This is a genomic window from Corynebacterium sp. HMSC068G04 (assembly GCF_001814885.1).
GTDB classification, from domain to species: Bacteria; Actinomycetota; Actinomycetes; order Mycobacteriales; family Mycobacteriaceae; genus Corynebacterium; species Corynebacterium hiratae.
In genome coordinates this window covers 74,361-130,954 of the sequence record NZ_KV818328.1, presented here as the reverse complement: position 1 = coordinate 130,954, position 56,594 = coordinate 74,361, and the positions used below count along the sequence as shown (strand labels likewise).

The 56,594-nt window shown below is 61.0% G+C and carries 53 protein-coding genes and 1 tRNA gene (1 of these 54 only partly in view); 27 read left to right on the top strand and 27 right to left on the bottom strand.

The window, feature by feature from the left end; genetic code table 11:
• Window positions 1–819 carry the 5' portion of a serine hydroxymethyltransferase gene (gene glyA / locus HMPREF2993_RS06795; RefSeq protein WP_049155515.1) on the bottom strand. 483 nt of this gene lie to the left of the window's left edge, so only the first 819 of its 1,302 coding nucleotides appear in the window; it begins with the start codon at window positions 817–819; the stop codon falls past the left edge of the window.
• Window positions 820–1,015: 196 nt separating this feature from the next.
• On the opposite strand from glyA, the gene coaA reads away from it, so the two are divergent.
• Window positions 1,016–1,942, top strand: a complete 927-nt coding sequence (gene coaA, locus HMPREF2993_RS06790; RefSeq protein ID WP_046648333.1) for a type I pantothenate kinase — start codon at window positions 1,016–1,018, stop codon at window positions 1,940–1,942.
• 14 nt (window positions 1,943–1,956) lie between these two features.
• On the opposite strand, the gene HMPREF2993_RS06785 is transcribed toward coaA, so the two are convergent.
• The 3 genes from HMPREF2993_RS06785 to mca are packed head-to-tail and all read right to left on the bottom strand — an operon-like array spanning window position 1,957 to window position 3,936.
• On the bottom strand, window positions 1,957–2,727 hold the full coding sequence (locus tag HMPREF2993_RS06785; protein ID WP_046648332.1) for an isoprenyl transferase: 771 nt from the start codon (window positions 2,725–2,727) through the stop codon (window positions 1,957–1,959).
• A gap of 21 nt (window positions 2,728–2,748) precedes the next feature.
• Window positions 2,749–3,042, bottom strand: a complete 294-nt coding sequence (locus tag HMPREF2993_RS06780; RefSeq protein WP_046648331.1) for a hypothetical protein — start codon at window positions 3,040–3,042, stop codon at window positions 2,749–2,751.
• A gap of 3 nt (window positions 3,043–3,045) precedes the next feature.
• Window positions 3,046–3,936, bottom strand: a complete 891-nt coding sequence (gene mca / locus HMPREF2993_RS06775; RefSeq protein ID WP_070701683.1) for a mycothiol conjugate amidase Mca — start codon at window positions 3,934–3,936, stop codon at window positions 3,046–3,048.
• Window positions 3,937–4,028: 92 nt separating this feature from the next.
• Here mca and HMPREF2993_RS06770 point away from each other — a divergent pair, with 92 nt between their 5' ends.
• The 3 genes from HMPREF2993_RS06770 (at window position 4,029) to HMPREF2993_RS06760 (ending at window position 5,450) form a co-directional block, all read left to right on the top strand.
• Window positions 4,029–4,520, top strand: a complete 492-nt coding sequence (locus HMPREF2993_RS06770) for a DUF4307 domain-containing protein (RefSeq protein WP_070701632.1) — start codon at window positions 4,029–4,031, stop codon at window positions 4,518–4,520.
• Window positions 4,521–4,637: 117 nt separating this feature from the next.
• Window positions 4,638–5,159, top strand: a complete 522-nt coding sequence (gene greA, locus HMPREF2993_RS06765) for a transcription elongation factor GreA (protein ID WP_046648329.1) — start codon at window positions 4,638–4,640, stop codon at window positions 5,157–5,159.
• A 48-nt stretch (window positions 5,160–5,207) separates the two neighbouring features.
• Entirely contained in the window at window positions 5,208–5,450 is a 243-nt protein-coding gene (locus HMPREF2993_RS06760) for a hypothetical protein (protein WP_070517584.1), read from the top strand.
• A 95-nt stretch (window positions 5,451–5,545) separates the two neighbouring features.
• On the opposite strand, the gene HMPREF2993_RS06755 is transcribed toward HMPREF2993_RS06760, so the two are convergent.
• The 3 genes from HMPREF2993_RS06755 to HMPREF2993_RS06750 all read right to left on the bottom strand — a co-directional run bounded on the left by HMPREF2993_RS06755 (window position 5,546) and on the right by HMPREF2993_RS06750 (window position 9,758).
• Window positions 5,546–7,420 carry a hypothetical protein gene (locus HMPREF2993_RS06755; RefSeq protein ID WP_246822386.1) on the bottom strand — a complete coding sequence of 625 codons (1,875 nt, stop codon included), beginning with the start codon at window positions 7,418–7,420 and terminating at the stop codon, window positions 5,546–5,548.
• A 14-nt stretch (window positions 7,421–7,434) separates the two neighbouring features.
• Entirely contained in the window at window positions 7,435–7,971 is a 537-nt protein-coding gene (locus HMPREF2993_RS14035) for a DUF3558 family protein (RefSeq protein ID WP_210401554.1), read from the bottom strand.
• 986 nt (window positions 7,972–8,957) lie between these two features.
• Entirely contained in the window at window positions 8,958–9,758 is an 801-nt protein-coding gene (locus HMPREF2993_RS06750; protein ID WP_046648326.1) for a Bax inhibitor-1/YccA family protein, read from the bottom strand.
• Between the two features lie 490 nt (window positions 9,759–10,248).
• On the opposite strand from HMPREF2993_RS06750, the gene HMPREF2993_RS13465 reads away from it, so the two are divergent.
• Window positions 10,249–10,656 carry a hypothetical protein gene (locus tag HMPREF2993_RS13465; protein ID WP_141756271.1) on the top strand — a complete coding sequence of 136 codons (408 nt, stop codon included), beginning with the start codon at window positions 10,249–10,251 and terminating at the stop codon, window positions 10,654–10,656.
• Window positions 10,657–10,843: 187 nt separating this feature from the next.
• Here HMPREF2993_RS13465 and HMPREF2993_RS06745 read toward each other — a convergent pair.
• From HMPREF2993_RS06745 to HMPREF2993_RS06720, 6 genes are all read right to left on the bottom strand, one after another.
• Window positions 10,844–10,920: transfer RNA gene (locus HMPREF2993_RS06745), tRNA-Leu, on the bottom strand.
• 105 nt (window positions 10,921–11,025) lie between these two features.
• On the bottom strand, window positions 11,026–11,979 hold the full coding sequence (locus tag HMPREF2993_RS06740) for a Ppx/GppA phosphatase family protein (protein WP_046648325.1): 954 nt from the start codon (window positions 11,977–11,979) through the stop codon (window positions 11,026–11,028).
• Window positions 11,980–11,995: 16 nt separating this feature from the next.
• Window positions 11,996–12,544, bottom strand: coding sequence for a DUF501 domain-containing protein (locus tag HMPREF2993_RS06735; RefSeq protein WP_046648324.1), 549 nt, complete (start codon window positions 12,542–12,544; stop codon window positions 11,996–11,998).
• A 34-nt stretch (window positions 12,545–12,578) separates the two neighbouring features.
• Window positions 12,579–13,130, bottom strand: coding sequence for a septum formation initiator family protein (locus HMPREF2993_RS06730; RefSeq protein ID WP_070701630.1), 552 nt, complete (start codon window positions 13,128–13,130; stop codon window positions 12,579–12,581).
• A gap of 182 nt (window positions 13,131–13,312) precedes the next feature.
• On the bottom strand, window positions 13,313–14,590 hold the full coding sequence (gene eno / locus HMPREF2993_RS06725; protein ID WP_049155525.1) for a phosphopyruvate hydratase: 1,278 nt from the start codon (window positions 14,588–14,590) through the stop codon (window positions 13,313–13,315).
• Between the two features lie 143 nt (window positions 14,591–14,733).
• Window positions 14,734–15,525: a lytic transglycosylase domain-containing protein gene (locus HMPREF2993_RS06720; protein ID WP_049155526.1), complete on the bottom strand. Its 792-nt coding sequence runs from the start codon at window positions 15,523–15,525 to the stop codon at window positions 14,734–14,736.
• 223 nt (window positions 15,526–15,748) lie between these two features.
• On the opposite strand from HMPREF2993_RS06720, the gene HMPREF2993_RS06715 reads away from it, so the two are divergent.
• On the top strand, window positions 15,749–16,171 hold the full coding sequence (locus HMPREF2993_RS06715; protein ID WP_070701628.1) for a hypothetical protein: 423 nt from the start codon (window positions 15,749–15,751) through the stop codon (window positions 16,169–16,171).
• Here HMPREF2993_RS06715 and HMPREF2993_RS06710 read toward each other — a convergent pair.
• Window positions 16,168–16,782 (bottom strand): MazG nucleotide pyrophosphohydrolase domain-containing protein, encoded by a 615-nt coding sequence (locus tag HMPREF2993_RS06710; RefSeq protein ID WP_046648321.1) that lies wholly within the window; start codon window positions 16,780–16,782, stop codon window positions 16,168–16,170. The genes HMPREF2993_RS06715 and HMPREF2993_RS06710 overlap by 4 nt on opposite strands.
• 81 nt (window positions 16,783–16,863) lie before the next feature.
• Between HMPREF2993_RS06710 and HMPREF2993_RS06705 the strand changes: the two genes are divergently transcribed.
• A complete protein-coding gene (locus HMPREF2993_RS06705) occupies window positions 16,864–18,351 on the top strand; it encodes an amino acid permease (protein WP_049155530.1) in 1,488 nt (495 codons plus the stop codon).
• On the opposite strand, the gene HMPREF2993_RS06700 is transcribed toward HMPREF2993_RS06705, so the two are convergent.
• The 4 genes from HMPREF2993_RS06700 to HMPREF2993_RS06685 all read right to left on the bottom strand — a co-directional run bounded on the left by HMPREF2993_RS06700 (window position 18,348) and on the right by HMPREF2993_RS06685 (window position 25,161).
• Window positions 18,348–18,830, bottom strand: coding sequence for a hypothetical protein (locus HMPREF2993_RS06700; protein WP_070701626.1), 483 nt, complete (start codon window positions 18,828–18,830; stop codon window positions 18,348–18,350). The two genes, HMPREF2993_RS06705 and HMPREF2993_RS06700, sit on opposite strands and share 4 nt — an antisense overlap.
• Window positions 18,830–22,468 (bottom strand): transcription-repair coupling factor, encoded by a 3,639-nt coding sequence (gene mfd / locus HMPREF2993_RS06695; protein ID WP_070701624.1) that lies wholly within the window; start codon window positions 22,466–22,468, stop codon window positions 18,830–18,832. The genes HMPREF2993_RS06700 and mfd overlap by 1 nt, the downstream gene beginning before the upstream one ends.
• 12 nt (window positions 22,469–22,480) lie before the next feature.
• Window positions 22,481–23,089 (bottom strand): TetR/AcrR family transcriptional regulator, encoded by a 609-nt coding sequence (locus HMPREF2993_RS06690; RefSeq protein WP_046648318.1) that lies wholly within the window; start codon window positions 23,087–23,089, stop codon window positions 22,481–22,483.
• A gap of 1,349 nt (window positions 23,090–24,438) precedes the next feature.
• Entirely contained in the window at window positions 24,439–25,161 is a 723-nt protein-coding gene (locus tag HMPREF2993_RS06685; protein WP_246822397.1) for a trimeric intracellular cation channel family protein, read from the bottom strand.
• A 329-nt stretch (window positions 25,162–25,490) separates the two neighbouring features.
• Between HMPREF2993_RS06685 and HMPREF2993_RS06680 the strand changes: the two genes are divergently transcribed.
• Window positions 25,491–26,255 (top strand): DUF4352 domain-containing protein, encoded by a 765-nt coding sequence (locus tag HMPREF2993_RS06680; RefSeq protein ID WP_141758268.1) that lies wholly within the window; start codon window positions 25,491–25,493, stop codon window positions 26,253–26,255.
• 91 nt (window positions 26,256–26,346) lie between these two features.
• Here HMPREF2993_RS06680 and HMPREF2993_RS06675 read toward each other — a convergent pair whose 3' ends face one another.
• Window positions 26,347–27,981 carry a multicopper oxidase family protein gene (locus tag HMPREF2993_RS06675; RefSeq protein ID WP_070701679.1) on the bottom strand — a complete coding sequence of 545 codons (1,635 nt, stop codon included), beginning with the start codon at window positions 27,979–27,981 and terminating at the stop codon, window positions 26,347–26,349.
• A gap of 70 nt (window positions 27,982–28,051) precedes the next feature.
• On the opposite strand from HMPREF2993_RS06675, the gene HMPREF2993_RS06670 reads away from it, so the two are divergent.
• The 8 genes from HMPREF2993_RS06670 (at window position 28,052) to ppk2 (ending at window position 35,813) form a co-directional block, all read left to right on the top strand.
• Window positions 28,052–29,311, top strand: a complete 1,260-nt coding sequence (locus tag HMPREF2993_RS06670) for an MFS transporter (RefSeq protein ID WP_070701618.1) — start codon at window positions 28,052–28,054, stop codon at window positions 29,309–29,311.
• Between the two features lie 65 nt (window positions 29,312–29,376).
• Window positions 29,377–30,840: a bifunctional UDP-N-acetylglucosamine diphosphorylase/glucosamine-1-phosphate N-acetyltransferase GlmU gene (glmU, locus tag HMPREF2993_RS06665; protein ID WP_049154281.1), complete on the top strand. Its 1,464-nt coding sequence runs from the start codon at window positions 29,377–29,379 to the stop codon at window positions 30,838–30,840.
• 24 nt (window positions 30,841–30,864) lie between these two features.
• The gene (locus HMPREF2993_RS06660; protein ID WP_049154279.1) at window positions 30,865–31,839 is read left to right on the top strand and encodes a ribose-phosphate diphosphokinase; all 975 of its coding nucleotides are present in this window, start codon (window positions 30,865–30,867) and stop codon (window positions 31,837–31,839) included.
• A 209-nt stretch (window positions 31,840–32,048) separates the two neighbouring features.
• Window positions 32,049–32,705, top strand: a complete 657-nt coding sequence (locus HMPREF2993_RS06655; protein ID WP_049154276.1) for a 50S ribosomal protein L25/general stress protein Ctc — start codon at window positions 32,049–32,051, stop codon at window positions 32,703–32,705.
• Between the two features lie 144 nt (window positions 32,706–32,849).
• Window positions 32,850–33,389 (top strand): aminoacyl-tRNA hydrolase, encoded by a 540-nt coding sequence (gene pth, locus HMPREF2993_RS06650; RefSeq protein WP_070515886.1) that lies wholly within the window; start codon window positions 32,850–32,852, stop codon window positions 33,387–33,389.
• A 5-nt stretch (window positions 33,390–33,394) separates the two neighbouring features.
• The gene (locus tag HMPREF2993_RS06645; RefSeq protein WP_049154273.1) at window positions 33,395–34,273 is read left to right on the top strand and encodes a fumarylacetoacetate hydrolase family protein; all 879 of its coding nucleotides are present in this window, start codon (window positions 33,395–33,397) and stop codon (window positions 34,271–34,273) included.
• Between the two features lie 96 nt (window positions 34,274–34,369).
• A complete protein-coding gene (locus HMPREF2993_RS06640; protein ID WP_232745225.1) occupies window positions 34,370–34,825 on the top strand; it encodes a PepSY domain-containing protein in 456 nt (151 codons plus the stop codon).
• 88 nt (window positions 34,826–34,913) lie between these two features.
• On the top strand, window positions 34,914–35,813 hold the full coding sequence (gene ppk2, locus HMPREF2993_RS06635; protein WP_070701616.1) for a polyphosphate kinase 2: 900 nt from the start codon (window positions 34,914–34,916) through the stop codon (window positions 35,811–35,813).
• Between the two features lie 234 nt (window positions 35,814–36,047).
• Here ppk2 and HMPREF2993_RS06630 read toward each other — a convergent pair whose 3' ends face one another.
• Together HMPREF2993_RS06630 and HMPREF2993_RS06625 are read right to left on the bottom strand one after the other, a co-directional pair.
• A complete protein-coding gene (locus HMPREF2993_RS06630) occupies window positions 36,048–37,502 on the bottom strand; it encodes a glyceraldehyde-3-phosphate dehydrogenase (RefSeq protein WP_070701614.1) in 1,455 nt (484 codons plus the stop codon).
• A 64-nt stretch (window positions 37,503–37,566) separates the two neighbouring features.
• On the bottom strand, window positions 37,567–38,550 hold the full coding sequence (locus HMPREF2993_RS06625; protein WP_070510343.1) for a nitronate monooxygenase: 984 nt from the start codon (window positions 38,548–38,550) through the stop codon (window positions 37,567–37,569).
• 38 nt (window positions 38,551–38,588) lie between these two features.
• On the opposite strand from HMPREF2993_RS06625, the gene pth (HMPREF2993_RS06620) reads away from it, so the two are divergent.
• Genes pth (HMPREF2993_RS06620) through HMPREF2993_RS06610 form a run of 3 tightly spaced genes read left to right on the top strand, consistent with a single transcriptional unit; the run spans window position 38,589 to window position 41,824 of the window.
• Window positions 38,589–39,269, top strand: coding sequence for an aminoacyl-tRNA hydrolase (gene pth / locus HMPREF2993_RS06620; RefSeq protein WP_049154256.1), 681 nt, complete (start codon window positions 38,589–38,591; stop codon window positions 39,267–39,269).
• Between the two features lie 41 nt (window positions 39,270–39,310).
• A complete protein-coding gene (locus HMPREF2993_RS06615) occupies window positions 39,311–40,168 on the top strand; it encodes an SDR family NAD(P)-dependent oxidoreductase (protein WP_070701612.1) in 858 nt (285 codons plus the stop codon).
• Between the two features lie 24 nt (window positions 40,169–40,192).
• Window positions 40,193–41,824, top strand: a complete 1,632-nt coding sequence (locus tag HMPREF2993_RS06610; RefSeq protein ID WP_070701610.1) for a peptide chain release factor 3 — start codon at window positions 40,193–40,195, stop codon at window positions 41,822–41,824.
• Window positions 41,825–41,838: 14 nt separating this feature from the next.
• On the opposite strand, the gene HMPREF2993_RS06605 is transcribed toward HMPREF2993_RS06610, so the two are convergent.
• Entirely contained in the window at window positions 41,839–42,708 is an 870-nt protein-coding gene (locus HMPREF2993_RS06605) for a patatin-like phospholipase family protein (protein WP_070701608.1), read from the bottom strand.
• Between the two features lie 35 nt (window positions 42,709–42,743).
• Between HMPREF2993_RS06605 and HMPREF2993_RS06600 the strand changes: the two genes are divergently transcribed.
• Together HMPREF2993_RS06600 and HMPREF2993_RS06595 are read left to right on the top strand one after the other, a co-directional pair.
• Complete coding sequence (locus HMPREF2993_RS06600; RefSeq protein ID WP_046646927.1) at window positions 42,744–43,142, top strand: hypothetical protein; 399 nt, start codon at window positions 42,744–42,746, stop codon at window positions 43,140–43,142.
• Window positions 43,143–43,158: 16 nt separating this feature from the next.
• Entirely contained in the window at window positions 43,159–43,704 is a 546-nt protein-coding gene (locus tag HMPREF2993_RS06595) for a gamma carbonic anhydrase family protein (RefSeq protein WP_070701606.1), read from the top strand.
• A gap of 109 nt (window positions 43,705–43,813) precedes the next feature.
• Here the strand turns inward: HMPREF2993_RS06595 and HMPREF2993_RS06590 are convergent, their stop codons facing one another.
• Window positions 43,814–44,470: a sulfite exporter TauE/SafE family protein gene (locus HMPREF2993_RS06590; protein WP_070701604.1), complete on the bottom strand. Its 657-nt coding sequence runs from the start codon at window positions 44,468–44,470 to the stop codon at window positions 43,814–43,816.
• Between the two features lie 195 nt (window positions 44,471–44,665).
• Between HMPREF2993_RS06590 and HMPREF2993_RS06585 the strand changes: the two genes are divergently transcribed.
• From HMPREF2993_RS06585 to HMPREF2993_RS06575, 3 genes are read left to right on the top strand one after another with little or no spacing between them, the layout of a single operon-like run.
• Complete coding sequence (locus tag HMPREF2993_RS06585) at window positions 44,666–45,886, top strand: NAD-dependent epimerase/dehydratase family protein (RefSeq protein WP_070701602.1); 1,221 nt, start codon at window positions 44,666–44,668, stop codon at window positions 45,884–45,886.
• Between the two features lie 6 nt (window positions 45,887–45,892).
• Entirely contained in the window at window positions 45,893–47,041 is a 1,149-nt protein-coding gene (locus HMPREF2993_RS06580) for a glycosyltransferase family 4 protein (protein WP_070701600.1), read from the top strand.
• A gap of 12 nt (window positions 47,042–47,053) precedes the next feature.
• Entirely contained in the window at window positions 47,054–48,214 is a 1,161-nt protein-coding gene (locus HMPREF2993_RS06575; protein WP_070546186.1) for a DUF6882 domain-containing protein, read from the top strand.
• A gap of 39 nt (window positions 48,215–48,253) precedes the next feature.
• Here HMPREF2993_RS06575 and HMPREF2993_RS06570 read toward each other — a convergent pair whose 3' ends face one another.
• A complete protein-coding gene (locus tag HMPREF2993_RS06570) occupies window positions 48,254–49,288 on the bottom strand; it encodes an enoyl-CoA hydratase/isomerase family protein (protein WP_070510383.1) in 1,035 nt (344 codons plus the stop codon).
• Window positions 49,289–49,385: 97 nt separating this feature from the next.
• Here HMPREF2993_RS06570 and HMPREF2993_RS06565 point away from each other — a divergent pair, with 97 nt between their 5' ends.
• Window positions 49,386–50,183 (top strand): HAD-IIB family hydrolase, encoded by a 798-nt coding sequence (locus HMPREF2993_RS06565; RefSeq protein WP_256380871.1) that lies wholly within the window; start codon window positions 49,386–49,388, stop codon window positions 50,181–50,183.
• A 563-nt stretch (window positions 50,184–50,746) separates the two neighbouring features.
• On the top strand, window positions 50,747–52,633 hold the full coding sequence (locus HMPREF2993_RS06560; RefSeq protein WP_070546199.1) for an acyltransferase family protein: 1,887 nt from the start codon (window positions 50,747–50,749) through the stop codon (window positions 52,631–52,633).
• 260 nt (window positions 52,634–52,893) lie between these two features.
• On the opposite strand, the gene HMPREF2993_RS06555 is transcribed toward HMPREF2993_RS06560, so the two are convergent.
• Window positions 52,894–53,214, bottom strand: a complete 321-nt coding sequence (locus tag HMPREF2993_RS06555) for a putative quinol monooxygenase (protein ID WP_070701598.1) — start codon at window positions 53,212–53,214, stop codon at window positions 52,894–52,896.
• A gap of 107 nt (window positions 53,215–53,321) precedes the next feature.
• Complete coding sequence (locus tag HMPREF2993_RS06550) at window positions 53,322–53,912, bottom strand: hypothetical protein (protein WP_070510387.1); 591 nt, start codon at window positions 53,910–53,912, stop codon at window positions 53,322–53,324.
• Between the two features lie 170 nt (window positions 53,913–54,082).
• On the opposite strand from HMPREF2993_RS06550, the gene HMPREF2993_RS06545 reads away from it, so the two are divergent.
• On the top strand, window positions 54,083–54,997 hold the full coding sequence (locus HMPREF2993_RS06545; RefSeq protein WP_046646938.1) for an AEC family transporter: 915 nt from the start codon (window positions 54,083–54,085) through the stop codon (window positions 54,995–54,997).
• Window positions 54,998–55,005: 8 nt separating this feature from the next.
• Here the strand turns inward: HMPREF2993_RS06545 and HMPREF2993_RS06540 are convergent.
• Window positions 55,006–56,594, bottom strand: a 1,589-nt coding sequence (locus HMPREF2993_RS06540) for an ABC-F family ATP-binding cassette domain-containing protein (RefSeq protein WP_070701596.1), incomplete at its 5' end; no start/stop codon positions are given.

The window sequence follows — 56,594 nt, the reverse complement described above, 5'->3', positions numbered from 1 at the left end:
GATGACGTGCATGAGCGGACCACCCTGCTGGCCCGGGAAGACGTTGGAATTGATCTTCTTGGCAAAGTCCTGCTTGGCCAAGATAATTCCGGAGCGCGGGCCACCAAGCGTCTTGTGCACGGTGGAAGACACAACATCGGAGTGCGGCACCGGGGAGGGGTGCAGACCGGCGGCCACGAGGCCCGCGAAGTGCGCCATATCCGTCCACAGGTAGGCGCCGACCTCATCGGCGATGGAGCGGAAGGCCTCAAAGTCGATGGTCCGCGGGTAGGCGGACCAACCAGCAATGATCACCTGCGGCTTCTCAGCCAGAGCCTGCTCGCGGACCTTGTCCATGTCGAGGCGCATGGTCTCCGGGTCAACCTCATACGCGGCAACGTCGTAAAGCTTGCCGGAGAAGTTCAGCTTCATACCGTGGGTCAGGTGGCCGCCATGCGCCAAGGACAGGCCCATGATCTTGTCACCCGGCTGGATCAACGACGCCAGCACCGCAGCGTTGGCCTGGGCACCGGAGTGCGGCTGGACGTTGGCAAATTCGGCGTCGAAAAGCGCCTTGGCACGATCGCGAGCCAGGTCCTCCACGACATCAACGTGCTCGCAGCCGCCGTAGTAGCGGCGCCCCGGGTAGCCCTCTGCGTACTTGTTGGTGAGAACAGAACCCTGCGCCTGCAGAACGGCGCGGGGGACGAAGTTCTCCGAAGCAATCATCTCGAGGGTATCGCGCTGACGAGCGATCTCACCAGAAATAGCATCGAAGACCTCGGGGTCAAGATCTCGCATCTCCTGGTAGCGCACGTCTGAATTGTTCGTAGTCGTCATGAAAGCGTGGTGTCCCTTCCTACAGATGGTCAAAATAGCCAGCAGCGCCCGCTCGCAGCACAACACCACCGGCTTTAGAAATCGCCGAAGCTAGTTCTACATCCTAACGCCCCTATCCCCCGCGCGGGGGCCTCTAAGAATCTTTTCATTCGGGGCAATTGCACGAGGCGCCGGATGCAGTGCGACAATAGTCGGCATGGCGCGAATGACCGATGCGAGCCCGTACCTCGATTTTGACCGCGATACGTGGCGTGCCCTGCGTAAATCCATGCCACAGGTGTTGACGGCCACCGAGGTGGAAAAACTCCGTGGTATTGGTGACCGCATCGATCTCACCGAGGTGGCGGAAGTCTATCTGCCGCTATCCCGTCTCATTCACATGCAGGTGGAGGCCCGCCAGAAACTCACCGCCGCCACCGAGGCCTTTTTGGGTAACCCACCGACGCACGTGCCTTTCGTCATCGGCGTCGCCGGCTCCGTCGCCGTGGGCAAATCGACGACGGCGCGCTTGCTCCAAGTGCTCTTGGAACGCTGGGATTCCCACCCGAAGGTCGACCTCGTCACCACCGATGGTTTCCTCTACCCCACCGCCTACCTCAAAGAGCACGGGCTAATGCAGCGCAAGGGCTATCCGGAGTCTTATGACCGCCGCGCGCTCATGCGATTTGTTACCGACGTTAAATCCGGCAAACCACTGGTTACCGCACCGCTGTATTCGCACGTCTCCTATGACATCGTCCCCGATGAATTCCAAGAGGTCCGGCAACCGGACATCCTCATCTTGGAAGGCCTCAACGTCCTGCAGACCGGGCCAACCCTCATGGTGTCAGATCTCTTTGACTTCTCTGTCTACGTCGATGCCCGCGTGGACGACATTGAGAAGTGGTACATCGACCGCTTCCTCAAGCTCCGGCACACTGCCTTCCGCGAGCCGGGCGCGCACTTCGCTTCCTTCGCGGACATGACGGATGAGGAAGCCTACGCGCAGGCACGTGAGATCTGGCAGTCCATCAACCTGCCCAACCTCATTGAGAATATTTTGCCCACCCGGGTGCGCGCTTCCCTGGTCCTGCGCAAAGGTTCACACCATTTGGTGGAACAGGTCAGGATGCGCAAGCTCTAGGCGGCGTAACCCGGCTAGCGCCCAAAGCGGCGCGAGCGCTGAGAATAGTCGCGCAAGGCACGCAGGAAATCCACCCGGCGAAATGCTGGCCAGTAGGTATCCGTGAACCAAATCTCGGAATAGGCTGCCTGCCACAGAAGGAACCCGGACAGCCGCTGCTCACCGGAAGTGCGGATGACGAGGTCGGGGTCCGGCAACCCTTTGGTGTACAGGTTGCCCGTGATGGCCTCCGCCGTCACGTTCTCCGCGATTTCTTCAGCGCTCAGTCCCTTGCGTGCTTCACTGCGGATCAGGTTCTGCACGGCATCCACAATTTCTTGGCGCCCGCCGTAGCCCACCGCGATATTGACGATGACACCTTGGTGATCCTCGGTAGCCTCAGCCGCACTCTGCATCTTGGCTGTGACCTGTTCGGGGAGCAGATCTAAGTGACCGACGAGGCGGATCTGACAATCCAAGTCACCCTGGGAGAGGTGCGTGACGACATCCGAGATGATGTCGAAGAGCAACTGCACTTCCTGCTCGCTGCGTTTCAAGTTTTCCGTCGACAGCAAGTAGATAGTGACGACTTCAATGTCGGTGCCCTGGCACCACGAAATCATCTCACTGATCTTCCGCGCGCCTTGCCGGTGGCCGTGGCTGATATCCGTAAAGCCCGCCTCGCGCGCCCAGCGGCGATTGCCATCCGCCATGATTGCCACGTGGCGTGGTTGCGGTTTGTTTTTAATCTCACGCGTTAGGCGCGCCTCATACAGGGGGTATAGGAGCTGGCTTAGGAACTTCACGGTGGGGAAACGTCCTCTGCGTTAAAAGATGGACTTCTTGCTGTTATCGAGGATGCCGGCTTCCTTCATTGCCGCATCGACCGCCTCATCATCAAAAGGATCGATGCCATGATCCTGCGCGAACATGGTGCGGCGGCGGAAGCGCGAATAGCGGCGGTGAAAGTTCCAGCCTGCAAAAAGGACGGCCACTCCCATGAGAACGAGGATCAGCAAACCAATGGGCGAGGCCTTACCGAACTCCGGTCCCACCGGGCCGCTTTGGCTCCCTTGGGCGAGCAGGGCGACGTCATGCGCCGCAAAGTACAAAGCGTTCATACTTTAAGATTCCCCTACTTCCGGGATTCCCGCAAATAGGTCGTCCTCTGGCAGTGAGGACGAGACACGGGTCTTGGCCAACTCGAACTCCTCCGTTGGCCAATGCTCCTGCTGCACGGCGACGGGCGTAGCGAGGAAAGCACCAGCCGGATCGATTTGGGTGGCGTGCGCGCGCAGGGCGTCCTCCCGGTTTTGGAAGTAATCCGCGCACTCTACCTGCGTGGTCACGCGCGCCATGATGTCACCAAAAGCGGTGTCCCAGCGCGCCAGCATTGGCTCATAGGGGCTAATCTTTCCCTCTTCTACAAGGAGGTCGTGAAAGATCTTCATTCTCTGGTACACGAAACCGTGCGTGTAGTAGAGCTTCTGCGGCTCCCACGACTCTCCCAATTCTGGGTGGTAGGCGGCATCGCCCGCCTTCTCCCACGCCAACATAGAAGCACGGTAGACCATGAGGTGATCCGGGTGCGGGTAGCCGCCGTTTTCGTCATAAGTAATGATGACCTGGGGGCGGAACTCCCGAATGATCTCCACGAGTTCTTGGGCCACATCATCATCTTCTTTGAGAGCAAAGCAGCCCTCAGGCAGCAGGTCCTTGATATTGGGGGCCAGCGGATCACCCGGAAGGCCTGAGTCCACGTGCCCGAGCCACCGGTGCTGTACTCCCAAGGCGGCGGCGGCCTTCGCCATTTCTTCACGACGAATACTGCCCATGTTCTCGAGGACGCCGGGGCGGTCCATGGCTGGGTTAATAATGTCGCCCCGCTCACCGCCGGTGCAGGTCACGACGAGGACTTCCGCTCCCTCCGCGGCATACTTCGCGGTCGTCGCAGCACCCTTCGAGGATTCATCGTCAGGGTGCGCGTGAATAGCCAAAAGGCGCTTTGTGCTCACTGGGTGATACATCTCCCTACATCGCTTCTTTAAACAGAGGCCCAGTCTAGTGGATAGTAACTTCGTAGCGACCGTTGGATAGAATCAGACTCATGTCTGACGCCCATCCTGCTTCTCGCTCCGCACGCGCACGGTCTCGCTACGGTTCCTCGTCCTCCTCTGCTCGCACGGGGAAATCCTGGACCAATCGGGCCCTAGTCCTGATTTTCCTGGGCATGCTGGTGGCGGCCGTCGTCTTTGGCGTGCAGTACGTGCGCAGCCAACAGAAAATTAACGCGGACATCTCCTATGTCACCCACGAGATTCTTTCCGACGATACCGCCCGCGTGTGGGTAGACATCACCCGCAACCGCGTGGAAGAGCCTGCCTATTGCATCGTGCAGGCTTTTGACTATTCCAAGGCAGAGGTGGGCCGCCGCGAAATTGCCGTGCCGGCTGGCGGCGAGGCCGCCCAGCGCGTCGCCGTGGACATCCCTACCAATCACCCTGCCGTCGCCGGTGGCGTCTACGGCTGCTCCGGAAATATCCCCTCCTACCTCGATACCAGCACCATGGATTCTGCGGGTGAGGCAAACGCCGAGTAAAAGCCCAGCTATGCTAGTATGTTGAGCGTTCTGAATGGGCCCCGCCACCTGCGCTTTTAGGCCCAGTCTTTAAGAAATAAAACCGTTCATCAGGAACCGTCAACGGAAGGTTGCACTATGGCTGAGCAGCAGAAGCAGTACATCACCCCGGAAACCAAGGCCAAGCTCGAGGCCGAGCTGCAGGCCCTCATCGACCACCGCCCGGTCGTCGCCGCGGAGATTAATGAGCGCCGCGAGGAGGGTGACCTAAAGGAGAACGCGGGTTACGACGCCGCCCGCGAAATGCAGGACCAGGAAGAGGCCCGCATCAAGCAGATCTCCGAGGTTCTGGCTAACTCCACCACCGAGCGCACCGCCGTCCAGGAAGGCGTCGCCCACATCGGTTCCGTCGTCCACGTCTACTACAACGGTGACAAGGAAGACCGCGAGACCTTCCTTATCGGTACCCGCGCTGCGGCATCGGATAACAAGGATCTGGAGACCTACTCCGAGCAGTCCCCGTTGGGTGCTGCCCTCCTGGGTGCTGCTGAGGGCGAAACCCGCGAGTACACCGCGCCGAACGGCAAGACCTTGTCGGTGACCGTGGTCTCCGCGGCGCCTTATGATTCCGCAAAGGCCGCAACTCCGCGCAAGTCCTAATTTATACTGCTCTTAGGTCATCGTTTTTCTGAGAAAGAGTTTTATCACATGAAGAAGTTCACTCGTTTCGCTGCCGCTGGTCTGGTTGTCTCCGCTGGACTCACCCTGGCCGCTTGCCACCCGCCGAGCGAGCAGGATTCCACTAAGAAGGTCGACACTGGCGCCACCTTCACCGGTGAGGCCCCGGGAGCTGGTGCATCCGAGTCCACCGCAGCAACGGCTGAGACTGAAGCCACGGCTGAGACCGAGGTTGCTCCGGCCGAGTACACCACCGCTCCGGTTCAGCAGTAGACTCACCGTCAGCTTAGAGCGAAAGCGGCGTCCCGATATTCGGGCGCCGCTTTCAGCGTTATGAGGTTATGAGAAAATCCCTCACCCCCAGTCCCCTAGTTTTCTTCCCGGGCCCACTCGCCGATGACCCCGGGTAGCACCGCGGGCGCTTCACCGAGGAGATCTCGGCGGTTCGGATCGCGCTCAACCTGCGTTGTGACGGATTTGATCCTCTTTTCGCTTTCACCGCCGCGGGCTGCGCCGCCCATCATGGGCATCATCCGCATCCCCGCGCCGCGGGTTTGTCCGCCGCCAGCCTTCGCGGCGCCCGCTCCCCCAGCGGCACCTACGACACTGTTTGTACCGCCAGCGTTACCGACACCACCGGCGCTGCCGGCGCCGACGCCGCCAACACCACCAGTGCCGCCGATCACTCCGCCTCCGGCCATACTGCCTCCGCTTAGCGACGCCCTTCCGTCCCTCTTCAGTCCAGTCCCCGCTACGGCCCCGGGTAGGCCACCGATAACCGGATGCGTACCCGTCTGCGGTCCACCGGGCGCAGTACCGAAGCCGCCCAGCCCCGCCGCGGCGGTCGTCGGATTCGCCGACATCTCCGGCAACCGGCCCAGCCCCCGGCCGCCGAGTCCAGCGACACCCCCAGGCAGCGCATTGCTGCGCGTATTCGCAAGCCCAACGGCACCTAGTCCCTGCCCACCGACACCGCTGCCTAGGCCTCCTAGCCCGCTCAAACCAGCACCAATGTTCGGCGCGCCAATCTGAGTTGCCGACGTCCCCGGAATACCAGCATGAGACGGGTTCAGTGTTCCTACGCCTGCGCTCGCGGCCGACGTGTTCACGTCCGCCGCACTAACGGGTGCCAACGAATCTCCGAAACCCAACTCGCTGAGGATCGTGCGTCCACGATCATGCAATGCGCTATGAAACTTCGCGATGTCACCAGCATCCATTCCAACGCTTTCAAGCCCCTGGATTTCACCGTCTGCAACGCCGAAGGAACCTGGCCCGACGGCGCCGCTTTCCATCGCCTCAGCAATCTGCTGCGGCCAGGCAACGCCTTCCGTAGTGTAGCGGGATCCATCACCTGCGACCGCGCCGAATTGGGTACTGACATCCCCACCACCGCTGGGTGGTGCCGCATCCATGAGCGCGTGCTGATAGGGCATGGCGGCAATAACCTGCTGTTGAAGCACGCCCTGCATATATCCCAACGCTGCCTGTTCTGCGGCCTCGCGTGCGACGGGATCTGGAATTGCTGCTACCTCGAAGGCCAAGGCGATTGCCTCTGGCTGCACATTCATTAGCTGCGCTTGGAAGCCGAACAGCTTTTGTTGCATGACCTCGGCATTGGCAATGAAGTGTGTGCCCGCCTTCGCAACTTCACGAATCTTCTGGGCCGCTCGCGTGGTGGCTTCGCTATCATTCTCCTCCTCCAACGACGCGGCCGAGTTTTCCAGCCCCGCTACGATATCGGCGACTTCTCCACTCAAGGCTCCCCACCGCGCATTCGCTTCCGAGACATCCCAGAAACGGGTGCTGAACAAGTTGGATGCCAGTCCCATGATTGATGCACCGGTGTCAACGATCGGAACCGTAAACCCAAATGGGCTGTATCCCGGATCTGGTTGCGACACGATCGGCATCGCCTCCGCCGCGCCCCCGCCACCGGCGTCTGCGACATCCAGCCCTCTGCTGTTGAGTTCATCCTGTGATTCGAAGCCGGCAAGCTCGGTCTGAAGCGCCTCCCCAAGCCAAGAAACCTGTCCTCTAAACCCTTCCAAAGAATTACGCGCCGACCCCGGGTCCGTTGCCAGCACGCGTTGGTGGATTGCGCCGACTTCGCTTAAGCCAGTAACTGGAGAGAATCCTCCGTCAAGAGGTGACGTCGCTTTTCCCCCTAAAGCATCGAGTCGTCTGGAAAGCCGATCGACGTTGTGGACCTCTAGCCGCATATTTTGTTTATCAATAAGCATTGTCTGCCCCTTATCTACATAAGATTTACAAGTATTTCTTCCGCTTTTTCGCACTGCTCAGTTTTATTCGGAGAATGAGTGAGAAGACTATAGGTAGCAGTGATAAGTCCGCGCTCAGTCGAAAGATTTACCGAACACATAGACTGCCGCGAATATGGATCATCAAACGCAACAACCGGGATGTACTTCCCCCTATAAATCACCGCCCTCCCCTGGGCTTCTTCTACCTGCGCAGTCCCAGTGTCGCTACTGGCTATAGTGACTACCCCCTCAGTCTCGCCAGATTGATGCTTGAATGAACAAAAGACGGTGTCACTCTCTCGAAATTCTTCTCCCACTATCCGAGAGATCGCAGCTCGCTCCAATGCCGACTCAGGTACCTCTTGGCAAGGATCAAACAGCTGAAAGCCAGGCTCCGTACGATCAAATTCACCAAGTGGCGGTAGTACCCCACCGCCCGCACGAGACTCACTGCTTGAAGCTTGAGACTCTCGCACCTTCGTGGCGGTGGCTTCAGCGACCCCCGAGTCCACTGAGCCACCGCCGGACATGTCGCCAGAAAAGTTGCTAAAGCCCCCCGAGTTATTACCATTGTCGCGAGCACTAAGGCCCAGCGGAGCTGCACAGTTTGAAAGCACCCCTATACAAACCGCCACCAACGCAAGGCCCCCGATTCGCTTCATGGTTTCCCTTCAACCAACTTTTCTGACTATCAGAAGCCTCTCGCCAGAGCCAAGCTCAGCGAACGGCTTCTGCGACCAGAATGCACGAGAATGCGCAATATGTCGCGCCAACCCCACATAGCCCATTTTCAATGGGTTGCAAATAATGATGTATTAGATGCGAGTAATAAAAGGTTCATAAATAGGTGCTGGTCGTCGCCTGTAAGAATTGTGGGTGCGCGCCGTGAGACTCTTGTGCCTGCGCTGCCGATTATGACCATGCAGGTGCCCCCTAATTACAACACTGTTAACATTCGTTCGTCGTTTTTCACCCTGCAGGCACGACCCCATCGCGTGTTTCGGAAGTATGGACCAGATTCATCCTCACAGCAGTTCACAAAACCACCTATGACCTTGCATAAATTCCGCAGAGTAGGGTGACAAGCAATCGCAGAAAGTGAATCCAGGCCACACGCCGTACTGCTGTCAAAGGTCACTCCGGAACACCGTGGACGGGATTCTTCATCCGTTTTTTGACTTGGGCGATCGAACATTTCTCCCAAGACAACGGTATCTTCTCGCCGATTTGCACTTTTTGCAAGGCTCGTTTCTTTCCTCTTCACGCCCCGCCGTATGTGGTGAGAAATTGCCAATTGAGGCACACAAATAATCGCAAGACCCCTGGCACACGTGTACTAACAATGGGGAAGGCACTCTTCTCATGCCTAGGACATCGCCACCTATCGCGCAGCACTGAGCGCCTTGCTTCCCCACGGGGGTTGTAGTTGCAAGCGAACTGGACATAGAAAACCGGCGGCCGGCACCCAGAAGTCGTTGTGGGTGCCGGCCGCCGGTTCTTAAAGGCGGTGCCGAGGCTAGTCCCTGAAGTAGCTCAGCAGACGGAGAATCTCGGTGTAGAGCCAGACCAGGGTCACAGCCAAGCCGAGAGCGATGCCCCAAGCATACTGAGCCGGAGCGCCCTGGCGGATGAGACGGTCAGCCTGATCGAAGTCCGTCATGAAGGACAGGGAGGCCAGAACGATACAGACCAAGGAGAAGATGATGGCAAGCATGCCGCCATCACGCAGCGGGTTAAAGCCGAAGAAGATAGCTCCCAGTAAGTTGCCCAGCGCCATCACAGCCACGCCGGCGATGAGGCCGAACATGATCTTGTTGAACTTCGGGGTGACCTTGACTGCACCGGTCTTGTAGACCATCAGCATGCCGATAAATACGCCAACGGTGCCCATGATGGCCTGGCCGATAAGCGCCATACCATCGGAGTTACCGAAGGATACGCCGGCAAACATGAGCGAGAATCCGCCCACGAAAAGGCCTTCAAACACTGCGTAGATTAACGTCACCGCAGCAGATCCGAACTTCTTACCAAACGTTGAGACCAGAACAGTAACGAAACCGCCCAGCGCACCAACCAAGGTAAGAATCATTGAGATGCCCGGGTTGATCAACTCACCAATAGCGAAGTTGAGTACGGCCATAACGATAATGACGCCCAAAGTGATGCCAGTCTTGGTCACGACATCATCAACCGTCAGCGGACGATCAGCGCTGCGGTTTTCTTGGCTGAATGGATTGTCACTCTGCCCGTAGGGATTACCCTGGGTCTGGCTTTGGCTGGACGAGAGGGAACTCATCACGGGGTTACTAGAACGCACGCGAATCCCGATTCCTTTCACAGTCTTTCTCTAAAAGCAGCCCCGGAGGGGGTGCCGTGTTTGTCATTTCACTGGGATCAACGTGCCCCATTGCTAGGAAGTTCCCAAAAATCCCAAAATTCGCAAAATTGTCCACACGTGCCAACGAAACGTCGGGAAGCACCGCTGCACTGCGGTAGCACACTGTGTCCTTGGCTAAGGACTGTGAGGTCTTCTCCCCGCTCCTCGTCCAAGGACGCTACGAAGAGGCTAGGGTTCTTTTCATTCACTATCACTTCAATGGAAGGCGGCAAGCAGCATGAAGAAATTTAGCCTTGCGGTTGCTGCTATTGCTTTTGCCCTCGGCAGTTGCAGCACCGGGCCCGCACCTGAACCAAGCCCAACGAGTACTAGCAACAACGAAACTGGGCCCGACGAGGCGCCACCAAGCACAAGCCCGTCCAGTACCTCCCCCGCAGACGCCTCCACATCCACGGAACCAGAGTCCCACGTGGAAGAGGCACAACCTGACCCAGAACTTCCCGCATCCGACGCTCCTGTAGCAGTAGAACAAGTACCCGCGGAACCCACCGTCGTGGAATGCCTTGAGGGCACCCCTGGCCCAGCACGATGGTCAGATGGCACAGTCTCTTACTCTCAATGGTGTTTCGACACCCGAGGCGGCGAGCAGTACCTCGAAAATGAGGGCCAGGCCGGACTAGAAGAAACTGAGGAATGCGTCGGCCCGGCGGCAACATGTGGATACGGCACTGCAGATAATGGCGCCCGTAACCCAACCTCGGGCGAAATCCAGACTTACCACGGCTGCCAAGACGGATACATTGATGACCCAGACCTGTGCTCCGCAGTAGAAGATATAGTCCGAGCTGCCGACCCAGACGGCTCCATCTATCAGTAGACAAACCCCGCATCACAACAACCGATCCCGACGCTGAAAGCACGGCCCGAATGCAGGGGCGGTACCGCTAGGGGCTTGTGAGTCAGAGACACAGTTCCAGCAAAACTGTGTTGTCTAGCGATTTTTTAGAGGGTTTTTAGAGGGTTTTCACTTTTTGCTCCAATTTTTCCAGCATTTCCGCTGGTCATGGTGCCCCCAGTGGGACTCGAACCCACACTGAATCGATTTTAAGTCGACTGCCTCTGCCGATTGGGCTATGGGGGCCAAACCGTGCCCACTTATCTTAGGGCACGGGTGGACACATGCCGAAAATAGGGTCGGCAACCGTAGAACTGTGCCGGTCCGCGGGACGGTACCGGCCTAGTTCGCTTAGTTTGCGACAAGGCCGCTAATGATGCCATCGAGGATGTCCTTCTCACTGATGAAGAAGGAACGAGCATCACTGTTGCGCTCAATCATCGTCATGATGCCCTCCACGGCCACGCAGCCGCCGCCGATGACATCGGCGCGGCCCGGGTGGATGACGGGGTTGAGGGCCCTCACGTCCGAGGACAAACCGATCATCTGCCGGGTGAGTACCCGCAGAGCGTCGAAGCGCAGCTCGGATCCGTGGATGGAGTCAGCATCGTAGCGTTCCATGCCCTGAGCCAGCGCCGAGAGCGTCGTGAAGGTACCGGCGCAGCCGACAAAGGTTTGGGCTTTGTCGATGGGCACGATCTTTTCCACTTCAGCCATGCGTTCAGCGACGTAATCAGTAGCGATCTCTATTTCTGCTTCGGTAGGCGGATCGTTGCGCATCATGCGCTCAGTGAGTCGCACGCACCCCATCTGCGCAGAGTGGGAGCCGAGAATCTCGCCGTCGATTGTCCCAACGACGAACTCCGTCGAACCGCCGCCCAAGTCGATGACACAGTAGGGCCCCTTCTCAGAGCGCAGGTCCCCCACCGCACCGGTGAAGGACAGCAGTGCTTCCTCCTCCCCGGAAATGATCTCCGCGCGGGCACCCGGCTGGACCTGACTAAGAAGCTCCTCGGTCATATCGAAGAACTCGCGGTGGTTTTTGGCATCACGCGTTGCCGAGGTTGCCACCATCCGCACGCGCTCAACCTTCTCAAACTTCATCTGCTTGACGTATTCTTCGAGGGCCGCACGAGTCCGTGCGAGTGCTTCCGGCTCGAATTCACCGGTGGCGTCGACGCCCTGTCCGAGGCGGACGATCTCCATCGTGCGGGAGATATCCCGAATCTTGCCATCCTCTTGGATCTCACTGATGAGCAGGCGGATGGAGTTGGTTCCGCAGTCGACAGCAGCGACGCGAGTCATAAGGCTAGCCTTTCTCTTAACCGGCGTTAGAAAAATCAAACTGGGTCATATCAATGCCCAGGTCCCCCACGGTGGGCCAATCCTCCGGGATGGCGCTTCCCCGGAGTTTACCGTGTTCTGCAGCCATCGCGACGGCCTCGGTGCCAAAGCGCACCCGGCCCGGGCCTTCTGCCAAGGCATAAGCAATAAGCACGTGGAGGCACTTAACGCGCTCAGGCATGCCGCCACCGGAAAAATCAGTGCCCAAGTCCTCCATGGCATTGCGGGTTTCCAGGTAGTGTTCGTGCGCTGCCTGGTAGTCCTTCTGCAAGTCCTCATCCGCCGCGAGACGCTGCTCCATCCATTTCATGACGTGGGCAACTTCAAGGCGCGATGCCTCGGCGGTCAGGCGCGGATCAGTGAGGTAATAGAGGGTAGGAAACGGAGTGCCGTCGGGAAGCTTAGGCGCCGTCTTAATCACGGCAGGAGCTCCGTCGGGGGTGCGGTAAGCAATGTCCACGACGCCGCGCGGAGTGCGGCCCAATTGTTCGCGGACGACTTCAAGATCAGCATCGGTCACGGTCATAGGAACCATTGTGACACGGAGGCGCGGGTGCGTCCTATTCAGCAGGAGCTTCGACTAAGTCTTCCGGCGGGTTCTCCGCTTCCGGTGGGGTTTCAGTGTTCGGTGGGGTCTCAGCATCCTGTGACACCGAATCCCACAGCACCGTGTACCACGCGCGCTCGTCGACGTCCTCGCGGCGTTCCGAGGTCACCGTATCGCCTGAGTCCATCCGCGGATCCATGATGCGGAACGCGGTTTCTCCTTCATCCATCACACCGAAGCGACGACGTGCTTCTTGTTTGACGTATTCCTCGGATCGATACTTATCAATCTCGGTGAGGAGGTTTTCCTTTTGCTCCTGCTTGGCGGCAATAGAGCTTTCCAGGCGCGCTATCTCCGACTGGCCATGGTAGTAATTGCGCAGCGGAACGGCAATGGATAAGAGGACTATGAGCACGACGGCGATAATGACGCCCACTCCCAGAATGTCGAGCCCCTTAGGCTGGGCCGGGCTCTTCTTCGGCTTGGTGCGCTGCGCGTCGCGGGCACGCGTGTGGACCGGAACGGTGTTCCGGCGCTTCGTGCGGGAAGAAGTAGTGCGTGCCATCGGGAAGTCATTGTATCCCGCTACAGCCCAGGTGGTGCGCGGCGCGCGTCGTGTCTCAGAAATAACATGCGTCACAGCGCTATGGAGGCCACCCCGACGAAAAAAGGTGCCACAGTTTCCTGTGACACCTTTCGCTTAGACGCTATCTCAGCGAGTGGCCGGTTCCCGGCTACTCCTAGAAACTAGCCCTGGAAGCGCGGGAATGCGGAGCGGCCGGCGTAGACGGCTGCGTCGCTGAGCTCCTGCTCGATGCGCAGCAGCTGGTTGTACTTGGCCACGCGCTCAGAACGTGCCGGGGCACCGGTCTTGATCTGGCCGCAGTTGAGGGCAACCGCGAGGTCAGCAATGGTGGTGTCCTCGGTCTCGCCGGAACGGTGGGACATCATGGTGCGGTAGCCGTTGCGGTGAGCCAGCTCGACGGCGTCGAAGGTCTCGGTCAGGGTGCCGATCTGGTTAACCTTCACCAGCAGTGCGTTGGCTGCCTTCTTCTCGATGCCCTCCTGGAGGCGGGCCGGGTTGGTGACGAAGAAGTCATCGCCCACGATCTGGACCTTGTCACCGATGGCTGCGGTGAGCTTGGTGTAGCCCTCCCAGTCATCTTCCTGCAGCGGGTCCTCGATGGAGACGATCGGGTAGTTGGCAACGAGATCCTCGTAGACCTTGGCCATCTCCTCAGCGGTGTGCTCGCCGCCCTCGAAGTGGTACTTGCCATCCTTAAAGAACTCGGAGGAAGCAACGTCGAGTGCCAGAGCAATGTCCTCGCCCGGCTTCAGACCGGCCTTCTTGATTGCGTCAACGATGAGGTCGAGTGCAGCCTTGGTGGACTCGACGGACGGAGCGAAGCCGCCCTCGTCGCCCAGACCGGTGGACAGTCCCTTGTCCTTGATGACGTTCTTGAGGGCGTGGTAGACCTCAGTACCCTGGCGCAGCGCCTCGGAGAAGGACTCCGCGCCGATCGGAGCAATCATGAACTCCTGGACATCCACGCCGGAGTCAGCGTGGGAGCCACCGTTGAGAATGTTCATCATCGGAACGGGCAGGACGTGAGCGTTCGGGCCACCGACGTAGCGGTAGAGCGGCAGGCCAGCAGACTCGGCAGCAGCCTTGGCAGCGGCAATGGAGACGCCCAGGATGGCGTTGGCGCCGAGGCGGGACTTGTTATCAGTGCCGTCCAACTTGATGAGGGCCTGGTCGATCAGGCGCTGGTCATCGGCCTCAAAGCCGGCAAGCTCATCAGCGATTTCTTCGTTGACGTTCTCAACTGCCTTGAGAACACCCTTGCCCAAGTAGCGGTCACCACCGTCACGCAACTCGTGAGCCTCGTGAACACCGGTGGAAGCGCCAGACGGAACGCCGGCAACACCGCGTGCTCCATCGTCGAGGAATACTTCAGCCTCAACGGTGGGGTTACCGCGGGAATCAAGAATTTCGCGTGCCATTACGTGGATGATGTCAGCCATGCTGCTTTCACTCCTATAGAGCCAAATTGATCTTGGGTTCGTGTTCTGGGAGGGGCTCCCAAACCACCTGCAGCCAATTGTTCCAGAAAACTTCGGAACGTGTCGGGCGGAAACGGACAACGTGATAAAGATCTAGAAAGGCGCTAGGACGTCGCAGGCTGTTCGATGGCATAGGAATTCGCCGCAGCGGCCACTTTACGCAGGTAATCCTCGGATTGGTTGTAATTGAGGATGGCTGAGCGCCAGCCTTCCGGCGTCGAAAGGTCTCTATCGCCGAAACACAACAAGGCGGCAGCGCCCAGCGCGGCATCATCGATTTGATTTGGATCGGCTACGCCATCACCGTTGGCGTCGCGACCAAAATGCTCCCACGAAGACGGGATGAATTGCATGGGGCCTACCGCCCGATCAAACTCAGTATCGCCATCAAACACGCCGCCATCGCTGTCCGGAACGTGGGTGGTGTTGTTCGTACCGTCGAGAGGGATGCCCACGATGGGCGGCTCGGGGTGACCGTTCTCATCGAGTGAAGAACGGTGGAAGATGTTGCCGTTATAGGTCCCGTGACGGGTTTCCACCCAGCCAATCCCGGCGAGGGTATTCCAGCGCAGATTGCAGTTCGGCCACGACTGCCGCGCGATCAATTCGGCGTTGCCATAGGCCCGCAAAGCTTGGGCGGGGATGCTGGTGGCGTCGGCAAGCTGATCAGACCACCACGTCAATTTGTCCGCGGTGCGCCCTGGCGCTTCGACGTCAATATTGGGCACTTCTGCCCCACCGACGGGTGGAAGATCCTCCGGAACGGGGGACAGCTGCCGGAACGGGGAAGGCTTATCAAGGAAGGAAAGACTCCACGCCACCAGGGAAATGATCAGAATGATGGCCAAGACAATGCCGAGGCCACAGCCCCCAATCCTCCGTAGCCCCTGTGTCATAAAGGTGAATACTACAGACGGTTTCACGTGTGGGTTAGACCGACACAGAGGGCGCCGCTTGGCGACGAAAGGAACCTAGCTAAGCAAAAATATTTTGGATAATTATGTCAAACTATTCCCATGCGTAACATTGTGCGCTACACTGCACCGATGAACGGTCCGCCGCGCCTACGCCGGTCCTGCACGTTCTTTCAACGCCCTTTCTTCAATCTCAAGGAGTTCCATGTTCATCCGTCGTATCGCTGCCACCGCTGCCGCTGTTGTCACCCTGGGTGCTGTCGTGCCCGCCACCGCGTCCGCCGCGTCCCTCGAAGAGTTGGGCGGCTTCCTTTCCCAGGGCATCCAGAATGCTGACTGCAACACCCTCCGCAGCACCCTGATGCTGATCGATCAGACGACCGAGGGCGAGCTGCTCGGCCCGGACACCACCCGCAACCAGCTGTCGAAGAACCTCATGGCTCTGGGCAACTCCGAGGACCTCGGCGCGCTGGCCCTCGCCGCTGTGAAGTACTCCGGCCAGACCGCTGACCGCGCCCTCGAGTGCAAGATCGTTAAGGAAGACACCATCGTCACCGGTGGCACTGGCCTGTCCTCCACGCTCACCGACTACGCTCCCCTGCTGTCCTCCATTATCCAGAAGGGCTAGTCCTTTTCGCGGGCCTTGCCTTCGGCCCACAGGCGCTCCTGCTCCTCTACCTCCACGACGTCCTCCGTGCCGTCAAAAAGGTAGGGCGCGCGGGAGCGCATTTTGTTGACGAAGGACATGGCGACGTCATCGAGGCTAAAAGCTCCGCGGCGCGCCGCTATCTCGGCATGGAAAAGGACTTGTAAGAAAACATCACCGAGTTCCTTGAGCAGCTCGGCCTCAGAGGCGCGCTCCCGCACCGCCTCGGCGAACTCCGCGGACTCTTCCTCCAGATACGGCAGCAAGCTCTCATGGGTTTGATCGCGCTCCCACTCCCCGATGCGCCGGGCCCGCGTCATCACCTCGCGCGCCTGCCACATCGGCTCCTCCAGGGAGGGGGCAAGGATGAGCTCCGCGTGGGCGTCGATAAGCGCGCGCACCTGCGGGTGGGACGGATCTGTGCTCACCACAACACCGTGGCCTGCCGGATCCTCACCGCACAGGAGCTGGTCGAAATTCCACCGCACCTTCACCGGTACTTCATCGGTAAAAACAACAGGTCCCTGCAGTTTTCCAACGGCCTCCAGAGGGATTAGGGTGGGCCAGCGCGGATCTAACAACAGGACAGTCATAAGCAACGAGTATAGGTCCCGGGTTCCATGAGCTTTCGCTGCAGTTGCACAAAAGCCCGCCTTAAGGGGTATTTTTAACCAATGACCACTTCCAATCTCACCGAATCGCCGCGCACGCACTCCGTGACGCTGTGGACGCTTGTCGCGCTCATCATCGGTTCCACGGTGGGCGCGGGTATCTTCTCTCTCCCGCAAAACATCGCCTCCGTCGCCGGCCCGGGCGCCATGCTCATCGGCTGGCTCATCGCCGGCGTGGGCATGCTCTCCGTCGCCTTCGTCTTCCAAATCCTGGCGCACCGCAAGCCGCACCTCGACTCCGGTGTGTACTCCTATGTCCGCGCCGGCTTAGGTGATTTCATCGGCTTCACCTCCGGTTGGGGCTACTGGCTGGGCTCCGTGATGGCCCAGGTCGGCTACGCCACATTGTTCTTCAACACCATCGGCCACTACGTCCCCCTCTTTGACGCCGACCACCGCTGGGTTTCCGCCATTGCGGTGTCTTTGCTGTCGTGGGGTATTTTTGCGGTGCTGGCCCGCGGTATTAAGCAGGCGGCCATCATGAACATGGTCACCTCCGTGGCCAAGATCGTGCCCATCCTGGCCTTCATCGTCATCCTCGCTTTCGTGGGATTTAGCTGGGACAAGTTCACCCTGGATATCTGGGGCAAGGCTTCTGATAAGTCCCTCTTTGAGCAGGTGCAGGGAATCATGCTCTTTACCGTGTGGGTCTTCATCGGCGTGGAGGGCGCTTCGGTCTACTCCAAGCAGGCTCGCACGCGTGCCGACGTCGGCCGCGCCACCGTCATCGGCTTCATCAGCGTCTTGGCGCTGCTGGTGTCCGTGTCCACGCTGAGCTTCGGCGTCCTTACCCAGGAGGAGCTCGCAGCGCTTCCGGATAACTCGATGGCCTCCGTGCTCACCGCCGCGGTCGGCGAATGGGGCGGCGCGCTCATCTCCCTGGGCCTGTGCCTTTCCGTGCTCGGCGCCTATGTGTCCTGGCAGATGCTGTGCGCGGAGCCGATCGTCATGATGGCTGTCGATGGTCTTCTCCCCCGCAAGATCGGCACCGTGAACATCGCCGGCGCGCCCTGGGTTGCGCAGCTGATTTCTACGCTGACGATTCAGCTCTTCGTCATCGTCTTCTTCCTCAACGAGACGTCCTATAACGCGATGGTGCAGCTGGCCACCATCATGTACCTGCTGCCCTACATCTTCTCCTCGCTGTACCTGGTGCTCTTGGCGGTGCGCGGCAAGGGGCTAACCCACCCGCACGCCGGGGTGCGCTTCGACTTGTCTGGCCCGGAGGTGAGCCGCCGCGAGAACCGCCGCCACCTCTACATCGGCCTCGTCGCCTTCATTTATTCCGTCTGGCTCATTTACGCCGCCGACCCGGTCTACGTGCTGCTTGGCGCGCTGGCTGTGGTCCCGAGCATGATCCCTTACGTGGCCACACGCTTGCACAAGAAGGAGCGCGTGTTTAACACCTTCGAATGGTGCGTTGTGGCGCTGGTGATTGTCGGCGCTGTCGCCGCGGTGTGGGGTTTGGGCACCGGGCGCCTCGTTCTCTAGAACACCTCAGGTGCTGAGCGGTGCGAGAGCACCGCGTACGTGATGCAGCTTGCGAGCCACATCACGTGGCCGATGCCGCTGATAACGAGGAGGATGCCGCCGGTGATTGTGGCCGCTTCCTCGTTGCCAAACCACCACGTCGGTACGGTGGCCGGTCCGATGTCTCCAAAATCCGGCAGGTTGGCGTTGCCCAGGATGAAGCCGATGAACACCAGGGCCATGGACACCCACGCCCACTCCAGCTTGCTCTCGTAATCACTGCGGATAAAGAGCGGGAGAAGCCCAAGCAACACCCACACGCCGACCAGGAAAATCCCAAACATTATCAGCATGAAGGTGAGCCAACCGCCGTTCTCACCGCTGAACTTTATGACCAGCGAGACGGGGATGCTGATTAACGCCGCGAACATCCACACCGCCACCATGACGATCCGTTGATTCGCCCGGGGATAGCCAATGCGGTTGTTCGCGGCGTCCATTACTTCTCTCCTACGCTAATGACGTTTTTCTTAGTCTTAGCACCACTGACGTCAACGTGCTCGAGTTCAAACATCGACGCTAGGAAATCCGCCACCCATTGCAGCAGCTCAATGTCACGCAGCTTGGGGTCTGTGACATTCCGTCCTGCCTTGGGGAAGCTGAGCTGGATTGCTTTGGCCGCCGCGCGGTAGTTGGAGCCCGGGTAGAGGCGCTTGAGGCGTACCTGTTTCGAATCCGCCAGCTCCACCGGGTGGACCTTGATGCGCGTGCCCTGCACCGTGATGTCGCTGACCCCAGCCCGGCGGGCCTGGTGGCGCAGGCGGGCCACGGCGAGAAGGCGTTCCACCGGCTCCGGAACGGGGCCGTAGCGGTCCTGCATTTCCTCCACCACGTGTGCCAGGTCCGCGTTGTCTTTGGAGGCTGCGAGCTTGCGGTAAACCTCTAGGCGCAGGCGCTCGGAGTTGATATAGGACTCCGGGATGTGGGCGTCCACCGGCAGGTCGATGCGGATTTCCTTCGGCCCTTCGTCCGTGACCACGGGGGTCTCACCGCGGGCAAGCGCCTTAAAGGTCTCCACCGCCTCACCGACAAGGCGCACGTAGAGGTCGAAGCCCACGCCGGCGATGTGGCCGGACTGCTCCGCGCCCAGCACGTTGCCGGCACCGCGCATCTCAAGGTCCTTCATGGCCACGGCCATGCCCGCACCCAGATCGTTGTTTTGGGCGATGGTGGCCAGACGGTCATAGGAGGTCTCCGTCAGCGTGGCGCCCTTCGGGTAGAGGAAGTAGGCGTAGCCGCGCTCGCGGGAGCGGCCCACGCGCCCGCGCAGCTGGTGTAGCTGGGATAGACCCATGTGGTGGGCGTTTTCCACGATGAGGGTATTCGCATTAGCAATATCCAGACCGGTCTCCACGATGGTGGTACACACCAACACGTCGAATTCGCGGTCCCAGAAACCTTGGACGGTGCGTTCAAGCACGTCCTCGTTCATCTGGCCGTGCGCGACGACAATGCGCGCCTCCGGCACCAGATCCCGCAGCTCGCGGGCTTTCTTCTCGATGTCAGCGACTTTGTTATGGATGAAGAAGACTTGGCCGTCGCGAAGCAGCTCGCGGCGGATGGCCGCGGCCACCTGCTTATCCTCATACGCGCCCACATAGGTCAGGACCGGGTGACGGTCCTCCGGAGGCGTCAAAATCGTAGACATTTCACGGATGCCCGCCATGGACATCTCCAAGGTGCGCGGAATCGGCGTCGCGGACATGGTGAGCACGTCCACGCTGGCCTTGAGCGCCTTGATGTGCTCCTTGTGCTCCACGCCGAAGCGCTGCTCCTCATCCACCACGATGAGGCCCAAGTTCTTCCACTGCACGCCCGTTTGCAGCAGGCGGTGCGTGCCGATGACGATGTCTACGGAACCACCCGCCAAACCGGCCAGAATCTCCTTGGATTCCTTGGCCGAAGTAAAGCGTGACAGCACCTCGATATCCACCGGGAAGCCCTGCATGCGCTCGCGGAAGGTATCGGCGTGCTGTTGCGCCAACAGGGTCGTGGGCACGAGGACCGCCACCTGCTTACCGTCCTGCACCGCCTTGAAGGCTGCGCGCACGGCCACCTCGGTCTTGCCGTAGCCCACATCACCGACGACCACGCGGTCCATCGGCACCGTGGATTCCATATCCTGCTTGACGGCATCGATGGCCAGCATTTGGTCTTCAGTCTCGACGAAGGGGAAATTATCCTCCATCTCCGCCTGCCACGGCGTATCGGGCCCAAACTGGTGGCCCGGTGCTGCCTGGCGCTTGGCATAAAGCTCCACCAACTCACCGGCGATCTCGCGCACTGCGGCGCGCGCCTTCTTCTTGGTGTTCTTCCAATCCGAGCCGCCCATCTTGGACAGCGTCGGTGCCTCACCGCCGGTGTATTTGCTCAACAGATCCAACGAATCCATGGGCACCCACAGCTGGTCGGCCGGCTGGCCGCGCTTGGACGCCGCATACTCCAGCACGATGTACTCGCGGCGCGACGTCTCATCACCGGACTGTACGGTGCGCTCGGCCATCTTGAGGAACTTGCCGATGCCATGGGTCTCATGCACCACGTAATCCCCCTGCTTCAAGGCGAGGGGATCCACGCGGTTGCGGCGCTTTGCTGGGCGACGCTTCGCACCCGCAATATCACCGACGCGGTTGCCCGTCAGATCAGTTTCCGTAATGACGACGAGCGGCAGCGCCTCAGCATCCTTCAGCTTGCGTACCTTCGGGAACACCAGACCTGCATGGGACAAGGCTTGGTAGAGGGTGACCTCACCGGGGCTCGGCTCCCACCCAGGCGTCGCCACCTTGGTAGGGATGCCCTTCTCCGCGAAACGCTCCACCATGCGCTTAATCGCACCCTGGGCAGGAGCAATAAACGCAGCCCGCCCACCAGCGGTGGTGTGCGCTAGAAGCTGCGCCATCATGGCATCAATCTCTGAGATATCACCGCGCGGAGTAGGACCGGGCTCAAAGTCCAGCGGCAGGGTCTCCGATTCGGCGGCAACGAACATCCCCGGAGGGGCAAAAGTCCACAGCGGGGCCTCGATATTCCGGCACGTCGCCTCAAGCGACTCATAGGAGCGGTAACTCGACGCCGAGGTATCCAAGCCCTCGGCAGCCAGCGGACCATCCGCGCCCATCGCGGCGGCCTCCCAGCCAGCGGCCAAGAACTCCGCATCGGTGGATTCCAGGTCCGCAATGCGCGTGCGGATCTTTTCCGGCGCCACGAGCACCACGTGCGTCCCCGCCGTGAGGAGTTCGGGGAGGGTGACAAAGGGGTCGTCAGCTAGCACGGCCAGCAAGGCCTCCATACCGTCGGCCGGGATGTGCTCGCCTACCTTGGTCAGCAGTTCTGCCAGCGCCGCGTTGCCACCGAACTTCTGCGCCAGTTCGCGGGCGCGTGCGGCAACCTCATTAGTAATCGGCAGCTCGCGAGCGGGATAGATGGCGACCTCGCCGACCTCAATCTCCGGGATGGCTCGCTGATCGGCCACGGAGAACTGGCGGATATCCGTAATCTCATCGCCCCAGAACTCCACGCGCACCGGGTAATCCGAGGTGGTTGGGAACACATCGAGAATGCCGCCGCGCGTGGCGTACTCACCGCGCTTGGCCACCATATCCACGTGCTTATAGGCGCGAAACTCCAGCTCCGAAAGGATCTGTGAGAGCTCGTGCTCAGCTTCTTCCTTCAGGAAGATGGGCTCGCGGCCTTCCACTTTGCTCAGGATAGGCTGGCAATACCCGCGGGCAGAGGTCACCACCACTTGGGCTTTGCCCGCCCCCACTAGGTCGAGCACACGCGCGCGCTTGCCGACGATATCCGGGGCCGGCGACAGCCGCTCATGCGGCAACGTCTCCCACGCGGGAAAGTAGGCGACCTTATCCCCCAGCATGGCTGCCAGCTCCGCGGTGAGGTCCTCCGCCTCACGCCCGGAGGCAGTCACCACCAGCACCGGCGCGTGGTGCGCCAGCGTTCCAATGGCCCAGGGGCGGGCCTGGTCGATGCCCGTGATGTGCAGCGACGGTGTGCCCACTTGAGTAGCGAGACCTTTGAGTTTCGGATCTGAGGCGGCTACTTTGAGCAGCCCGCCCAGCATCGGCGTTGCCACCTACTTGGCTCCCTTCAACTTCGGTGCTGCTTCCATGCCGGAAAGACCATTCCAGCACAAATTGACGATGTGCGCTGCGACTGTCTCACGCGAAGGCTCGCGTTCATCTAGCCACCACTGGGCCGTGGTGGCCACCATGCCGACGAGCGCTTGGCCGTAGAGCACCGACAGCTCGGGGTCGAGACCGCGGTGTTCGAAGGCCTCACCGAGGATATGCGCAATCTGATTTACCGCTGTGTTCAACAGCGTGGAGAAGCTACGCTCCTCCCCTGGCTTGGAGTCGCGCACGAGGATTAAGAAACCATCGGTCTCCTCCTCCACGTAGGTCAGCAAAGCGACGACCCCCTGCTCGATGCGCTGGCGCCACGAACCCGTCTGCAGTGATTCCGTGACGACCTTTTCCAAAGCGACGAGCTCGCGGTCGATGACGACGGCGTACAGGCCTTCCTTGCCGCCGAAGTGCTCATAGACCACCGGCTTGGACACGCCGGCGCGCGCGGCGATGTCTTCCACGCTGGCACCATCGAAGCCGCGTTCTGCGAAGGCCGCGCGCCCAATGGAGATCAATTGCTCACGGCGCTCACGCCCGGTCATCCTTTGTCGAACCATGACTCCTACTGTATCTCCCCCACCGGACATCGCCCTCACCAGCCAAGAGCGCCGGCAGCAACGTGAAGGTCGGCCACCTGTTTAGGTCTCGTGTGCACCCGTCAGGTAACATGTCCCCCAGCGCTCACTACAGTGTGCGCAGTTTCCCCATGGTGTAATCGGCAACACTACGGTTTTTGGTACCGTCATTCTAGGTTCGAGTCCTGGTGGGGAAGCTGATTAGCATAGCCCGTCTACCTGCTTCTACGCAGGTGGCGGGCTATATTTCTGTTGCAAATGGCGGAGGGTTAAGGCTGAAGGGCTTAAGGGGGTGTGTCCCATCTCTAGTGCCGTTTCTTGCCAGTAATACGGGAATCGAAAACTTCGCATGACGTGTCCGATGACTATGGTTCAATGTTGACGGCGGATATACCCACACTTTCTATAAAACTCGCCTCCTGAGGGAGGTAAGTTCCTCCATCAACAGGCAAGTACTACGCCAGATAAGAATGCGAGCCGATTTGACCAAGCGCGTCTACCTATACGCCGACGAGACGGGAAATCTTGATTACCATGGCAGCCCTAATCCCCGTGGAGGAGGGGCTTCCACATTCTTCGGTTTTGGAACCGCTACCTTTTGCTCCGATAATCACGGAGACGACTTGTTGGGTGGGCTGCACCTCAGAGCCAAAGGCTCCAAAGCAGGCATAAAACTGACGAGGGGGTTTCATGCTTGCGATGACTCTCACCGAACCAGAAGCGAAATGTTTGCAGAAATAAAGCGACAGGGACCGCGATTTGACACGACGTTCCTCTACAAAGCAAACGCATACCAGACAATAAAAGACGCGGGCCCTATGCGTCTTTACAAGATGGCTTGGTACCTTCACCTCAAGGAAATTGCGGCACGGGTTGCCGCTCCTGGCGATGAGCTTTTCGTTGTCGTTGCGGAATTCGGGACCAAAGGTATACGTCGTGCAGCCTACGAAGCCGTTGAGGAAGTGTGTCAACAAATCGATCGCAACATCACTCTCTGCGTTTGGACCGCTCAATCCTCCTGGGGCCTACAAGTTGCGGACTACGGTTTATGGGCCACACAGAGAATTCTGGAGGGCAAAACATGCACTTGGTATGAGCCTTGCATTAAACCCACTTTGCGCAGCGTCTTTACCCCTTGGGGACGCCCTGAGCCACTGAATCCGGCTATCCCACCTATTGGGGTAGGAAGTCCTCCCCTGGAGGACTTATCGCCGGATTCATAATCATCATACCCCATAGCGCTTGGTGAACAATCCCTCAACCTCTTAAATCATGCTCAAATACCTGCAGTTAAGTAAAGAAGCCAACACCATTATCCGCGCGTAAAACGCCTAATGTTTACGTTTTCTCCGCCCCCGTCTAAAGCCCCTGATTTCGGCCCTCCGCGCAATCGATGCCACCTGCGCCGCAGTGTAGTTCAGGGGCGCTACACCTGCTCGCGGAAGCACCCACCCGCGCCAATACGCCGTAACTGCCAGGCCGAAGCCCACGAAGGGCGAGACGATCATACCGAGGGCAAACTTATCGAAGTGTGCGAAGGAAGCCATCACGATTCCGGTAAGTACCGCCGGCACGGCATACAGCGGGCTGCCGCCAAAGACCGAGGGAATCTGCCCGGAAGCAACATCGCGCACCATTCCGCCGCCCACTGCGGTCAGAACGCCTAAGAAGACGCAGGCAATAAAAGGCATATCGTAGGCCAGCGCCTTCACACAGCCAGTCGTGCACCACACACCCAAGATGACAGCATCCGCGTGCTCAAGGAAGATCTCCCAGACCTTGCCCTTGAGGTCCATCAAGAAAGCAATGAGCGCACCCACGCATGCCAGAGTGAGATACCATGGATCAGAGATAGCGGCTGCTGGGCCATGAGAGATCAGCATGTCACGAATCATGCCGCCCGCCAGCGCCGAAAAGAGCGCCAGAAAGACGAAACCAATGATGTCGAATTTCCTGCGGCGCGCAATCGTGCCACCGATGATGCCGTTGAGTACCACACCGATGAGGTCAAAGACCTGGTACAGGGAATGGATGAGCGGGTCGACTTCCTGAATCACAGATACTGACCCTAGCGTACTGCTCACATAACGATAGTGAATTTGTTGCAGTTCACTACCGCTAGCCCCGTGCCGCCTCAGAGTGTCTACTCAAGCACCCTTGACACTCATTGTTTCCAAAAGTGAAGACCTGGAAGTGCATTGATGCAGCGTGGGCGTCGTGAAGCGCCAACGCACTGCTTGTCGACGACCAGCAGGTCTGCACTTTTAGGGAAACCGAACCCTCCCCTTCTGTGACGCACACTGATGCTCTGATAGTGGAAACGCAGTGCTGTGGGTTTACACTGTGAAAAATTCATTCACTCTCTTCTCTCTAAAGGTCAGTCATGTTCCCTAACGATGCACAGCAACCGCCACAACCGACACTAGGACAGAACCCGTTTTCTACTGCACCACAATCGGCTGGTTCCAGCTCATCCGCTAAGTCAGCATCCCCGAAGGCGGCATGGTGGATGGTTCCAGTCGCTGCCGTGGTCGGCGTAGCACTTGGTGCGGGAGCCACCTACGCATTCACCGGTTCTAAAGAGGAACAGGTGTCCGCAGCCTCTGTAGAGCCAGCGGCCATACCATCTGGCGAGGAGAAAGTCGTCAATGATCCACACTCCGAAAATAACAACGCTACGTCCCCATCCATGGATGATATTCCCGTGCTTGGTGAGCCAGCCATGAGTGGAACCGAGCAAGTAACCATCGACTCCGTGACACTTGCTCCAAACGTGGAAATGAAAAATGAAGATTTTTCAACTGGGGCACCGGATTCTGTCCTCGGGAATCCCAAAAACGAAGGCGCTCAATTCGTGATTGTTTCTGGAACCGTCTCTAATAAAGGAACGGCACCATTCACAGCCCGCTTCGACAATTTTGGCTTGATTGCTGATTTGAGAGGTCGCACTTACGAACCCATCGAAGACCACTGGAAGGTTTACGCTAATTGGGATATTCTCAACGATTCCGTCGGCCCAGGATTCTCCACGCCGTACACCTGGGTATTTGAAGTTCCCGATGACTTTACACCCGCGCTCTTCGGATACGACGATCGTGGAGACAACATAATCGGCAATAACATCGCTTTTATCGACGTACGTCGCTAACCGCTGACCACTGAGAGGGCCCGTCCAACCTCTTCCGCCGCTGGCACAGCTCGGCGCTAGTAGGCCGTGCCTACGAGAAAATCGTGAACGGTTAGGACTTCGCCTCCGGCGTCGCATAGGGGCTGCGGGAGGAGTCCACCACCTGGCCCGCGTGGGCGGAGTGGGCGGTGGCGGTTTGGTCGAAGACTAAGGCGGCGGGTTTGACGCGCACGTCGGGCTTCTCGCCTTTGTTGACCATGACGTACTGCCCCATCATTCCCTCGTCCTCATGCAGCAGCATGTGGCAGTGGTACATGTACGGGATGGTCTTATCCGGGAAGTGACCGAACTCCACCAGCAGGCGTGCGGTGACCTTCGGCGGAAGGTTGACAATGTCTTTCCAGCCGGAGTTGAACACATCCATCTTCTCGTCGCCGTCCCACTCCAGAACCTTGAAGCGGGCGTTGTGGATATGGAAGTTGTGCGGCCAGTCAGAGTTCTCATTGGTCACGGTCCAGATTTCCGGGGCTTCGTGATCGATGACGGTATCCACACGTGCCATGTCCATCTGCTCACCGTTGATCATGAAGGTGTTGAGCACGAACTCGCGCTCTTCAAGCCCCTCCGTGGACGGGGTCTCCGCCGCGGCGGGGTCAAGGGTTGCCGGCAGGGCGGGTGGTTCCGAGGCGTTTTCCGCCGGCCCGGAAATGGTGAGCAGGTCGAAGGAATCTTGGAAGCCGAAGTCGGCCGCGTCCTTGTCCTTGGGCACCCCAAAATTATCCTTGCGCGGCACCGAGCGCAGCTGGACTTCCTTGCCGGGCTCCAAGTCCACGATGATTTCGGCGCGCTCGCCGGGGCCGAGGAAGAGGGAGTCGACTTCCACGGGGGCGTCGAGAAGCCCCGTGTCCGTGGCGATGACGTGGAAGGGACCGTTGCTGAGCTCCAGTGTGTAGAAGCGCATCGAAGCACCGTTGAGCAGGCGCAAGCGAACCCGGCGCGTGGTGGCGTCGAAGCGCGCATTGGTGATGCCGTTGACCAGAGGCGTGGTGCCCAGAAGGCCCAGAGTGTTATCGCTCTTTTCATCAATCTGGCCATCGTCGGTGAACTTGGCATCCATGATGACTACCGGGATGTCGTCCACACCGTAGTCCTGCGGCAGGTCCAGGTCATCGGCCACATCGTCACCGATGAGGAACATGCCCGCCAGCCCGCGGTAGGCATGCGTGGCCGTGGCCATGTGCGGGTGCGGGTGGTACCACAGCGTGGCCGCGGGCTGGATGATCTCCCACTCGGGCTTCCAGGTCTTGCCCACCTCAATCGGTGAGTGCGGGCCGCCATCCGAATAGGCCGGAAGCTTCATGCCGTGCCAGTGCACCGTGGTCATCTCAATGAGGTCGTTGGTGATTTCCGCGCGGACTTTCTCGCCCCGCCGAGCCCGCAGAGTGGGGCCCAAGAAGGCGCCGTTGAAGCCCCACGTCCGCGTGCGGTCGTTGCCGGGGAGGATCTCCGAGTAGCCGTCCTGGGCGGTGAGTTTGAATACGCGCGTGCCGTCGACGACCTCCCCTTCCTCCACGGGCGGGATGGGCAGGGCACGCGGCTCGCCGTCGTAGCCCAGCGGCTCCGGTTGATTCTTCGACCCCGAAGTGGAGCAGGCGCTCAACCCCATCACGGCGGCACCGGCAACAGTCAGCACGGAACCCTGGACAAAAATACGGCGGGATACTGTAGGGCGAGCGGAGATAGACATGCCTCCCAGGATAGAGATCAGGTGAACCTTAGACCCCGGATTGGAGCGAGCCGGGCTTAAGATCACAGTCATGGCTTCGCGTTCAGCATCTCCCCACGGCTCCTCACCGTCCGAAGAGTCCGCCAATGCCCGCCGCTTCGTCTGGTCGAATGGCCTGCAGGGAGTGGGCGATCAATTGCTCTCCGGAAAGACGGTCCTACCCTGGCTGTTTAGCGTGGCCGGGGTGCCGGGCTTCTTCACGGGCCTACTGGTCCCCTTGCGCGAGTCCGGCTCCATGCTCCCGCAGGCGGCGCTGACCCCGTGGGTGGTGTCCCATCCAGCACGCAAACGCCTGTGGGTGCTGGGCTCGGTGGGCCAGGGTCTGTGCGCGGCGATCATCGCGGCGGCTGCGGTGCTTGTCGACGGCCCCCTCCTCGGCCTCATCGTCTGCCTCGCCCTGGCAGCTCTCGCCGTGCTGCGCGCGCTGTGTTCGCTGACCGGCAAAGACGTGCAGGGCCGCACCATTTCCAAGGGCCACCGCGGAGTAGTGACCGGCCGGGCCACGCAGCTCGGCGGCGCGGTCACCTTGATTACCGGTGGCATCCTCGCCGTGCTGGGTGAGCTCCCGCGCTGGGGCTTGGCGGCATTGCTGGCCATCGGTGCGGCCACGTGGTTCTTGGCGGCAGCAGTATTCCGCACCATCGAGGAGCCGGTGCCGGATGATGCCGGCCAGAAGTGCCTGAACCGCAGCTGGTGGACGGATACCTGGAAGCTATACACCCAGGATTCCCGCTTCCGCAGCTTCGTCAACGTTCGTGCCCTGCTTTTGGTGTCTGCCCTGTCCACCTCCTTTATCGTGGTGCTTTCGCAGAGCATCGGTTCGCAGGCTTTGAGTGGGCTCGGCGGCTTCGTCTTGGCCTCGGGCTTGGCCAGCCTCGTGGGTGGCCGTGTATCCGGCGTGCTCTCGGATAAGTCCTCCCGCTTGGTTATGTCCTGGGGCGCAGCTTTCGCAGCTCTCATTTTGCTGGGCATCGTCGCGTGTGCCGCGTGGGCGCCGGCAGCGGTGAGCATGTGGGCATTGCCCCTCGGTTTCTTCCTGGTCAACCTGGCGCACACTGCCATTCGCGTGGCGCGCAAGACCTATGTGGTAGACATGGCCGGTGAAGATAAGCGCACCCGCTACGTCGGGGCCGCGAACACCATGATGGGTGTCATTCTCCTCGTGATTGGCGGCATCTCCGCCGTGATCGCGCTGGCTGGTCCCTCGGCAGCCATTCTGTTCTTGGCCTGCATCGGTCTGCTCGGCGCCTGGCGTGCCCGGGCACTTCCGGAGGTCTCACGCGAAAAATAGAACGCAGGCGTTATGATGAAAAAAGTAAGTCCTGACATCCCCAATCACAGGAGAAGCACACACTCGTGGCTGAAGTAACGAACTGCGCCGCCATCGTCCTTGCCGCAGGCGCAGGTACCCGCATGAAATCCTCAACCCAAAAGACGTTGCATGAGATTGGCGGGAGGTCACTTCTCGGCCACGCCCTCCACGCAGCCGCTGGCTTGAACCCGGAGCACCTCGTGGTCGTCGTGGGCCACCAGCGCGACCAGGTCTCCCCTGCCGTCGATGCCATCTCCGAGGAGCTGGACTGCGAGGTCTCCCAGGCCGTCCAGGAAGAGCAGAACGGTACCGGTCACGCCGTCCAGTGCGGCCTGAGTGCGTTGCCTGACTTCGACGGCACCGTCATCGTGACCAACGGTGACGTTCCGCTTCTGCGCCCGGAGACACTGCGCCAGCTGCACGAGACCCACACCGGCCAAGGCAACGCCGTGACCGTGCTGTCCATGACCCTGGAGGATCCCACCGGTTACGGCCGCGTGCTGCGCGCCGAGGATGGATCGGTCACCGCCATCGTGGAGCAAAAGGATGCCTCCGAGGAGCAGCGCGCGGTGCGCGAGGTCAACTCCGGCGTTTTTGCTTTCGATGGAGCCGTGCTTCGCGACGCCTTGACGAAGCTCAACTCCGACAACGCCCAGGGCGAGCTTTACATCACCGATGTGCTGGAGATCGCCCGCGAGGGAGGCCACCGCGTCGGCGCGCACGTTGCTGTCGATCCGGAGGAGCTCTCCGGTGTGAATGACCGCGTGCAGTTGGCCGCGGCCGGTCGCATTCTCAACCGCCGTGTGGTCGAGGAAGCCATGCGCGGCGGCGCCACCATCGTCGATCCCGATACCACTTGGATCGGCGTCAACGTGACCATTGGCCAGGACGTTGTCATTCACCCCAATACCCAGCTGTGGGGCGCGACGACCATCGCCGATGGCGCCGAGGTTGGCCCCGACACCACCCTGACCAACATGCAGGTTGGAGCGGGCGCCAGCGTCGTGCGCACGCATGGCTTCGACTCCGTCATTGGCACCAACGCTCAGGTGGGCCCGTTCACCTACATCCGCCCCGGTGTCATCGTGGGTGAAGAAGGCAAGCTGGGCGGCTTCGTCGAGGCGAAGAAGGCGCAGATTGGCCGCGGCACCAAGGTTCCCCACCTGACCTATATCGGCGATGCCACCGTGGGTGACTACTCCAACATTGGTGCCTCTTCCGTCTTCGTCAACTATGACGGCGTCAACAAGCACCACACCACCATCGGCAGCCACGTGCGCACCGGATCGGACACCATGTTCATCGCCCCCGTCACCGTCGGTGATGGCGCCTACTCCGGTGCGGGTACAGTAATTAAGGACGACGTTCCCCCGGGAGCGCTCGCGGTCTCCGGCGGCAAGCAGCGCAACATCGAAGGTTGGGTGCAAAAGAAGCGTCCGGGCACGCCGGCAGCGGAAGCCGCCGACAAGGCACAGGACGCCCAGGCTGACGATCAGACCACTAACTAACGACAAGTAAAGGGATATCTACTGATGACTGGCAAGGTTACCGGCAGCAGCAAGAACATGATGCTCTTCACCGGGCGCGCTCACCCGGCGTTGGCTGAGGCTGTGGCCAAGGAGCTCAAGACCGATCTGGTTCCGACCACCGCCCGCGATTTCGCCAACGGTGAGATCTTCATTCGCTTCGAGGAGTCCGTCCGTGGTGCTGACTGCTTCGTGATGCAGTCCCACACCCAGCCGCTCAACAAGTGGCTGGTAGAGCAGCTCATCATGATTGATGCGCTCAAGCGCGGCTCTGCTAAGCGCATCACCGCCATCCTGCCCTTCTACCCGTACGCGCGCCAGGACAAGAAGCACCTCGGCCGCGAGCCCATCTCCGCCCGCCTAGTGGCGGACCTGCTCGCCGCTGCCGGTGCCGACCGCATCGTGTCCGTGGATCTGCACACCGACCAGATTCAGGGCTTCTTCGATGGCCCGGTCGACCACATGCACGCCATGCCGATCCTGACCGACTACATCAAGTCCAAGTACCCGATGGACAACCTGGCCGTGGTCTCCCCCGATGCCGGCCGCGTGAAGGTGGCAGAGAAGTGGGCACACGAGTTGGGCGATGCCCCACTCTCCTTCGTCCACAAGACCCGCTCTAACACCGAAGCCAACAAGACGGTGTCCAACCGCGTCGTCGGTGACGTCGAGGGCAAGGACTGCATCCTGCTCGATGACATGATTGACACCGGTGGCACCATCGCGGGCGCGGTCCGCGTACTGGAGGAGGCCGGCGCCAAATCCGTGGTTATTGCCTGTACCCACGGTGTCTTCTCCGACCCGGCTCGCGAGCGCCTGTCCGAGTGCGGCGCTGTCGAGGTCATCACCACCGATACTCTGCCGCAGTCCACCGAGGGCTGGGACAACCTCACTGTGCTGTCCATCGCCCCGCTGCTGGCTCGCACCATCCACGAGATTTTCGAGAACGGTTCTGTGACCACGCTGTTTGAGACTCACTAGATTTGGTTCTGCGACGACGCTGCTGCTAAAATCTTGTGCGTCTCGGCGAGGGAGAAATCCGTTATCGACGCGATAGCACAAGTTAAGCAGTGAATCTTGTATTAAGCCTGCGATGACTCGTCCAAGACGTCCATCGGCAGGCTTTTGTCGTATCTACACGGTTCTTCATGAGCCCTTGCCGCACAACGATACTTTAAGGAGATTTACTTATGGCTTCTGAGCGCCCCGTATTGAAGGCTGAAGTCCGTTCTGAGTTTGGCAAGGGCTTCGCTCGCCGTCTGCGCGCTGCAGGCAAGATCCCGGGCGTTGTCTACGGCCACGCCGTCGACGTTCTGCACTTCGCCGTTGACCGCCTGGAAATGACCGCACTGGTCCGTAACCACGGCGTCAACGCCGTGTTCGAGCTGGAGCTCGAGGGCGAGCAGCACCTGGTCATGGTCAAGCACGTCGACCAGAACGTCCTGACCTTCAACATCGACCACATCGACCTGCTCTCCATTAAGCGTGGCGAGAAGGTTGAGGTCGAGGTTCCGGTTGTCCTCGAGGGCGAGCCGGCTCCGGGCCTCATGTCCATCCAGGATGCCGACGTCCTCCTGGTCGAGGCAGACGTGCTCAACATTCCGGAGGAGATCGCCGTGTCCATCGAGGGTCTCGAGGATGGCACCGTGGTCACCGCTGGCGACATCACCCTGCCGGAGGGCACCACCCTCGTGGCCGAGGAAGACACCGTCATCGTCTCCATCTCCGAGCCGCAGGTTGATGAGGAGCTCGAGGCTGCCGCTGAGGCTGCCGAGGACGGCGGCGCTGAGGCTGGCGCCGAGTCCGCAGACGAGGGCGCCGCCGAGGAGAAGGCCGACGAGGAGTAAAACTCCCCTCTCCTTATCACTCCTCATTCTCTAGCGCACCGCTGCCTGCATTCTTTCTCACTCCCTCCCCTACATACCGAGGGGGTGAGCGTGCAGGTGGCGGTGCGCTCTTGTGTCTTCACCCCAGCGGCTTAGAATGGCTGCGTGACTTCTTCTCCTTTTCTCGTCGTTGGCCTAGGAAACCCCGGGCCGAAGTACGCCGGCACTCGCCACAACATCGGCTTTGACGTGGCTGATGAACTAGCCCACGAGCTATTCGCTTCCTTTTCCGTTCACAAAAAGACAAACACGGATGTCGCCGAAGCGCGACGTGGCGATACCAAAGTGATCGTCGCCAAGCCGCGCTGCTTCATGAACTTGTCCGGCGGTCCCATCAAGGCACTCGCCCAATACTTCAATGTTCCTGCTGAGCGCATCATCGTGATCCACGATGAATTGGAGCTCGACTTCGCCACCATCAAGCGACGCCTCGGCGGCGGGGACCACGGCCACAACGGCCTGCGCTCCACCACGAAGGCCCTGGGCACCAAGGATTATCAGCGGCTTTCAGTAGGCATCGGCCGCCCGCCCGGCCGTATGGATCCGGCCGCATTCGTGCTCAAACCGTGGACTAAGCAGGAGGCCCACGAGATTCCCATCATCTGTGCCGATGCCGTCGATGAGATTCTTCGCGCGTTAGACTAGCCGCCATGAAGCTCGCTACTCTCCGCACCAGTTTTGGTACTTGCGCTATCCGCATCGACGGCCCCAACGTGGGCACCGAGCTGGATTATGAGGACGTCGGAGAATTGCTCGCCAGCCCCGATTGGAGCAAGGCCGCGCAGCTGTCCGGCGAGCCTGTGGTTTTCAACGATGCCGACCTAGCCCCCGTCATCCCCCACCCCGGCAAGATTATCTGCGTTGGCGTCAACTACGCCAAGCATGCCCGGGAGATGGGGCGCGAGCTTCCCACGCAGCCCACGCTCTTCATCAAGTTTCCGGAGGCCCTGACCGGGCCCTTCGACGACGTTTATGTCCCGGCCTATGCCACGAAGAAGCTGGACTACGAAGGAGAGCTCGCCGTGGTCATGGGACGCCGCGCGCACCGGGTGAGCACGAAAGATGCACTAGATTACGTGGCCGGCTATGCCATCATGAACGACTACACCCTGCGGGATTATCAGCGCGCCACCACGCAGTTCCACGCCGGCAAATCCTTCTACCGCACCGCCGGCTTCGGGCCGTGGTTGACCACGGCTGATGAATGGGCCCCGGGCAAGGCCGCGCGGCTTATGACGACCGTCGACGGCGACGTACGCCAAGACGACAACACCGATGACCTCATCTTCTCCGTGGCCGAACTCATCGCCTTCTGCTCCTCCCTCTACCCTCTCAATCCGGGCGATGTCATTGCCACCGGCACTCCGGAAGGTGTGGGCTTCGCGCGTGGTGAGGAGGCGCTGCTGGGCGACGGCTCCCGCACCCGCATCAGCATCGAAGGGCTAGGGGCAATTGAGAACACCACGCGCTTCGGTGAGCCCCCTGCTGCCGGTGGCTGCGGCGAAGGCTGCACCTGTCACGGCCGTTAACATTCAGCCATATCCAGGCTCTTCAGCGAGCACGCTCTGATTTCGATACGGTGGGGCACCACATTCCCCCTGATTGACTGAGGAGGATGAGCCTCGATGACTCTTCATTCCCGTTTCACCGCCGCCGGCATCGCACTCTGCGCCAGCACCGCGCTGGTGGGGTGCTCGTCGGATAAGGAGGCCGAGCCCGCCCCGACGCCGACTCCCGCGCCGGTGGAAACCGTGACGGAAACGGCCACAGCGACGGGCACGGATGCTGGCGACGATGACCGTGATGACGACGACGCTCAGCAGCCTGCCGGCACGGCTGGTGCCGGGGCCACCGGCAACGCAGAGGGCTCCGGCATGCTCAGCGGCGATGAAGCTTTTGAGAAAGCCTTAGCCCACGCCGGCGTTGATGCCCAGGCCGTCACAGAAAAGGAAGTCGACTACGACGATGGTGACGATGGCAAGGGCCCGCACTGGGAGATTGAATTCAAGGCCAACGGCCAGGAACACGAGCTCGATGTCGACGCCGCCAGCGGCGCGGTGACGCAACACGAGGTTGACTGATCGCCAGTCTGATCCCCAGCTCCATCCCACGCACATCTCTAACCCCTGCGGTTAGGCATTTCCCCAGCTAAGAGGTAAATTTAAAGGTATGAGTTCACAGTCTAAGAAGTCTGCCACCAAGCCGCCGAAGCTAGACAAGCAAGCCTATGAGGACGAGCTCAAGCGCCTCCAAGCAGAGCTCGTCGAGATGCAGCAGTGGGTCGTTGAGACCGGCGCCCGCGTGGTCATTATCATGGAAGGCCGCGACGCCGCCGGCAAGGGTTCCGCCATCAAGCGCATTACGCAGTACCTTAATCCGCGTACCTGCCGCATCGAAGCTCTGCCCAAGCCGACTGACCGCGAGGCGGGCCAGTGGTACTTCCAGCGCTACATTGAGAAGCTGCCCACCGCCGGTGAGATCGTCATCTTCGACCGCTCCTGGTACAACCGCGCCGGCGTGGAGCGAGTCATGGGCTTTTGCTCCCAGCAGGAGTACGTGCGCTTCCTTCACCAGGCGCCGATGCTGGAACACATGCTCATCGAAGACGGCATTATCCTTCTCAAGTACTGGTTCTCTGTGTCTGATGAGGAACAGCTCGCACGCTTTAAGTCCCGCCGCAATGATCCACTGCGCCGCTGGAAGCTCTCCCCTATGGACTTGCAGTCCATCACCCGCTGGGAGGACTACTCGCGCGCAAAGGATGAGATGTTCGTCCACACGGATACCCCATCCGCCCCGTGGTACACGGTGGAGTCCGAAGATAAGAAGCGTTCGCGCATCAACGTGATCAACCACATCCTCAAGACGGTTCCGTACCAGCACGTGGAGCAGGACGTACCCGAGATTCCAAACCGCCCCGAGCTCGAAGCCGAGTACGTCCGCCCGCCGCGCAACGACTTTGCCTACGTCCCGGATGTCGCGGCTGACTTGGAGCGTGCCAAGGTCAACGGCGACGGCGACAAGAAGACTAAGAAGAAGCACGGCAAGAAGAACAAGAAGAAGAAGTAGTTCTTCCCCAGGCTTTTTCTAAATCTTCGGCAGGCGTCGTCGCCCACTTCATTGCACACTGCCCTAGCTGACGAAAGTTGCCCGGATTTTTCAATCTCAGCCCCTACTTTTGGCAAATCGGGCAGTTGCGTGTTTGAAACATCCTGGCAAAGCTAGGTCGCAAACCAGAGCAGGCCCTCAAAACAGCAACACCGCCCGCGCCATGCAGCGCGGGCGGTGTTCTTGTTCTAGCTCTTAGAGTTCAGAAACATCGACGCGCTTCGGGTATACCACCGGGCGAGCACCGGCGATTTCCTCAACGATGCGGATGACCTGGTTGGAGTAGCCGAACTCGTTGTCGTACCACACGTAGAGCACGAGGTGCTTGCCGGAGGAGATGGTGGCGAGGCCATCGACCACACCAGCGTGGGTAGAGCCCACGAAGTCAGAGGACACAACCTCCGGGGAAGCGATGTAGGAGATCTGCTGGCGCAGGTCGGAGTGCAGGGACACGTTGCGCAGGAAGTCATTGACCTCGTCGCGGTCAGCTTCCTTCTCTAGCTCGAGGTTGAGCACGGCCATGGAAACGTCCGGGGTGGGAACGCGGATGGCGTTGCCGGTGAGCTTGCCCTCAAATTCCGGCAGGGCCTTGGACACGGCCTTGGCTGCACCGGTCTCCGTGAGCACCATGTTCAGGCCAGCTGCGCGGCCGCGGCGGTCACCCTTGTGGAAGTTATCAATGAGGTTCTGGTCATTGGTGAAGGAGTGCGCGGTCTCCACGTGGCCGTGAACCACGCCGTAGCGGTCGTTGATGACCTTGAGCACCGGGGTGATGCCGTTGGTGGTGCAGGATGCGGCGGAAAGGACCTGGTCGGAGTCCTCGATATCGCCGTGGTTGATGCCGTAGACGATGTTCTTCAGATCGCCCTTGCCCGGAGCGGTGAGCAGCACGCGAGCCACACCCTTGGACTGCAGGTGCTGGGACAGGCCCTCGCGGTCACGCCACACACCGGTGTTGTCGACGACGATGGCGTTGTCGATGCCGTACTTGGTGTAGTCAATGTCCGCCGGGTCATTGGCGTAGATCATCTGAATCTTGGTGCCGTTGGCCCAGATGACCTCGTTCTCCTCATCAACAGCGATGGTGCCGTTGAAGGCACCGTGGACGGAGTCGCGGCGCAGGAGGGAGGCACGCTTGAAGATATCCATGTCGCCCTTCTTGCGTACGACGATGGCGCGCAGGCGCACGCCGCCGTAGGCAGCCTCGCGAGCAATGAGGATGCGGGCCAGCAGGCGGCCGATGCGGCCGAAGCCGTAGAGGACAACGTCGGTGGATTCCTTGTCCACACCAGCGCCGACGAGATCCACGAGGGTCTCCTCGAGGTAGTTGCGCAGGTTATCGGAGCCGGACTCCTCGAAGCCGGTGGCCAGACGTCCCAGGTCAATGGAGGCGGTGCCCAGGTTCATCGAGCACAGTTCCTTCACAATCGGCAGGGTCTCTGCGGTGGAAAGCTCGCGCTCAGCAATGCGGCGGGCGTAGCGGTGCGCCTTGATGATGTCGATGTCGGTCACGCCGATGAGCAGGCGGCCGTAGATAGAGGTGACAACGTTATTGTTGCGGTGCAGCTGGTGGATGAGCGGGATCATCTCTTGGGCCAGCTCCAGGCGCTCGTTCCAATCCTCGTGCCCAATGTGCGCGTTCGAAGTCACGTGCTTTGTATCCTTTACTCGTCAAAAAGGGTGTAAAACTCTGTCCATCCGTAAATATTAACCGTTATTCATGCCCGTTTGGGTGTAGTTGAGCGAGGATCTCCGCCACACTACCCCCGCCAAGTTTCATTACATCGACACCTACGAGGCAATAGTCCACGTCCGCGTCAAGCTGGGCGCGACGAGGTTTCAGTAGCGCGTTGAGGTAGGGGTAGACCAAAGGCAGGTCCGGGTGTGCCCGCGTGTAGGCGGTCTCCAGCCCGCGGGCGTAGCGCCCAGAGAACGCGCGGGTGGACACCGTCTGGCCACCGCGACGCAGAAGGCCACGGTTGTGTTCACTCGTTCCCGCCTCCTCGGACAGCAGGAAGGCGGAACCACAGCTGACTGCTTTTACCCCCGGCCAGGCCAGGGCCGTGGCAACATCTTCCGCCGTGCGCAGACCACCCGCGGCAATGAGCGGAAGGTCCGTGACCTGGTGGACCGCCGCGACGAGTTCCTCGAGAGGGCGCTGATCGGGTTCCGCACTCGGGTCCCACACACCACGGTGCCCGCCAGCTTCAGGGCCCTGCACGCACAACACATCGATGCCGCGGGCGGCCGCGGCCTGCGCCTCCTCGGGGTTGGTGACCGTGGTCCACGCCTCTGCCCCAGCGTCATGGATGCGCGCGACCTCGTCCTCGCTAAAGACGCCGAACATCGACCACAGCACCGCTGCCCCACCCTCCAGCGCGGCGTCGAGCTTGTCCTGCCAGCCGAAGTTGAGGGAGACGTCGCCAAGCACGGCGCCCTCTTCGGCGGCGAGGGACTGCGCAGCGGCGAGTTCCGTTTCGGTCAGTGCGCGCTGCGGGTGAAAGATATTGACCCCGAAGCGCGTACCGGCACACGCAGCGATGGCCTCCCGCGCGGCGTCGACGGAGCAGGTTCCCAGCCCCAGCGCGCTGAAGGAACCGGCGGCGTCGGCGGCGGCCACTAGTTCAGGCGTGGTGGGCCCGCCCGCCATCGGAGCAGGTAGGACAGGGCAAGTGATAGTCTCAAGAAGTTGACTCATGGTTACCCAGCCTAAAGAAAACCATCAAGGAAGTAGTTGTGTCTGCCATCCGTGACTTTTTCACCCGCCTCTTTGGCCGCGCCGGCGAAGCACCGAATAAGAAAACACAGAAGGCCGCCGCCTCCGGACTTAACCCCTCGGATTTAAGCGCCGAGTGGCTCATCGTGGGTTTGGGTAATCCCGGCGCGAAATACGCCGCGACCCGCCACAATGTGGGGTACATGGCCGTGGATGATCTCCTCGCCGAATCTGGTGACATGCTCGAGCCTGTCACCGGACACCAACTCAGCGCGGCGCAGCTCGAGCTCGGAGGCACGAAGGTCGTAGCGCTGCGCTCACACACCTACATGAACCTCTCTGGCGATCCCATCGCCCCGTTGGCCACGCTGCTGGGCGTTGCGGCAGAGAACATCATCGTCATCCACGATGAGCTCGACCTGCCCGCCGGCAAGGTGCGTATTAAGAAGGGCGGCAACGAAAACGGCCACAACGGCCTTAAGTCACTGAGCGAGCGCTTGGGCACGCGCGATTACCTGCGCGTGCGCATCGGTATCGGGCGCCCACCCAAGGGTGGTTCCATCCCGGATTGGGTGCTCGCGCCTGTCGACGCCAGCGCTGAGCTCGATTCCACCATCGCCACCGCCGCCGAGGCCGCACGTCTCATCGTGGCTGAGGGTCTCAACAAGGCCCAGCAGGAAATCCATTCCCGGACGAAATAACCCCCGGCGCGACCACGCTCAACGTCCTACACTGTCCAAGTATGAGCCGCACGAGCCAGAGCCTGCCATTGAATAACGACCCGAAAACTATCGTCATCACCGGAGCCTCTGACGGCGTGGGCGCGGCCGCTGCCCGTATCCTTCACCAGCGCCGCCCGCAGGATTCGCTCGTGCTCGTGGGCCGCAACCCGGAGAAGACGCAGGCTGTGGCTGAGGAGATCGGAGCCGACTTTCATGTGGCCGATTATGAGTCTTTGGGCCAGGTGCGCCGGCTCGCCGAGGAGCTGAGCCAATACCCGCGGATCGACGCCTTGGGCAATAATGCCGGCGGAATGTTCGACGGCCCTTTCGCCACCGCCGATGGTTTCGAGCGCACGTGGCAGATCAACGTTGTGGCGCCTTTTCTTCTGACCTCCTTGCTGCGCGATACGCTGCGGGCCAGCAACGCCACCGTGGTGCAGACCGCCTCGTTGGCCAACATGCTGTATTCCTCTTTCGACCCCGGTGACCCGAATACTTTTGAAAAATTCACGGCGGAGCGCGCCTATGGCAACGCCAAGTTGGGCGATATCCTGCTGACCCGCTACCTCGCCTCCCACGGGCTGACCTCCGTGGCCTTCCACCCGGGGATATTGAATACTGGTTTCGGGCATAACTCAACGAGCAGGACGAGCAAGCTCTATTCGACCACTGCGGCTCAATACGTCTTGGGCAAGGCGGACAAGGGTGGGGAGAACTTGGCCTACTTCCTCAGCGGCACCTCCGGCATCCATTTCGACTCCGGCGAGTATTACAACCAGAAGCGCAAGCCAGGCCTGCAGCGGCCGATTGCGAAGAAGCTCTCCGTGGCCCGGCGCATCTTTGATGATCTGGGCCGCCAGCTCAATGTGGAGTGGTAGCAGGCAGCGGCTAAACTAGCCCGCATGAGTATTGCCTCCGAAGCTTCCCGCCGCCGCACATTCGCAGTCATCGCCCACCCGGATGCTGGTAAGTCCACGCTGACGGAGGCGCTGGCGCTCCACGCGCACGTCATCAACGAAGCCGGAGCAGTGCACGGCAAGGGCAACCGCAAGTCCACGGTCTCTGACTGGATGGAGATGGAGAAGGAACGCGGTATTTCCGTGGCCTCCTCCGCGCTGCAGTTCGAGTACGCGCCCGAGGGCCACGAGGGCGAGCCCTACATGATCAACCTGGTGGATACCCCGGGCCACGCGGACTTTTCGGAGGATACCTACCGCGTGCTCACGGCGGTGGATGCTGCCGTGATGCTTATCGACGCCGCCAAGGGTCTCGAGCCCCAGACCCTCAAGCTCTTCCGCGTGTGCAAGGCCCGCGGCCTGCCGATCATCACGGTGATCAACAAGTGGGACCGCGTGGGCCGTGAGCCGCTGGAGCTTGTCGACGAAATCGTCAACGAAATCCAGCTACAGCCCACCCCGCTGTACTGGCCGGTGGGTATCGCCGGCGACTTCCGCGGCTTGGCCCACATCAACGATGACGGCGAGGCCGATGAGTACGTGCACTTCCTGCGCACCGCCGGTGGTTCCACCATCGCCCCGGAGGAGCACTACGCGCCTGAGGATGCAGCCGCGAAAGAAGAGGACGCTTGGGAGACGGCCGTGGAGGAAGCAGAGCTGCTGGCTGCCGATGGCGCCCTGCACGACCAGGAGCTCTTCGAGCAATGCGTGACCTCCCCGCTCATCTTCGCCTCTGCGATGCTGAACTTCGGCGTGCACCAGATTCTGGATACGCTGTGCGCCATCGCCCCGGCTCCGCGCTCCCGCGATTCGGATCCGCAGGCCATTGAAGCGGCCACCTCCGCTATCGATGAGGTCCGTGAGGTCACCGATGAGTTCTCAGGTGTCATCTTCAAGGTGCAGGCGGGCATGGACCGCAAGCACCGCGATAACCTCGCTTTCATGCGCGTGGTCTCCGGTGAATTTGAGCGCGGCATGCAGGTCAACCACGCCCAATCCGGCCGCAGCTTCTCCACCAAGTACGCCCTGACGGTCTTTGGCCGCACACGTGACACCGTGGACACGGCGTACCCGGGTGACATCGTCGGCTTGGTCAACGCCGGTTCCTTGGCTCCCGGTGACACGATTTACACCGGCAAGAAGGTGCAGTTCAAGCCCATGCCGCAGTTCGCACCGGAGTCCTTCCGCATCCTGCGCGCGAAGTCTTTGGGCGACTACAAGGCCTTCCGCAAGGGCCTGGACCAACTGGCGGCGGAGGGCGTGGTCCAGATCCTGCGCAACGATACGCGCGGCGATGCCGCCCCCGTCATGGCCGCGGTGGGCCCCATGCAGTTCGAGGTCATGCAGGCTCGCATGGAAGTCGAGTACAACGTGGAGACCATCACCGAGCCCATCCCCTACTCCGTGGCGCGCCGCATCGACGCCGAATCCGCACCCGAGCTGGGCCGCCAGCGCGGCGTAGAAATCTTTACCCGCACCGACGGCGAACTCATCGCGCTCTTTGGTGATAAGTGGAAGCTGGCCTTCATTGAGAAGGAGCACCCGGAGCTCACCATCGAAACCCTCGTGGCGGATTAGGCACAGCGTTTCCCTTAACTGCTGAGGAATTCCTTCCACGCCGGCCATTCCGCATAGGTCTGCGCGCGCCCGGCTTCATAGTTCGCGCGCAGCTTAGTCACCGAGCGCTCGGTCGAAGCCACCTGCATATCCTCTGAGAAGAAAAGCTGTGCACGCCCCTCCTTTTCCAGCTCCAGAAGCCGCTCCTTGGAGGCGTTGTACCGGGGCGGCCGGGCAATCATTGACTCCGCCACGGCAGGGTACTTTCGGAAGATTCGTCGCAGCGCCGCGGGCCGCCCTACCTCAGGCCGCACGTAGCCACGCGGTTTCGAGCCAAGGAACAAGAACTTTTCAAAGCCGGCCTTCTCCGCCTGCTCGATGAGGATGCCACCGGATTCCCCCATCGCACCGTCGACGTACGGTGCGCCATCGATAACACGCATCGGCATGATCAGCGGCAACGTCGAAGACGCGCGAACGCGCACCATCAGGTCCTCTTGTGTCTTTATGTCATTGCGCCCCCAGTACACGCTCTCCCCGGTATCGGCGCGCGCGGCGGAAATACACATCTGCGCCGGGTTGGCCTGAAATGCTTCCCAGTCAAAGGGCATGTCCTGATCGGCGGCCTTCTCATAGATGAACTCCGCATTGAAGTAGCCGCTACCGCGCAGCAGCGAACCCAGGCCACCGAAGCTGGGGTTCTTGGCAAAATCCACGAAGGATTCTTCCGAGCGGCTCACGTCGCGGGAGAGGAAGTTCACGGTGTGTGAAGAGCCCGCGGAAACACCTCCAACCCAGCCAAATTCCACCTCCTCCTTTAGGAGCTTGACGATGCACGCGGCGGTATAGGAATTGCGCATGCCGCCGCCTTCAATGACGAGTGCTGTATCTTTCGCGTCAATCACAGTGCCCGATGGTACCCCCGCGCTAGGATCGCGCCATGGGATTGTTTTCTGCGGTTAAGAATGCCGTCGACAAGCTTGGCGGCTCCAGCACTGTCCGTTTGGCCTCCCCGGATCCCCACGCCGTCGAGGTTTCTTTCGATCATCTTTCCGTGCACACTGCGAGCGGTCTCATCATCCTGGTTACCTCCCCTGCCGGTGCGCAGGTGCTCAGTGAGGTGGCGCGCTCCGGCGAGCCCGCGCAGTTGCGTGGCCCTCAGACCACGGTGCATCTCTCCCCCACGACTAGAGAACAGCGTCCCGTCCACGACCCCAAGAAGGGATGGGCCATCCCGTTGTCGCTTGCAGAAAGAGAGACGCTGTCCCAACTCAACGCGGAGCCCGGCGATTATGAAGTTTCCGAGTCACTCGCTGTGTCCGTCGAACCCACCCCCTGAAGAAAGCTAATCCGCCATGCTCATCCTCCCCTTCCAAGGGCACACTCCCCGCATCCACCGCAGCGCCTGGATTGCGCCGAATGCCACCATCATCGGTGACGTCACCATCGGGCCAGATTCTTCCGTGTTCTATGGCAGCGTGCTGCGCGGAGATGTTGGTGCCATCCGCCTTGGCGCCCGCGTCAATATCCAAGACAACTGCGTCATCCACGTCGAAACCACTGCGCCGTGTGTGCTGGAGGATGACGTCACCGTGGGCCACATGGCCATGCTCCACGGCACGCGGGTGGGCGCGGGCACGCTGGTTGGAATGAAGTCTTCTTTGCTTTCCGGCTCCACCGTGGGCACAGGCTCTCTCATCGCCGCCGGCGCGGTGGTGCTCGAAGGCCAGGACATTCCCGCCGGCGCCTTGGCCGCCGGGGTGCCCGCCAAGGTGCGCCGTGCGTTGAGCCCTGAGGAATCCGCTGCCTTCATCCCGCACGCCGCGCGCTACGTCGACATTGCTCAGAATCAGGCGCCGCTTGGCGACGCCCTCCCCCTCGACGACGTCCTCTACGACTAGCACCGCAACTGCCGTTGTTGACAAAACTCCCGAGTCCGCCGCAAAAACTGACCAGAACTTTGGCAACTAGGGCAGTTCACTTTTGAACTCTTGCCCACCAGCCGGCTCGTTATAGAAGAGCAACGAGACCCATCACCACCAGGAAGGCGGCCACTCCGTAGCCGCTCCAAAGCGCAACCGCTGCGGAGTTCTCCCGCGCCCACGCGAAGGCGCGTCCGGCCCAGGACTGTGGTTTCGCCCGCACGAGTGCGATGAAAAGCCCGCACACCGTCGGCAGCGAGAGCGCAAACGTGGCGTAGAAAAAGAGGCCACCGTATTTAACGGTGTTGCTGAAATCCCCGGCAGCAAGGTGCATCAGCCCATAGAAAAAGGGTACGGAGGTCAAGGACTGGATAACGCCCATGGCATAGCCCACCGCGACAGTCTTGGCCGAGGGCGTGCGCAGTGGGCCGAGGAGTTTCTGCACCATGTCATTGGGTTCGCCCTTGGAGCGCCAGGCCAGAAGGCCCAGCCCCAGGCCGATGACCACCAGACCCCAACCAAGCAGCGGTGATTCCAGCGCGGCGGCCACCTTGTCCTGGATGCCGACGAAGACGAACATCACCACAGCAGCGGCGGTGAGCACACCGAACCAGTCACCGACGATGACGAGGGCCGCGATCTTGCGGTAGCTCCCCCGCGGAAGCATGATGCCGATGGCCACCAGGATTCCGATGAGAAGCGCGTTGACGGAATCGGCGAAGGCATTCAGCACGGCTTCAAGCATGCGGGCTAGTCTACAGGCTCTTAGAGAACATTCATCTACTGTTTACCCCGCGCGCCCCCGACGCAGGCGAGCAAACGGTATGTTCGAAAAAAGTGTGCCACGTAACGCACCCCAAACTTACGCGTGTCAACATAGACTAGACCCCTGCTGGTACAGCACGTTTTGACCCCGACCCAAGAAGTGGAGAGACAAAAAATGAAGGTAGCGATTCTCGGCGGAGACGGCTTCTGCGGTTGGCCCGCTTCCCTCTATCTCTCCGACCAAGGCCATGATGTCATCATCGTGGATAACCTCTCCCGGCGCGCCATCGATGAGGAGTTGGGCGCGGAATCCTTAACACCCATCGCCTCCATTGAGGATCGCCTGGCCGCGTGGACCGAGGTTTCCGGCAAGACCATCGGCTTCCGTAACCTCGACGTGGCCCAGGACTACGACGGCTTGCTGGAGTTCCTGAATACCGAACGCCCGGATGCGGTGGTGCACTTCGCTGAGCAGCGCGCCGCCCCCTATTCCATGAAGAATTCGCGCACCAAACGCTACACGGTGGATAACAACATCAACGCCACCCACAACTTGCTCGCCGCCATCGTGGAATCTGAGCAAGATATCCACGTCGCCCACTTGGGCACCATGGGTGTCTACGGCTACGGCACCGTCGGCATGAAGATTCCGGAGGGCTACCTGGATGTGCAGGTGGATGCGGGCGAGAATGGCGTCGTCAAGCAGCAAATCCTCTACCCCTCCAACCCCGGCTCGGTCTACCACATGACGAAGGTGCTAGACCAGCACCTCTTTGCCTACTACGCCAAGAACGATGAGCTGCGTATCACCGATCTGCACCAGGGCATCATCTGGGGCACGCACACGGAGCAGACCCAGAAGGACGAGCGCCTCATCAACCGCTTTGACTATGACGGCGACTACGGAACGGTGCTCAACCGCTTCCTCATTCAGGCCGGCATTGGTTATCCGCTGACCGTGCACGGCACCGGCGGACAGACCCGCGCTTTTATTCACATTCGTGACATGGTGCGCTGCATCGAGCTAGCCCTGCAGAATCCGCCGGCACGCGGCGAGCGCGTCAAGATCATCAACCAGATGACCGAAACCCACCGCGTGCGTGACCTGGCAGAACTACTGGCGAAGATCTCTGGTGTGGAAGTGGCTTATGTGCCGAACCCGCGCAAGGAATCCGCAGAGAATGAACTCCACGTCACCAACGACACTTTCCTCGAGCTCGGCCTGGAGCCGACCACTTTGTCGGAGGGGTTGCTCCACGAGGTGGAGGAAGTCGCGCGTAAGTACGCCGACCGTGCTGACCGCTCCAAGATTCCAGCCCAGTCGCTATGGACGCGCCAGCAGCACGCTGGTGTTCCCGAAGCCTTGGCCAACGGCGCTGACGCTGCGGAGGCTTAAACCTTCGTGCGCATCGCTATCGTTACCGAGGTCTTCCTGCCCAAGATCGACGGCGTGGTCACGCGCCTGACGCGCACGCTGGACCAGCTGTCCGCGATGGGCCACGAGGTGCGGATTTTTGCCACAGGCAAGGCCCCTGACACCTATGCCGGCTTCGAGGTCACCCGCATCCCCAGTTTGTCGCTGTGGGTCTACCCGGAGATTAAATTCGGTTTGCCCTCGTGGAAATTCTTCAAAGAGATCCGGGATTTCGATCCCGATGTCATCCACGCGGTCAACCCCATTTGGACCGCGGCCCTCGGCGTCTTTGCCGCGCAGCGCGATGCCGTACCGCTGGTAGCCAGCTTCCACACCAATGTCCCCGAGTACGTTGAAGCGCTGGGGATTGGGTGGACTAGGCCGCTGACCGAAGCCGCGCTGAAGTATCTGCACAACCAGGCTGCGGTGAACCTGTGCACCTCCGGCCCCATGGTGGATAAGGCTCGGATGATGGGGATCCGCAACGTGCAGCTGTGGCCCAAGGCTGTTGATACGCAGACCTATCACCCCAGTCGCGCCACGGAACAGATGCGCGAGCGCCTGACCGACGGTAACCCGGATTCCCCGTTGGTGACCTATATCGGCCGCGTCTCCAAGGAGAAGGACTTGGAACGCCTCGATCACGTGATGGAACTGGTGAGGGCACAGCTTAGCGACGCCCGCCTGGCCATCGTCGGCGATGGCCCCGCCTTGGAGGAGCTCAAGTCCAACTTCGATCCTGCGCACACCGTATTCACGGGCTACCTCTCCGGCGAGGAGCTCGCCGCCGCCTTCGCCGTGGGGGATGTCTTCCTCTTCCCCTCCGCCACAGAGACCTTGGGACTCGTGGCTCTCGAGTCCTTCGCCTCTGGGGTTCCGGTCATCGGCACGAATGCCGGCGGCATCCCCTTCGTTATCGAAGAAGGCGTCACAGGACATCTCATCGAGCCCGACGCTGACGACACCGCGTGGGCCAGCGCCGCTCTCGGCCTCCTGCGTGATTCCTCCCGCCGGGCGCAGATGGGACAGGCCGCCCGCCGCGAAGCTGAAAAACATTCCTGGGTAGAATCCACCCAAGCCCTCCTTCAGGCCTACGAGGAGGCCATCGAGCACCCCTTCCGCAGGAATACAAACTAGTCAAGGAGACCCATGGATTCAGCCCAGAACCTGTACTCCGCTGGCGCCTTTATCCAAGCCGGCATCGACGCCACGTTTGCCTCACGCCTAGGCGTCGTTCGCGACGTCGAGGTGAATTTCATTCCCACCGATTCCGTATCAGCAGCCTCGGAGGAAGGGCAGCCAGACCTGGATCAGCGCGCCGTCGTGCGTTTTAGCACTGATTCCGGGGTCTATGATTTCGATGGACTGCGTCTTGCCACCATCCACAACGGGGAGCTTCGCTGGGCCACCGGCATGGCAGAGCACGCACCGCAGCCGGAATTCCACGGGCCACAACCTGACTCTGCCCTGCTGCGCGGCTTGGCACGACGGCTGGTGGGCGACCGGCCTGTTGTCCGCGTCCCACAGGGCGATGGCGAAGCATTGGTCGCCGTCGATTTCGCGGAGATTAACCCGGATCCTCGGGTGAGCATCCTGGCCGGAATTGAGCACTCAGGGGACGTCGCCGGTGGGGTCGACGAGCGCCTAGCCACCGCCGAGTTGTCCTCCTACCTGGGCATTCCGCAGAGCCACGCGGAAAATCTCGCGCTTTTCCACGGCTCCCGGATCGTGGCTCTCCCCCAGGCCCCGGGCCGCGTTGGGCTCAGCGCGCGCGAAGTGTTGGCCGACGCCCACTTCCTCGCCACCGAGCACAACTTCTTCTTGGAGGCCCGCTTCCCCAACCTGTGGGCGGACCTTGATCCTGTTACGTCGCGGACCGTGGTGAACTCCGATTACGGCTCGCTCACGGTGCCCGCGCACCTCATCGCGACGATCGACGCCTCCACGAACGCCTTCACCTGGGCCTGGGCAGATGAGCTGTCCAGCTCCATGTCCGCCCAAGCAGCGGCGAACCTGCGCCGCTTCGGATATGACCAGGCTATCCCCGAGTTGATTCGGGCCCGCGTGTCCATCACTGAGGCACGCTCTGCACGCTTGCCACAGCTGGCCATGCCAGTTCTGGGCCTGTGGACCTTGCTGCCAGTGCAGCTTCCCGACGGCCGCCAAGGCCTCGCGCTGTCCGATGCCCCCGCGTTCCACCTCCCCGCACCGACTCCGGCGGCCACGCAAGCCACCCTCAACGTTGCGGTGCCGGCAGGCGTGGACGAGCAGCGGGCGCGCGCTGCCTACCACCGGGCGCGCCCCCTATAAGTGCTCGGACAGCGCTGAGTGCGTGAGCGGCTGGGAGCGTTAGGAGTTCAGCACGGCGCGGAACTCCTCGACGTCAACCTCCTCTGTGGTGGCCGGGTTAAACGCTGCGTCCTGGGTCTTGTCCACTAGTACCGCGCGCACGCCCTCAGAAAAGTCGGGACGGCGGTACATGTGCATGCCCAGCTTGAGTTCCAAAAGGAGGGCCTCGCGAATGTCGTCGACACCGGCCTCTGCCTCATAAAGCTCGTTAGCCGCGATAATGGCAGCTGGGCACGCCCCTGCCATAAGGCGGCGGACCTCACCGGCAATGAGCGGGCGCTTGTCCAGCTCCGCGGAGATTTCCTCCCACGTTGGCAGGGCAAACGTCTCCTCCAGGTCCTTGGCCACCTGCTCCAGCGGGGCGGGCTCTTCGGGTGCGGGCAGGGCGAGGTCCTCCAGCGCGGCATCAATACCGCGCTCAATGGCGGCCTCAATCAGCTCGTGTGCATCCTTGACAACGTGGGTTGCCACGCCAGTCCACAACATGTCTGCGGCATACATGCGGTATCCACTAAGACCCCAGAACTTGGCCAAGCCCGGTGAGGCGATACCGCGGGTGCCCACCATGCGCTGGGCCGCATAGGCCACACCGACGTCGGTGACATAGCCGATGTTCATCTCCGGCATCGAGGCGAAGGCCTTTTCCGTCACCACGCGGTGCGAGCCGTGCAGGGAAATGCCCAATCCACCGCCCATGACAACACCGTCGATGACGGCGATATAGGGCTTCGGGAACTCTGCGATATCACCGTTAGTGAGGTACTCGCTGGCGAAGAAGGCATCGACCTCCTCCAGCTTGCCTTCCGCGATTCCCTCCCGCGCGTGACGCACATCGCCGCCCGCGCAAAATGCCTTAGGGCTATTGGAGTAAATCAGGACCTGCTCAATCTCATCGTCCTGCGCCCACGTTTCGAGGGAGCGGCGGATGATATCGATCATGTCCGGGGTCAACGAGTTCAGGGCCTTCGGCCGATTGAGTTCGAGGACTCCGGTATGGTTGCGGACGGAAACGAGTACTGGATCAGTCGTAGTCATGCGCACCAGTGTTCCATATCACACATGTTTCAGCCACCTGTTTTTGAGGCTGGTTTTAACATCGACCCCTACTTCTAAACCCAACCTTCAGATTGGTGTGAAATTCTTGCCCCCACAGCTTGTTGCTCTTGACATGGACGGCACCCTCCTCGATGCCCACGGTCAGCTGCCCGCAGACTTTTCAGAGCTTGAGGAGCTCGCCACTGCCCGCGGCTGCGAGCTGGTTCCGGCCTCAGGACGCCAGCTGGCCACCCTACAGGACATGTTCCCGAAGGGCGGCACATTCATTGCCGAGAACGGCTCGGTGATCCTGCGCGGCGGCGAGATCATCGCCACCTTCCCGCTGCAGGAAGAAACCGTGCGCGCGGCGCGCGAGGCCGCAGCCTCCATCAGCGAGGCGCACACCGTCGTTCTGTGTTCCCCGGAGACCGCCTACGTGGCGCGGGATGTCACGCAGGCAGCACGCGCGGAGATTTCCAAGTATTACAAGGCGGTCACGTGGGTCGACGACTTGGACGACGTCCCCAATAGCGACATCATCAAGATCGCCATCTTCTGCGAATCCGGTTCCGAGGCTCACCTCTACGAGCCGATTCGTCGCGCCGTACCGGAGGACAACGTGGCGGTATCGGGCAAGGTCTGGCTCGATGTCATGGCCCGCGGCGTGGATAAAGGCGCAGCCTTGCTCAAGCTCGCTGAACTTGCCAACGTTCCAATCACCGCCACCGTGGCCTTCGGTGACTACCTCAATGACCTCGAAATGCTGCGCGCCGCTGGGACGGCTGTCGCCATGGACAACGCGCATCCGAAGCTGAAGGAAATAGCGGATATTATCGCGCCTGCCAATACCGACAATGGTGTGAGCACGGTGCTGCGCCAGCTTCTGCGCACCTAACACGCTCCCAGGAAACCTTCCCGATTCTCTGCCACCACCCGAGTAGGATTACCCCGGTTCCCTAGACCCCCGATCCCTTACGTGTGGAGTGTTCAGTGAAGAAGTTCCTGCGATCCCCTGGGCCCCGTGTCCCTCGTCGGGCCACGGACACCTCCCTTGAGCTGGACCCGGGGTCCCTCCCCAAGGCATCCGCTGTGCGCAAGGCCAAGCTGCACAAAGCCCGCGAGGCCGCCGAGGAAACCCCCTCGCCGCGCCGCCGCCCGCTCCCGCGCGCTACGCGGCCACAGCGTATTCAATCTACCCGGCCGCAGTGCGACGAACAGCCCCGTCCGGCTCAGCCTGTCGAGCGGATCGCCAAGGCCGCTTCGCAGCCCCCAGCTCAGCCCACACCCGCCGAGAGTTCCCCCGAACCACGGCCTGAGAATGAGATATCGCGCGCCTTGGCGCGGCGCTCGCAGCCCGTCGGCACACCGACGAGCAAGCAGCTCAAAACACCACGCCCCTCCCGGGAACAGCGCCAAGCCGCGCGACAGGACAACACGAAGGGCGCTGACACTCCAGCGGTGCCAAAGGAATCTGCCACCGTCACGCGCCAGCGTCGCGCGCGCCTGCGCCCGGTACCGGGCTTGGATGGGCTGCGCGGTCTCGCGGTCTTGGCGGTCGTGCTCTACCACTTCTTCGGGGATCTGCTCCCCGGCGGATACCTCGGCGTGGATATGTTCTTTGTCCTCTCCGGCTTCCTCATTACCTCGCTGCTCGTGCGCGAATTCGCCGTGAGCGGGCGCATCAGCCTCACCGACTTCTGGGTCCGGCGCTTCCGGCGTATCCTTCCGGCTGCGCTCGTCGTCTTATGCCTGTGCACGGCCCTCGTCGCCATGATTGGCGGGGACCTCGCCGTGGGGATCCGGGAACAATTCTTGGGGACCTTCTTCTTCGTCAACAACTGGACCCAGATCGCCACCAGCCAGACCTACTTTGCACCCAATGAGGTGCAAGTCTTTGCCCACTACTGGTCCCTAGCGGTTGAGGAGCAATTCTACCTCCTGTGGCCCCTACTGATGTTTGGAGCTTTTGCTCTGTCGCGGCGCCAGCCCAAGCGCCTGCCCATCGCGCTTTCTCTTGTCCTCGCCGCCGCCTCCGCTGCCGCGATGGCGCTGCTGTTCACTCCGGGCGAAGACCCCACACGTGTTTATTACGGCACCGATACCCATGCCTTCGGCCTCCTCATCGGTGCGCTTTTATCCCTTCTACTCACCTCGACGTCGAAGGAGGCAAAGGCGGATTCGTGGGCGTCGACAAGCACAGGCGTTATCGCCGGCACCATCGGGTCCTTTGCCTTAATCGGATACCTGGCGCAGCTGGTGTGGATGGGCGCGGACCTTGAGTTCACCTACCGCGGCGGCCTGGTCCTCACCAGCCTCCTCGGCGCGGCAATGATCTGGGGCGTGGTGCGTGAGACCGGACCACTCACATGGCTCTTCCGCACCCGGGTGATGCGGTGGCTGGGCCAGCGTTCCTTCTCGCTGTACCTGTGGCATTGGCCGGTGGTGATGATCCTCCGCGAGCTGTCTGATGCCCCGGCGTGGCTGCTGGGACTACTCGCGCTTCCCGTGTCCTGCCTGCTGGCTGAGGTGACGTATCAGTTCGTTGAGAACCCCTTCCGCCGCGCCGGATATGTCGCCACGTGGCGCACCTATTGGGCCTCGCGCCCCACTGTGGCCGAGATGAAAGACGGTTTCGGCAAGGCCATGTGGCCTGCCGTGCCCGCCATGGTGATCCTCTCGGCGCTGGGCGTGGCCTATGGGCTGGTCACGTCACAGGACCAGACCGAGCTCGAGCGAGAATTGGAGCGCATGTCGCAGGCCAATGAGCAGACCGCCGCATCGGCCCCAGCAACGCCGACAGAAACCACGAAGCCGAAGGAGAAGCGGGCGCTACCTGCGGGCACGGAGATCAACGCGGTGGGTGATTCGGTCATGCTTGCTGCTTCCGAAGCCCTCAACGAGCGCTTCCCCGGAATCCTCATCGATGCGGCGGTTTCCCGCCAGTATGGGGAGGCGATTCCTGCGATTCGACAGCTGAAGGACTCTGAACAGCTACGTTCCACCGTCTTTGTGGGGCTGGGAACGAACGGGCCGGCTGCGGACGGCGAGATGGACGAGCTCCTCACCATCCTCGGTTCCGATCGCACGGTTATCCTCGTCGTGCCCTACGGCGAGCGCGACTGGATGGGTCAGGCGCGCGCAGAGATTATCGAGGCCGCAAAGGAGCACGACAACGTCTACGTGGCCGACTGGTGCGGCATGGCCCAAGAGAACCCGGCGTTGCTCTACGACGACGGCGTGCACCCACAGGCCGAGGGCGCAGCGCTGTATGTGCAGGCGCTTTCCGACGCCCTCGAGCAGTACGCCAACGGGGACAAGTCCAGCACCACGGCCTGCTCGCTCTAGCCTTCGGCCGCTCTCGAGTCAGCTGCTCTCCAATCAGGGCAGTGCGCTAGCAGCATTGTCCCAGCAGCACTGCCAAAGTTGACAAAGTTCTGGCCAGATCCTGCGGCGGGAGCACATGTTTTGGCAACTCGGGCAGTTGACGTGATTCGCCTCTAGGTCTGAGCACATAGAAAACGGCCGGGGATGTGCCTCCCCGGCCGTTCTCGCTTCGCCGTTACTTGTGTGCTTCCTTCTTACTGGAAGCCAAGCTGCTCACTCTCCTATACGGAGAATTCAGCCATCTTATCCCAATTGGTCTTTCCATCGATGTGAGTGTTGATGATGTCCGGCGTCTCCACCAGGTACTTCGGGAGCTCCTCGCAGGAGCGCTTGAAGTGCTCGGTGTTGACGTGGTCAACGTCGGTGCCGTCCTTGTAGGACTCGAGGAGCAGGAAGCGCTGCTTGTCTTCCGGATCGTGGAACCACTTGAAATCGATACAGCCGGGCTCAGCCTGGCAGGCCTTGGTGTACCAGTCGATCTCGTCGAGGAAGGTCTCGGCATACTCGGGCTTGACGTGGAACTGTACGTTGATCAAAATCATGGGCCCCACTGTAACCTTCTCCACGAAAACGTGCAGAAGGCCCCGCCAATGGCTGAACTGAGCTAGCCCAATTCCAGCAGGGCCTTAAAAAGAGCCTCTCGGGAGGATTATTTGTTGAAGAAGTACTCCGCCACATAGACGTAGGTTCCGTCAAAAGCTTGGGCGACGCCGAAGCCGGTGCCATCCGTCTTGGTCACGGGCACGTCGCGGTTGAGCCAGTCCACGCGCTCCTTGGCCTCAGATTCGGTGAGCTTGTAAATGTTGCCGCTGCCCTCCTCCAGGTGGGTCAGCCCATCGCCTGCATTGTCGTGGAAGGTGACCTTGCCAGCTGCTGCCTGGTTTGCCCACTCCTGCGCGATGTTCTTGGCGTTGGCATCCTCGTGGTGGCCCTGCTTGAGCAGGTGGGCGTGGGTAGCACCAACGAGTTCGCCGGCGACGGCCGGGGTCGGCTTCTTAATGAAGCCCGGCAACTGGACGTTAAACTGCTTCGCCAGGTCATAGGCCTGCGCAGGCAGCTCGATCTCTAAAGAGTTGACCTGCTCAACGGCCTGGGAAGACAGCTGGTTTACGTCCTGCAGCTGTGCGGAAGAGGAGTTAACCGGGGCGGCCTGGGCAGCGGACACCGACAGAGCAGTGGTGAGGGTAGCTGCCACGGCGGCGGTGGCGGACATGCGGGAAACACGACGGAAAGAATTCATGCCTTCCACCGTGCCACAAAAATGCTTCGGCGGAAAAAGACTTCCCGCTCATGTGGGATTTTCGATACCACTTTGTTATCACTTGCCGGTGGCTGCATGCCGGCATGGAAGAATAGCCAAGGCTGGCTTTAGTATGGATTTTTTAACGAGTATCCGAAAGGTGATCACTGTTGCTGGACGTCTTAACCGGTTTCGCCATCATTTTTGTGGTTATCGGCGTGGGCTTCATCATGGCTCGGCGCGGCGTTATCGGCGAAGGTGAGGCGCGCCTGCAGTTCAATCGCACGGCGTTCTGGGCGGCGACCCCAGCGCTGATCTTTTCCAGCGTGGCCACCTCTGACACCTCGGCCTTTGCCTCGCCGGTTGTCGCCGTCATCGCGATAGCTTCGGTCGCCACGATGGCCTTGTATTGGGTGCTGAGCGCGTTATTCTTCCGGCGTAGCGGAGCGGAAACCATGGCCGGCGCGGCCGCGGCCAGTTACTACAACTCGGTCAACATCGGGCTGCCCATCGCCACCTATGTCATCGGTGATGCCACCTTTGTGGTGCCAGCGCTCGTGCTGCAAATGGCAGTCCTCTCGCCCTTCATCATTGCCGGCCTCAACGCCCAGGGAACAAGCCTGCGTTCGATTTTAAGTTCCGTGGTCTCAGGGTTGACAGCCCCAGTGGTCATCGCGGCGATCGCCGGCTTCATCGTGTCCGCCGCAGGCTGGCACGTCCCCGACGTCATTATGGCTCCGCTCGAGATCCTTGGTGGTGCCTCCATCCCGATGATCCTGATGAGCTTTGGCGCCTCACTCACCGGCGACGGGCTGTTAGCCGTTGACCGCCTGCCGACGATTACCGCCACGGTTCTCAAGCTCATTGCTATGCCGGCGATTGCGCTGGCGGCCGGCTTGGCGTTGGGGCTGAGCGGCAACGAGCTCTACACAGCGCTGATCTTGGCCGCGCTTCCGACCGCACAGAACGTCTACAACTATGCCGCGACCTACCAGTCGGGAGAAACGGTGGCGCGCGATACGGTCTTCCTCACCACCTTCCTCTCGCTGCCGGCGATGCTGGGCATCGCGGCTCTCTTCGGGTAGGGCTGGGCCTACCCCTCGAGCTTCTCCCCCAACTCCAGCCATTCCATTTCTAGCTCTTCGCGCTCAGAGGCAATGGCCTTGAGCTCGGAGTCGAGCTTCGCTAGCTCACCGCTGTCCCCCTCACCGGAGGACATCTTCTCTGCAGCCACCGCCATCTTTTCGTTCAGCTTCGCCGTCTTATCGTCGAGCTTGCCCATCTTGCGCTCCAGCGCATTCATCTTCTTGGTCAGCTCGCGCTCTTCCTGGGAGCTCAACCGCTTGGCCGGGGCGGCATCCGCGCTCTGCTCGTCAGAGTTCTTGGAGGCTTCTCCTAAATCAAGGACGCCGCGGGCGGTGGCGGCCTCCATCTCCTGACGGCGGCGCAGGTATTCCTCGATTCCGCCCGGCAGGTTGGTGAGCTTGCCATCCCCAAACAGCGCATAGGTGTTATCCGCGATGCGCTCGATGAGGTAGCGGTCGTGCGAGATGACCACCAAGGTGCCCGGCCACGAGTCCAGAAGAGACTCCAGCTCCTGGAGAGTATCGATGTCGAGGTCGTTCGTGGGCTCGTCGAGAAGCAGCACGTTTGGCTCCGCCATAAGCACGCGGGTCAGCTGCAGACGGCGGCGCTCACCGCCGGAGAGGTCGCCGACCGGCGTGCGCTGGCGCTTGGCGGAAAAACCCAGGCGCTCCGCGAGCTGGGACGCGGACAGTTCCTTCTTGCCTAGGTGAACGTAGGTGGCGACGTCTTCGACGGCGTCGAGAAGCCGGCGCTCCGGATCCAGATCATCGAGCTCCTGGCGCAGCCAGCCCAGGCGCACCGTCTTGCCCTCGATGCGCTTGCCAGCGGCAAGCTCGACTTCACCAGCAAGGGCGCGCAGCAGCGTGGTCTTGCCCGAACCGTTAACACCAACGAGGCCGATGCGCTCGCCCGGCGCCAAGCGCCAGGTGAGGTGATCCACGAGCGTGCGACCGTCCGGGGTTGTGACCTTTGCGTCCTCGAGCTCAATGACGACTCGTCCCTGGCGCTGCTTGGAAAAGGCCATGAGCTCGACCTTGTCGCGCGGTGCGGGGACGTCGGCGATGAGTGCCTCGGCTGCCTCGATGCGATAGCGCGGCTTCGAGGTACGCGCCGGCGCTCCGCGACGCAGCCACGCCAGCTCCTTGCGGGCCAAGTTCTGCCGGCGCTGCTCAATAGCATCGGCTTGGCGGGCGCGCTCGGCGCGGGCAAAGGTCCAGTCGTTATAGCCACCCTCGTAGGCATCGACGACACCGTCGTGCACCTCCCAGGTAGTGGTGGCCACGGTGTCGAGGAACCAGCGGTCGTGCGTGACGACGACGACCGCTAGCTTGCGCGAAAGCAGGTGGCTGGCCAGCCATTGCACACCTTCGACGTCGAGGTGGTTGGTCGGCTCATCGAGCACCACGATGTCGAGGTCTTGAACGAGTGCGGCAGCCAGGTTGACGCGGCGGCGCTCACCACCGGAGAGCGAGCCCACAGGGGTGTCTAGCCCTAGGTCAACAATGCCGAGGCCGCCGAGGACATCGCGCACCTTCGCGTTGGATGCCCACTCGAAAGTCTCCAAGCCCAACGGCTCAATGATGGCTTGGGCGATGG

Coding starts and splice junctions, on each gene's coding strand:
- coaA (WP_046648333.1), top strand. CDS start 1,016: ATGGCGCGAATGACCGATGCGAGCCCGTACCTCGATTTTGACCGCGAT.
- HMPREF2993_RS06780 (WP_046648331.1), bottom strand. CDS start 3,042: ATGAACGCTTTGTACTTTGCGGCGCATGACGTCGCCCTGCTCGCCCAA.
- HMPREF2993_RS06770 (WP_070701632.1), top strand. CDS start 4,029: ATGTCTGACGCCCATCCTGCTTCTCGCTCCGCACGCGCACGGTCTCGC.
- greA (WP_046648329.1), top strand. CDS start 4,638: ATGGCTGAGCAGCAGAAGCAGTACATCACCCCGGAAACCAAGGCCAAG.
- HMPREF2993_RS06760 (WP_070517584.1), top strand. CDS start 5,208: ATGAAGAAGTTCACTCGTTTCGCTGCCGCTGGTCTGGTTGTCTCCGCT.
- HMPREF2993_RS06755 (WP_246822386.1), bottom strand. CDS start 7,420: ATGCTTATTGATAAACAAAATATGCGGCTAGAGGTCCACAACGTCGAT.
- HMPREF2993_RS14035 (WP_210401554.1), bottom strand. CDS start 7,971: ATGTCCGGCGGTGGCTCAGTGGACTCGGGGGTCGCTGAAGCCACCGCC.
- HMPREF2993_RS06740 (WP_046648325.1), bottom strand. CDS start 11,979: ATGACTCGCGTCGCTGCTGTCGACTGCGGAACCAACTCCATCCGCCTG.
- HMPREF2993_RS06735 (WP_046648324.1), bottom strand. CDS start 12,544: ATGACCGTGACCGATGCTGATCTTGAAGTCGTCCGCGAACAATTGGGC.
- HMPREF2993_RS06730 (WP_070701630.1), bottom strand. CDS start 13,130: ATGGCACGCACTACTTCTTCCCGCACGAAGCGCCGGAACACCGTTCCG.
- eno (WP_049155525.1), bottom strand. CDS start 14,590: ATGGCTGACATCATCCACGTAATGGCACGCGAAATTCTTGATTCCCGC.
- HMPREF2993_RS06720 (WP_049155526.1), bottom strand. CDS start 15,525: ATGACACAGGGGCTACGGAGGATTGGGGGCTGTGGCCTCGGCATTGTC.
- HMPREF2993_RS06715 (WP_070701628.1), top strand. CDS start 15,749: ATGTTCATCCGTCGTATCGCTGCCACCGCTGCCGCTGTTGTCACCCTG.
- HMPREF2993_RS06710 (WP_046648321.1), bottom strand. CDS start 16,782: ATGACTGTCCTGTTGTTAGATCCGCGCTGGCCCACCCTAATCCCTCTG.
- HMPREF2993_RS06705 (WP_049155530.1), top strand. CDS start 16,864: ATGACCACTTCCAATCTCACCGAATCGCCGCGCACGCACTCCGTGACG.
- HMPREF2993_RS06700 (WP_070701626.1), bottom strand. CDS start 18,830: ATGGACGCCGCGAACAACCGCATTGGCTATCCCCGGGCGAATCAACGG.
- mfd (WP_070701624.1), bottom strand. CDS start 22,468: ATGCTGGGCGGGCTGCTCAAAGTAGCCGCCTCAGATCCGAAACTCAAA.
- HMPREF2993_RS06690 (WP_046648318.1), bottom strand. CDS start 23,089: ATGGTTCGACAAAGGATGACCGGGCGTGAGCGCCGTGAGCAATTGATC.
- HMPREF2993_RS06680 (WP_141758268.1), top strand. CDS start 25,491: ATGTTCCCTAACGATGCACAGCAACCGCCACAACCGACACTAGGACAG.
- HMPREF2993_RS06675 (WP_070701679.1), bottom strand. CDS start 27,981: ATGTCTATCTCCGCTCGCCCTACAGTATCCCGCCGTATTTTTGTCCAG.
- HMPREF2993_RS06670 (WP_070701618.1), top strand. CDS start 28,052: ATGGCTTCGCGTTCAGCATCTCCCCACGGCTCCTCACCGTCCGAAGAG.
- HMPREF2993_RS06660 (WP_049154279.1), top strand. CDS start 30,865: ATGACTGGCAAGGTTACCGGCAGCAGCAAGAACATGATGCTCTTCACC.
- HMPREF2993_RS06655 (WP_049154276.1), top strand. CDS start 32,049: ATGGCTTCTGAGCGCCCCGTATTGAAGGCTGAAGTCCGTTCTGAGTTT.
- HMPREF2993_RS06645 (WP_049154273.1), top strand. CDS start 33,395: ATGAAGCTCGCTACTCTCCGCACCAGTTTTGGTACTTGCGCTATCCGC.
- HMPREF2993_RS06640 (WP_232745225.1), top strand. CDS start 34,370: ATGACTCTTCATTCCCGTTTCACCGCCGCCGGCATCGCACTCTGCGCC.
- ppk2 (WP_070701616.1), top strand. CDS start 34,914: ATGAGTTCACAGTCTAAGAAGTCTGCCACCAAGCCGCCGAAGCTAGAC.
- HMPREF2993_RS06625 (WP_070510343.1), bottom strand. CDS start 38,550: ATGAGTCAACTTCTTGAGACTATCACTTGCCCTGTCCTACCTGCTCCG.
- HMPREF2993_RS06615 (WP_070701612.1), top strand. CDS start 39,311: ATGAGCCGCACGAGCCAGAGCCTGCCATTGAATAACGACCCGAAAACT.
- HMPREF2993_RS06610 (WP_070701610.1), top strand. CDS start 40,193: ATGAGTATTGCCTCCGAAGCTTCCCGCCGCCGCACATTCGCAGTCATC.
- HMPREF2993_RS06600 (WP_046646927.1), top strand. CDS start 42,744: ATGGGATTGTTTTCTGCGGTTAAGAATGCCGTCGACAAGCTTGGCGGC.
- HMPREF2993_RS06595 (WP_070701606.1), top strand. CDS start 43,159: ATGCTCATCCTCCCCTTCCAAGGGCACACTCCCCGCATCCACCGCAGC.
- HMPREF2993_RS06590 (WP_070701604.1), bottom strand. CDS start 44,470: ATGCTTGAAGCCGTGCTGAATGCCTTCGCCGATTCCGTCAACGCGCTT.
- HMPREF2993_RS06585 (WP_070701602.1), top strand. CDS start 44,666: ATGAAGGTAGCGATTCTCGGCGGAGACGGCTTCTGCGGTTGGCCCGCT.
- HMPREF2993_RS06575 (WP_070546186.1), top strand. CDS start 47,054: ATGGATTCAGCCCAGAACCTGTACTCCGCTGGCGCCTTTATCCAAGCC.
- HMPREF2993_RS06570 (WP_070510383.1), bottom strand. CDS start 49,288: ATGACTACGACTGATCCAGTACTCGTTTCCGTCCGCAACCATACCGGA.
- HMPREF2993_RS06555 (WP_070701598.1), bottom strand. CDS start 53,214: ATGATTTTGATCAACGTACAGTTCCACGTCAAGCCCGAGTATGCCGAG.
- HMPREF2993_RS06550 (WP_070510387.1), bottom strand. CDS start 53,912: ATGAATTCTTTCCGTCGTGTTTCCCGCATGTCCGCCACCGCCGCCGTG.